This window comes from Nonlabens sp., from assembly GCF_039941875.1.
Lineage (GTDB): Bacteria > Bacteroidota > Bacteroidia > Flavobacteriales > Flavobacteriaceae > Nonlabens.
On sequence record NZ_JBDVDQ010000003.1, the window covers coordinates 230,686 to 288,356 of the forward strand.

Here is a 57,671-nt window from a genome sequence, read left to right on the forward strand (position 1 = left end):
TGCACTGACTAGATTTTCTGGATACACATAATTATCTATAGGAAAAGCCGTTGCGCCGCTGCCTACCATCTCTGTATATTTAGAATAATTAGTTACTGCGATAGCTATTAAATAGGCAGGTATAGGGTGATTATGTCGCCATTTAAAAGTTTTACCTGTAGCCGTTACATTTTCTGAAGTCATAATACCGTTAGAAATACCGGTATTACCAGCCGGTACATTTAAAATAACATCTGTCTGGTCTATTTTATCATTGAGATCCTGCTTACATGGCCACCATGCTTTTGCCCCATATGGCTCAGAAAGTGTCCATATAATACCGGCATTATTATGCGTGGTTTGTGCAAAACTACCGAAACCGCTTGCTATAGGATTACCGCTGTAGGTAACACTAAGGCTATCTAAAACACTATTGTTTTGAATAGCAGGAAGATCAATTACCAGTTCATCATTTCCATTATTAATAAAATTAAGCGCAATACCTCTTTGAGTTACTTGACTTACAACCATATTAGACGCTAGATCAAAAATAACTTGGTCGATATCGCTTACTGCTGTAAAATGCGACGTTACTGTACCTGAAATTATAGCAACATCTGGATCTACGTCTAGGTCTAGTCGTACATATTTAAGATCATAGTTTGCGGTGTGTCCATTTACTACCCTATTTCCCGAGTTGAATAATGTAGATTTTAAGAGGCAGGCATCTACACCTTCTTGAGATGTAGTGAATTGTGCTTGTGACTGTTCCGCTTTCGCGAAAGCGAGAACGAAAACGATTAAATACATTATTTTAAAATTCTTCATCAAGTTGGAATTTCTAGTAAGGAAAGTTGTTAAACAGTCACCAATAGGATTATTAGGTTGTAATTTTGTAAAAAAGTATCACAAATGCTTCAATTTCTTAGTAAAAATAAATGGCGCATCTTATTCATGGCCATTTTATGCGGTGGAATATTGGCTTCTTTTCAATATGCCTTAACGCCAGATAAGACATTACCTATACTGCAACCAGATAAATTTGATCCTACTCTGGTAGACGATTCGATGCTTTTTGTAAAAAAGTATCATAAAATAGCACCTTTTAAACTAGTTAATCAAAATGGTGATACCATTACAGAAAAAGATTATAAGAATAAAATTTATGTAGCAGACTTTTTCTTTACTACCTGTCCTACTATATGTCCTGTCATGACTAAGAACATGACGCTGGTACAAGAAGAGTTTAAGAATGATCCAGATGTGATGATTCTTTCTCATAGTGTAACTCCAGAAATAGATAGTGTAGAGGTTCTTAAAAAGTATTCAGTTAAAAAAGGAGTGATGGATTCTAAATGGAATCTCGTTACTGGTGATCGTAAGCAAATTTATGATCTAGCACGTAAATCTTACCTGGCTGCAAAGGAGAATAAATATGGTGGTGACTATGCGCTTATCCACACAGAAAATTTTCTTCTAATAGATAAAGAAGGTAGATTAAGAGGTCGTTCTTACGACGGTACAAGTGAAGAAGATGTATTGAAACTTATTGAAGACATCTATATTTTAAAAAGTACGTATGTTAAAGATCGTTAATAATCTTTAAAAATCGCATTTAATCGTATTTTTTATTTTCCTACAATGATGTTTTAAGTGATTAGGTTAGGGTATTGCTATTTTTGCAGTAATTCTAACAATAATTACTATGAAAAAGATATTATTATCTGTAGTGCTTTTATTTACAGTGAGCACTGCCATTGCCCAAACTGAGGCCGAATTAAAGGCGTTGAAACAGGTAAAACAAGATTCAATTGCTCAAATACAATCTAGAGTAGATGCTATTCAAGGAAAAATAGATGCTCTTCCAGGATGGAAAAAAGGTGCTTTCGGTACTTTAGGTGTTAATTTATCTAGTTTTGATAACTGGTATTCTCAAGGTAGTGCAAACGTATCTGCTGGAAATATAGGTCTTACTGCAAATGCATTTGCAAACTTAAAGCAACCTAAATACTTCTGGAGAAACTCATTAAACATTAACTTAGGTTGGGTAAAATTTGATGACAAAGACGATCCAACAGATGATGATAGCTTCCAAGAGGCAACAGATGTTTTTAATATCTCTTCTCTTTATGGTTACAAATTAAGCGAGAAAATCGCTGTATCAACACTAGCTGAATACCGTACTACTATCTTAAGTAACTTTAATGACCCAGGTTATCTAGACTTAGGTGTAGGTGCAACGTGGACTCCTACAGATAATCTTGTAGTAGTGGTACATCCATTAAACTACAACTTTGTATTTGCTAAGAATGATGCAGTTTTTGAATCTTCTCTAGGTGCAAAAGTAGTTGCAGATTATACTCGTAGTATTGGTAAAATTAGCTTTAAGTCTAATTTATCTGCTTTCTATAGCTATGAAGACAGCGACCTTTCTAATTATACTTGGATCAACTCATTCGGTTACACATTATGGAAAAATATAGGTGTAGGTTTTGAATTTGGTTTAAGAGGTAACAAGCAAGAAGCTTTAAACTTTGCAAACGATAATCTAGCGGTAGGAGCAACTCCATTAGATTTTGATACAGTAGATAACAAGTTACAGTCTTACTACTTAGTAGGTCTTAACTACAAGTTCTAAAACAATATATTTCATTTACTTAAAAAGGCTTTCCATTTCTGGAAAGCCTTTTTTATTTTGAACAAGATTTATGATTATTTATAAACCTACTTCTTTTTTAGTAGTACGATTCTGTTCTTCTGGAGTCGTTATTTCATTATTTTCTAGTCTAAAGTTACCAAAGTTATAAGTGAAGCCCACACTTATAGTTCTAGTTTCTGGTAGTGCTAGGTAATAATTGTCTTGGTTTAAATAACGTGTAGTAAGTCTTTGATTTTGAGTTTTAAAGATGTCATTAACTGCAAGAGTTAATTGTGCTCTTCTATTCCACAAGCTTTTATTAAAGCTAATACTAGTAGGAAATGAGCCACCCCATTCATAAGTGCCGAATAGAAGGCTAGATATATAAGATGCTTCTATGTCCATGGATAAAGTTCTATCATCTGCTAGATTGATTCTATTAAAAGAACTTAAATATATACCTGTGGTAGATGTTTTTACATCCACATTTCCAGACTGTACTGCTCTAGTTTCATTCTCCATATAGAACAAACTACTGCTTAGTCCTGTGTACCAGCTGTCATTTATGTATCTATAGGTTGCTGCATCTATACTATATTGTAGTTCATAGTTTAGATTTATACTTTGCGAGTTTAACTGATTATTACTGTTATTTTGAAAAGGCACCTCACTTAGCACGTCTTTTGTGTATAGAAAATAAGCATCTACAAACCACGTGTTTTTATGATTCCAGCTTAAAGTATATTTATTATTAAAAGCAGGCTGTAGATTTGGGTTTCCTGTACTGAAGTTAAAGTCATTTATAAAAGAACTAAAAGGATTTAAGTCTGCATATCTAGGTCTGTCTATAGTTCTCTTATAACTTAAGGTGTAAGAGTTGTTTTCATTTACTTGATTAGTTATTGCTAGATTAGGGAAAAACTCTAAATATTCTTGTGTGTTTACCTGGCCTAGAGATTGAGAATCACCTTCTACGTCTGTCTGTTCTGCACGCAATCCAGCTGCAAGTGACCATTTTTCCCAATTACGCTCTATTTGTGCATATGCTGCATAGATACTCTCATCATATAAAAATAGATCAGAGAAGGCTGGGTTAAGTGTGCTGCCACTATCAGTGTCAAAAAAGTTCTGTGAACTAGTAGATGTTACATTAGAAAACTTAAGTCCTGTACTTAACTGGTAGTTACCTATACTCGTGTTGTAATCTAATTTTGCAGTGTAAATATCTATTTCCTGAAAAGCGTCTGTTAAAAAACTATTACTACCTGTGGTAGTCTGACTAGTATCAAAGAAAGTGGAAGTAAGGTTTTGTACTTGATCACTATCGGTAAAGATGTAATTACCTTCTAGATTCAAAGTAGCACCTTTATCATTAAGAATATGTTGCCATTGTACATTTACAAAACCGTTAGTTCTGTTTTTCTCAAAATCAGAATCGGTATTAAAGCCAGAAAAAGTGGTGGCACCTTCTTGTAAGATAAAAGTCTCGTTTTGGTAACTTGCATCATTATTTTCATTGCTGCTGTAGTTACCAGAAAAACTCAATGAATTTTTTTTATCCACCATTATATCTACGATCGTATTAAAATTATGAGAGGCACTGCGTTCTATTTTTTCTAGCTCAGTAAAACGTCTTTCAGACCTACTTCCATCAGGGTTAAAGAAACCTATTTGTGAGTCGTCAAATTTAAAATCCTTTCTAGGGTTGTAATTATAGTTAGCATAAACATTTAACCAGTTATTTTTATAGAAGTGAGAGGTTCCTATCTGGTATTTTGTAAAAGTACCTTGAGTCCATTTTCCACTTACGTTTCCTTTGTAACCTAAAGAAATTCCTTTTGAGGTGTTTATATTAATGACCGCAACACCTTCTGCATCATAACTAGCAGGTGGATTTGTGATAACCTCTACACTCTTAATGTTGTCAGCACTATAACCACGTAATAATGCATCCAGCTCTTCACTAGTTAAATACACACGCTTGTTGTTAATATAAATTACAGCAGGAGAGTTTTGAACCATGTAAGTTCCTTCCATTTCAAATATTCCAGGTGTCTTTTTTAATAGGTTTTGAGTATTTCCTACACTTAAAATGGTGTTCTCAACATTAAAAACCAGTCGATCTGCTTTTTTGTCGATTGTAGGTTTTGCAGCTGTTAATATTACTGCGTCTAGCTGTGCTGTGTCTTCTTCTAAGATAAATTCTCCTAAGGATTCATTAGTTGTTATGTTCAGCTTTCGCGAAAGCGGAACATATCCAACAGAAGAAAACTGAAATGTATAAGTACCTTGTTCAAAGTCGTTAAGGTTAAAAACCCCTTTTTCATTTGCTGAAGTTGCTTTATGAAAAGTACTGTCAGGCATTTTAAAAGTAACTACGGTGGCATAGGGTATTCCTACTTTATTTTTACTGTTTACAGTACCTGTAAGATTAGTTTGTGCAGTCGTACTAAGGACTATAAGAAAGGTGAGAAAAGGTAGGTATTTCATTCTGAGCGGTTAGCGATGAGCTAAAATACCAAAGATCAAGAAAACTTAAGGACATCTTTTAGATTATATTTGCACATTATTGTAAAGGACTATGAAGAATATACGTAATTTTTGTATCATCGCACATATTGATCACGGTAAGAGTACGCTGGCAGACAGGTTGTTAGATGCTACGCAAACTGTTACTAAGAGAGAATCTCAGGCACAACTGTTAGATAATATGGATCTAGAGCGTGAGCGTGGGATAACTATTAAATCACATGCTATACAGATGGATTATACTGCACCAGATGGTGAGCAGTATATTCTTAATCTAATAGACACGCCAGGTCACGTAGATTTTTCTTATGAAGTATCTCGTTCTATTGCTGCCTGTGAAGGAGCATTGTTAATAGTAGATGCAGCACAAAGTATACAAGCACAAACTATTTCTAATCTTTATCTAGCGCTAGAAAATGATTTAGAAATTATACCTGTTTTAAATAAAGTAGATCTTCCTAGTGCAAATCCAGAAGAGGTTACAGATGATATTGTAGATCTTTTAGGCTGCGACCCTAGTGAGGTGATACCAGCTAGTGCAAAAACAGGACTAGGTATTCAAGAAATTTTAGATGCAATCGTATCTAGAGTTCCTGCGCCTGTAGGAGATCCTGATGAGCCGTTACAAGCACTTGTTTTTGACTCACAATACAACCAGTTCCGTGGAGTAGAAACTATTTTTAGAGTTATAAACGGTTCTATTAAAAAAGGACAATATATTAAATTTGTAGCCACTGGCGAAAGTTATTATGCAGATGAAATAGGAACGTTGAAATTAAACCAAGTTCCTAAAAAAGAAATTAAAGCTGGTGATGTAGGCTATCTAATTACTGGTATTAAAGAGGCTAAGGAAGTAAAAGTAGGTGATACGATTACAGATCATGCAAAGCCTACTACTAATGCTATCGGTGGTTTTGAAGACGTGAAGCCTATGGTTTTTGCAGGTATTTACCCTGTAGATACGGAGGACTATGAGGACTTGCGTTCTAGTATGGAAAAACTTCAGTTAAATGATGCTTCATTAGTTTTTGCGCCAGAGAGTAGTGCGGCACTTGGTTTTGGTTTCCGATGTGGATTCTTAGGGATGCTACACTTAGAAATTATTCAAGAACGTTTAGAGCGTGAATTTGATATGACGGTAATTACTACGGTGCCTAACGTGTCTTACCATGCTTATACTCATAAGAATCCAGATGAGATTCTTATTGTAAATAATCCAACAGATTTACCAGAGCCTTCTAGTCTTAATAGAGTAGAAGAGCCATATATTAAAGCGACCATCATTACAAAATCTGATTTTGTAGGTAATGTAATGTCACTTTGTATTGAAAAACGTGGTGTGGTAACTAGTCAGACCTACCTTACTACAGAGCGTGTAGAAATGACTTTTGATATGCCATTAGCAGAGATCGTTTTTGATTTCTATGATAGGCTTAAGACTGTTTCTAAGGGTTATGCATCATTTGATTATGCACCTATAGGAATGCGTGAATCTAAATTAGTGCGTGTAGATATTTTATTAAATGCACAAACGGTAGATGCTTTAAGCGCCTTGATTCACTTTGATAATGCATATACCATAGGTAAGAAAATGGTAGAGAAATTACGTGAATTAATACCTAGACAACAATTTGATATACCTGTACAAGCAGCTATCGGTGCAAAGATCATTGCTCGTGAAACGATCAAAGCATTACGTAAAGATGTAACTGCCAAATGTTACGGTGGTGATATCTCTCGTAAACGTAAGCTTCTTGAAAAGCAAAAGAAAGGTAAGAAACGTATGCGTCAGGTAGGAAATGTAGAGATACCACAGCAAGCGTTTATGGCTGTTCTTAAATTAAATGATTAATTAAGATTGTAGTTCCGCTTTCGCGAAAGCGTACCCATAAAAAAACCTCATCGTAATTGATGAGGTTTTTGTTTTTTATAAAAGTCCTATCCTAGATTAATGATGCTCGTCTTCCATCGTTACTTCGCCAGATGCTTGCTCTACTATTTCTTTACCTAAATAAGCAAGAATACTACCTTCTTCTATTTCCATTTTATTAGACATAGACGGTACGATGTCTATCGCATTTTCATGTCGTATAAATAGCGGTACAATGTCCTCGTCAGTTTTTGTAATTTCTATAAGACCTTCAAAGTGTTCTTGAGACTTAATAGTTATCTCATGTATCTTACCATGGTGACGTGTAACCTCTATCATGTTCACGTAATCATCTGTAGCAGAGAATAAGCCAGTTTCAGGGTTTTTATTAGGATTATTAATCTCATTAGAGTGCACTAGTCTATAAGCTCCATTTTCTCCAAAACGTTTTTCAAATCGCTCGATAGCATAATCGTTAATTTGAGAATTGCCAGTCAGTGCTAGTAAAAACCCTATGTTGTTAAATTCAATATCGTCAGATATGGAGTCTGAGTAAATGTCTGCTGTAACAGCGTCTAGACCATCTTCTTTTGCGATACGTATATTGTTTGCATTAGTGTCCACTAATACGACACTGCGACCGTGTTCCTTAAGATATTTTGCAATGACTCTAGAGAATTTTGAAGCTCCTACTATCATGATACCATTAGATTGTTTAAGGAAAACACCTACTATTTTTGCAAACATTCTTGCTGTAGTAGCATTAAGTAAAACGGTTCCTAGTACGATCATGAATACTAGTGGTGTTATATATTCTGCACCAGGTATTCCTTGAGAGACTAGTTTAGAACCAAAAAGTGATGCGATACCTGCGGCAACTATCCCGCGCGGTCCTACCCAAGAAATAAATAATTTTTCATTGAGCTTGAGCCCACTGTTTATAGAGCTAGCAAATACACCTAGTGGTCGTATGATAAATGCCATAATAGCAAATAGTACTAGGGTTTCCCATCTATAAATAAGGTATAGGTCTTCCATATCTATGTTAGCCGCTAGGAGTATAAAAAGTATAGAGATAAGAAGTACGCTCAGTGACTCTTTAAAGTATAGAAGTTCTTTTATGTTAGGAAGGTTGATGTTTCCTAAAACCATTCCCATGACTACTACCGCAAGTAATCCAGATTCATGTGCAAAACTGTCACTTAGTACAAAGACACCTAAAACTGCTGCAAGCGTAAAAACGTTTAATAGGTAATGTGGTATAAGTTTTTTCTTTATAGAAAAAGCAAGAGCATGTGCAAATGAAAAACCAAATGAAAAACCAAACAATACGATCTTACCAAATTCTTCTAAAGCCACCAGCGTGAACTCACCACCAGCACCAGCACTTATAAATTCAAATACTAGTACGGCAAATAATGCTCCTATAGGATCAATAAGAATACCTTCCCACTTAAGGATGGAGCTCACATCCTTTTTTAAGGGTATGTTACGTAATATAGGTGTGATAACCGTAGGTCCTGTAACGATTATCAATGCAGAAAATAGTAGAGATATCTTCCATGTCAGGCCAAATATATAATGCGCAGCAACTCCACCACCTACAAATGTGATGATCACAGCAACTGATATTAATTTACCAATAACCGGTCCTGTGTTAAGAATTTCATCTCTCTTTAAAGTTAATCCACCTTCAAAAAGAATGATACTTATGGCCAGCGATACAAAGTAAAATAAGCTGTCTCCAGGGAAAAGTCCTTTCTCGCCATTCCATATAGGTTCTATCAATTTTGCATCTCCTGTATATAAAGTAGCGATAGGACCTACTAGTAAACCGATGATGATTAATGGTAAGATAGCAGGGATTTTTAATCTCCATGCCATCCATTGCGCTAATATTCCTAATATGATAATTCCTGCTAGTTCTAGCATATTTTTAAATTTTCAGGAAAATTACAACCTTTTTTATCAGTTTTATAATGGTTACGCTTTCGCGAAAGCGAAATAAGTAATAATTAAGCCTATATTTATGTTTTTTTAACAAATAACAAGCATTGAGTTACACCTCATTTAAAAATATAGCGATAGGAATCGCTTTTTCCCCTACACTAGAAGCAAACGTAAGCGAGGCTGCAAGAGTAAGTTGCATGTTCGGTGCAAAGCTGTCTTTAATTCATGTGGGGCCGAGAAGTGATGAAAAAATAAGCATTATAGATCAATACATAGGTAATTGTGGACAGTCACAATTATCTTATGAAATTATCTTTACCGAGGGTGATCCAGTAGGGGTTATTCTAGAAACTGTTAAGGAGCATAAAATAGACTTGCTACTTCTGGGCGCTTTAAAGCAAGAAAAATTTGTCAAGTTTTATCTAGGTTCTATTGCACGTAAACTGACTAGAAAAGCAACTTGCTCTGTTCTAATGATGACTAATCCCAGTGTGATAAGAAAACCATGTAAGCACATGGTGGTAAATGGGCTTAAGGATGCGCATACAGAGCATACTATAGAAACAGCTTTTTATGTAGCACACAGTTTAGGAAGCAATCAGCTGACTATAGTGGAAGAAATAGAACAAGAAAAGGTATCTATAAAAATTGATGACGATCAAAGTTTGCGTAAAGCAAATTTGCTTAAAGAAAAACTCAAACGACAGGAAGAATTACGTGTTCAAGGTATATTAAGTCATATACCTAGTGATGAAAAGAAAGATATTCAGGTAAGTACGCAACCTATTTTTGGGCAACGTGGTTATTCTATAGGTCATTATGCTCAAATAGTAAGAGCAGATTTACTGGTAATGAATGCGCCTAAAAAGTCTAGTTTTCTAGATAGGTTTTTCCCTCATGATCTAGAGCATATTTTAAATGAACTGCCTACTGATGTACTTATAGTAAGATGACGAAGAAGAAAACAGACATCAAAGGGTTTTTTAAAGCATTACCCAAAAACATTTTTAGTGGTTTTGTGGTTAGTCTTATCGCATTACCATTAGGTCTAGGTCTTGCTATGGCTAGTGAGGTACCACCTATTGCAGGTGTTATAGCTGCGGTGGTAGGTGGAGTTTTAGTCTCTATTCTAGGTGGTAGTAATGTTACCATTTCTGGTCCAGGTAATGGTCTAGTAGGTGTGATACTAGTGGCGGTCGCCACATTAGGTTTAAATGGTACTTATGCTGCTATTATATGTTCTGGTATTTTGTTAACCATACTGGGTTTTTTGAGAATGGGAAAACTAGCAGATTTTTTTCCGTCTAGTGCTATTCAAGGTATGCTGGCAGCTATAGGTCTTATTATTCTAGGTAAACAGTTTCATATCATGATGGGTAATGAGATGAAGTTACCAGGTAGTATAGATTACCTGCTCGCTATTCCATCTACTATAGTTGGAGTCTTTTCTTATAGCCATTCTGGCTTTACTTATGCAGCTATATCTGGTGTCATAGCATTAGCTATTATGGTGTTTTATCCTAAAATTAGAAATAAATACTTTCATCTAGTCCCAGCACCTATGTGGATAGTCTTAATATCTATAGGAGTTAGTTACTTCTATGAATTAGTATTACAACAGCCGCACCCAGTAGATCCTAGATACATGATCTCAAATATTCCTACAGGCGGTCAGATTGTGTCTGACATACCTACTCCTAATTTTAATCTTGTTAACTCCATAGGTTTCTGGGGTAGTGTTCTTGCGATTACATTAATAGCAAGTATAGAGTCTTTGTTAAGTATTAAGGCAGTAGACCAGTTAGATCCAGAAAAAAGAAGATCTAATGTAAATAGAGATCTTAAAGCATTAGGTCTGGCTACTATAGGTAGTGGTTTTTTAGGAGGTCTTAATGTAGTTACCGTTATAGCAAGAAGTTCTGTAAATGTGAATAATGGAGGTAGTAACCGTTCTTCTAACTTTGCACACGCAACATTCCTAGTTATTTTTATTCTTTTATTTAGTACGCAATTAACACGTATACCGTTGCCAGCTCTAATGGCTATTTTGGTCTATACAGGTTATAAGCTAGCCTCTCCTAGTAATGTTGTAAAGATTTTTAAGATAGGAAAAGAGCAGCTTATTATCTTTTTCACCACTTTATTAGTTACGCTATTTGTAGGTTTAATTTCAGGGATTCTTGCAGGTGTGTTAATGACCTTTGTTATTCATGTGATCTTGAATAAAGATCTAGAGCTTTTTATAAAAAACTGGCGCAAACCTAATGTCTTGATGTTTAAAGAGAAAAAAGGGGATCAACACTACTATATTAATGTCAAGCATTTCTGTACTTTCTTAAATTTCTATAGACTTAAAGAAAAATTAAATGCTATTCCCGAGACAGAAGATGTTGTAGTAGATTTATCATTGTGTGAATTTGTTGATCACACGGTAATGGAAAACCTGAGTGCCTATCAAGATGTGTTTCATAAAAGAGGTGGACATCTAGAAATTATAGGACTCGATTTACACGGTACAGATTCAGAACACCCATTTGCATTGCGCAGGCTCATACCTGGCATACCATTTCTTACAGGTAATCTTACTAAAAGACAGACGACTTTAAAAGAAATAGCCCAAGGTTATTCATTAGAATATGAGGTCGATGTAAAGGGAAATACAGAGGTGTTAGACAAATTTAGATACTTCAAGACTAAAAAAATTGAAAAAATATACAATAGACTATTTAATGAAGATGACTCTTTCTCTGTGTTTGATATACACTATTCTGAAGGAGAGTTTATAGCCAAAGAAGACGTGCGTACCACAATGTTACATATTAAACTTGAGCATGCTATTCCAGAATTTACACTAGATAGAGAAGGTTTTATGGAGCGTCTATATGCTATCGCAGGATATGAAGATATACCTATTGATAACCATTCTGATTTTACAAAACGCTTTTACCTTTTAGGAAAGAACCCTTATAGAGTTCAAGAATATTTTAATGATGATTTAGTAAAGTTCTTTGAGTGTAATTCTTACTATCATGTAGAGTCTGATGGTGTTTCCTTATTAATTTTCAGGACACAACGTACTTCTGGAGTTAAGGAGATAAAAAAGTTGATTGATTTTGGTAACCGCCTTAGAAAAGTAGTGGTTAAAGAAGTGCAAGTAGCTTATTAAAACCCTTATTTATTCTTAAAGGCATTGTGGGCTATGCGGTACATTTTGTATTTTGCAGACACTATGAAGATACACTCAATAGAATCTGGTAATTTTAAGTTAGATGGTGGTGCCATGTTCGGTGTGGTGCCTAAAAGTTTATGGACACGTACTAATCCTGCAGACTCTAATAACATGATCGATATGGCGGCGAGATGTCTGCTTATTGAGAATGGAGATAGACTTACTTTGATTGATACTGGAATGGGTAATAAACAGTCAGAGAAGTTTTTTGGCTATTATTATATGGATCATAAATTTAATCTAGATAGTTCACTAAAAGAAAAAGGATTCTCTCGCGATGATATTACAGACATTTTTCTGACGCATTTACACTTTGACCATTGTGGTGGTGTAATTAAGAAGAGTAGTAAAGGAGATTTTTTTGAGCCCGCTTTCGCGAAAGCGGTATGCCACACCAACTCTAGTCACTGGAAATGGGCAATAGAACCTAACGATAGAGAGAAAGCTAGTTTCCTTACAGAAAATATCAAACCCATAGAAGAAAACGGACAGCTCAATTTTATTTCTCAAAACAGCAGTTATGAGAAGCAAAATGAAATGGATTTTGATATCCTTTTTGTAGACGGCCATACAGAAAAGATGATGATTCCGCACATACACTTAGATGGTAAAACATTTGTGTACATGGCAGACTTGCTTCCTACAGTAGGACACATTCCATTACCATATGTAATGGGGTATGACACAAGACCATTATTAACTCTTGGTGAGAAAGAAAAATTTTTAAATGAAGCTGCAACTAAGGGGTATTACCTCATTTTAGAACACGATCCATATAACGAGATTATAACTGTAAAACATACAGACAAAGGTGTGAGGTTAGATCAAACCTTTACTTTCAAAGACTTATTTTAAAACTAACAAACAATAATTAACAGAAAATGAAATACTCAATTTTAAAATCTACATTTTTAACTGTTGCAGCAGCTGGTTTGCTAGCTAGTTGTGGTAGTGGTGGTGCTATAGTATCTCCAGCTATAGGTAATATAGATAGTACACCTTTAAAAACACAAGCGCTTACCGAAGAACAAGCAAAGAACTGGAAAGACATGGACCTTGTTGCTGACACTATTCCTGGGATGAGTGTTAATAAAGCTTATACAGAAATACTAAAAGGTAAAAAAGGCGAGACAGTTATTGTAGCGGTTATTGATTCTGGTATTGACGTAGAGCATGAAGATCTAGATGGGGTTATCTGGACTAATAAAGGCGAGATTGCTGGTAATGGCAAGGATGACGATAACAACGGTTATATAGATGACGTTCATGGGTGGAATTTCTTAGGAGACATCATTGATGAAAATTTAGAATACGAAAGAATAGTAAGAGATAAAGCTATGCTTCCTGCAGATATTGTTGCAAAAGCACAGAAAGAATATGACGGTAAAGTAAATGATGCCAAAGAAGAAAAAGCTTTTTACGAGCAACAAATTGCTGCTGTAAAAGGTTTTGATGCAAAATTAGTTGCAGCAATTGGTAAAGAAGATTATACTCTTGAAGATGTAAAGGCAATCGCTACTAGTGATGATCAAGAGTTAGAGCAAGCAAAAGCTATAGCGAATAGAGTTTTTCCACAATATGAAAGTTTTTCTAACCTTGTAACTTTATTAGAAGGTGAAGTAAGTAGTGTTACAGCACTTTTAAACGGAGATAAATTAAAAACTAATTACCGTAAAGATATCCTTAATGACGATCAGTACGTATGGGATACACCAGTTTATGGTAATAATGAATATTCTGGTCCAGATCCAGAAAAAGCAGATGCTTTTCATGGTACGCATGTCGCAGGTATTATCGCTGCAGAGCGTGATAACGGTCTAGGTGTTAATGGTGTCGCAAATAATGTAGAGATTATGGTACTTAGAGCTGTTAGTATGGGTGATGAGTATGATAAGGATATAGCAAAAGCAATACGTTATGCTGCAGATAATGGTGCAAAAGTAATCAACGGTAGTTTTGGTAAATACCACTCTCCTAATGCACAATGGGTTTGGGATGCTATCAAATATGCTGAGACTAAAGATGTTCTTTTTGTAAATGCAGCTGGTAATGAAGGTACTGATACAGATTTCACACAAGTATATCCTCAAGATCAAGTAATGGCAGGTGCTGAAATATCTGATAATTTCTTAACAGTAGGAGCTTTAAACTTTGAATATGGTTCTGGATTATTAGCTGGTTTCTCTAACTACGGGAAAAGTACTGTAGATGTATTTGCTCCAGGTGCGGCGATTTATTCTACTGCGCCACTTAATGAATATCGTAATGCAAGTGGTACTTCTATGGCATCTCCTGCAACTGCAGGTGTTGCAGCGGTAATAAGATCACAGTATCCTAAATTAACAGCGTCACAAGTAAAGCATGTTATTATGGATAGTGGTTTAACGACTAGCGCTAGAGTAATAGTAGGTGGTAATCCAGAAGATACAAAACCGTTTGCAGAAACTACAGTTTCTGGTAAAATGGTAAACCTTTACAACGCATTAATTCTTGCTTCTAAAATCTAATTAGATTCAAAAAAATATAAAGCGGATATTCTTACTATAAGAATATCCGCTTTTTTATTGAAATTTTAATTTAGTCTTTGTAAACTAAAGTCCGCTTTAAATACGTTAATTTGTATGTTAATATAATGAGTTATTAACATGAAAACATTTTAATTAATGCTATATGTTAGGTTCAAATGCATAGTTTATATTTATTTTAACGCTGTAATTAATAATAAATCCGATGAAATACGTAAAATAAAAAGATAACGTATAGATGACGATTCTTTTTTGTTCTAATTCATTTTAATATTTACATTCGCATTCCCTACAATTATCGACATGATGTTAGTTAAGTTTCACATTTTTATTTTGATGCTTGTTCAGCAAGCACCACCGCCACCTGAGTTTGAGACAAAAATGGCTCCTACCCCTGTAGGAGATGTCGTACCTCTAGATACTAATTTATGGATATTGCTTGCAGTTGCTGTAGCTTTAATAGGGTATGTGGCTGTTTTTAAATTTAAAAAGATAGCTTAAAGATTCATTAATCTTTTTACATATTTACCTATCACATCAAATTCTAGATTTACTTTGTCGCCTTGAGATAAGGTTTTAAAACCTGTGTGCTCATAAGTATATGGGATAATAGCTACAGAGAAGCTGTTAGTTTTAGAATATACGACAGTAAGGCTCACTCCATTTATACAGATACTTCCTTTTTCAATAGTTACGTTATTTAGTTTTTGATCATATTCAAAGCTAAATATCCATGAACCATCTTTGTTTTCTGCTTGGGTGCAAATAGCTGTCTGGTCTACATGGCCTTGTACGATATGCCCGTCTAGTCGTGCGTTCATTTTCATGGCGCGTTCTATATTAACTATAGCACCTTCCTTTAGATCTCCTATATTTGTCTTGTTAAGAGTCTCTTCTATAGCGGTTACGGTATATTGATCGCCATCTATGGCTACAACTGTTAGACACACTCCATTATGCGCAACACTTTGATCTATTTTTAACTCGGCGGTTAAATCACAACGCAAACTGAGGTGTAAATTTGTATTTTCTTTTCTTACCTGCATAACTTTTGCAGCACTCTCTATAATTCCTGTAAACATAACTGATTAAAAAACTTTACTTTTATCCTTTCAAAAATAAGGCTTAAAGCGCGCAATACATGAATAAGGAAGAGAATATCAAAGTAGGTATCACTATTGGTGATCCTAATGGAATAGGTGGAGAGATTATTTTAAAGGCATTTGAAGATTCTAGAATGCTAGAGATGTTTACGCCAGTCGTTTTTGCTAGCACAAAATTACTATCCTATTACGTTAAAACGTTTAACCTTAAAGTCAAAATTCATGGAATAACTTCTTTGAACGATGTAGTTCCAGGTAAATTTAATGTGTTTAGGCTAATTAAGGAGCCGTTTAAAGTTAACTGGGGACAGGTAAGTCCAGAAGCTGGTGAGATAGCTGTGAGAAGTCTAGAGGCTGCTACTGCGGCATTAAAGAACAATGATATAGATGTGCTAGTAACTGCACCTATTAATAAGGAGTCTATACATTCTGATAAGTTTAAATTCCCAGGGCATACAGATTATTTAAATCAAGAGTTAGAAGGCGAGAGTTTAATGTTTATGGTGTCCAACGATTTGAGAGTAGGTTTACTTACAGATCATGTGCCGGTAAAAGACGTGCCAGCCAGTATTAATGCCAAGGTTGTTAAAACTAAAATAGGTACTATAAAAGAATCTTTGAAAAAGGACTTTGGAATTAGTAAACCTAAAATAGCTGTTTTAGGTATTAATCCACATGTAGGAGATAATGGTGTCATCGGGACAGAAGATCAGGATACTTTAATCCCAGCTTTGGAGCAATTAAGAGAAGATGGGAACATAATATTCGGCCCATATGCAGCAGATTCCTTTTTTGGGAACAAAAAATATAAAGAATTCGACGCTATTTTAGCTAGTTATCACGACCAAGGATTAATTCCTTTCAAAACTATTGCTTTTGGTAAAGGAGTGAATTTTACGGCAGGACTTAGTCATGTAAGAACAAGTCCTGATCACGGGACAGGCTTTGATATAGCTGGAAAAGGTGATGCTAATCCAGAATCGTTTATAGCTGCTGTAAATTGCGCGATAGAAATTTATCGCGAGAGAAAAGAGTACGAAATACTTAATAAGAATCCGTTAAAAAAACTTTCTCGCAAACGAAGATGATATTAACACTAGGTTTTTAATAACTTTTATTATCTTTGCCCGCTCTTTGAAAGAGTAAGATTATGGAACTCAAAGCTTTTATAATATCCTATGCTGGATTAAAAGAAGGGAAACATCAGTTTCAATTCGAGGTCGATAATACGTTTTTTGAAAATTTTGGATTTGAAGAGTTTAATAGTTCATCAATTATTGTTGATGCAGAGTTAGATAAGAAAAATACCATTATGGAACTTTCTTTGGATGCTACTGGATCAGTTAACGTTAATTGTGATGTTACTAATGAGCCTTTTGATTTAGATATAGACACGTCTATGAATCTAGTCGTCAAATTTGGAGATGCTTTTAATGATGATAATGAAGAATTATTGATCCTACCACATGGAGAATATGAATTCAATATTGCGCAGTATGTGTATGAAATGCTTGTGCTTTCATTGCCACATAGAAGAGTTCATCCAGGAGTTGAAGATGGTTCTTTAGAGTCAGATGTATTAGATAAGCTAGATGAATTAAGAGTTTCAAATCCTGAAGAAGAGAATAACACAAATATTACAGATCCCAGATGGGACGCATTAAAGAAATTAAAAACGGATAATAACTTATAGCCATGGCGCATCCTAAGAGAAAAATCTCGAAAACGAGAAGAGACAAAAGAAGAACACACTACAAAGCGACTGTTCCTCAAATTGCAACAGATTCAACAACTGGTGAGGCTCACCTTTACCACAGAGCACACTGGCATGAAGGAAAATTATATTACCGCGGTAATGTACTTATAGACAAAACTGAGGTAGCTGAGGCTTAATCTCAATTATATATTTCTTAGAAAACCTTGGTTTTCAATATGAGATCACAAAAAATGACACGTTTTTATTAAAAATGTGTCATTTTTTGTGGTTTCTAGAGCTTTTTTAGTAGCTTTCGCAGCTCTAATTAAACCACTAGAATCACCAGTATGAGTAAAGTCAAAGCGGCGATAACAGCAGTAGGGGCCTACGCACCAGAGTATAGGCTTACTAACGCCATCTTAGAAACTATAGTCGATACAAACGACGAATGGATCACTTCTCGTACAGGGATTAAGGAAAGGCGCATTCTTAAAGATAAGGATAAGGGTACTTCTTACCTTGCTATAATGGCAGCAAAAAATCTAATTGATAAAAAGAAATTAGATCCTACTACTATAGATTTAGTAATTGTTGCAACAGTAACACCAGACATGCCAGTGGCATCTACGGCTGCTTACGTTGCTTCAGAAATAGGTGCGGTAAATGCATTCTCATATGACTTAATGGCAGCCTGTTCGGGCTTCCTTTATGGAATGAGTACTGCTAGTAGTTATATTGAATCTGGTAGGTATAAAAAAGTTCTACTTATTGGGGCAGATAAGATGTCCTCTATTATAGATTATGAAGATCGCGCGACTTGTATCATTTTTGGTGATGGAGGTGGCGCGGTTCTCTTTGAGCCTAATACAGAAGGTTATGGTTTTGAAGATGAAATACTACGCAGTGACGGTATAGGGCGTAATTTTTTAAAGATAGAAGCAGGTGGTTCATTAATGCCTGCCTCTCATGAATCTGTAGATAATAAACAACATTACGTTTTTCAGGATGGAAAAAATGTTTTTAAACACGCGGTATCAAATATGGCCGATGTTTCTGAACAAATTGTAAAACGCAATAAATTAACTAATGAAGATATAGACTGGTTAGTACCACACCAGGCAAATAAACGCATAATAGATGCAACCGCAAGAAGGGTAGATCTTCCAGAAGAGAAGGTTATGGTAAATATCCATAAATTTGGAAATACTACCAGTGCTACATTACCTTTATGCTTAAATGATTATGAAACTCAGTTAAAAAAAGGAGATCGACTAGTATTTGCTGCCTTCGGTGGTGGATTTACTTGGGGTTCTGTATATTTAACGTGGGCTTACGATAGTTAAACTTAATAACCACCCTAATTTATGGACATTAAAGAAATACAAAATTTGATCAAATTTGTTGCAAAATCTGGAGCAAGTGAGGTAAAATTAGAAATGGATGATATTAAAATCACCATTAGAACTGGTAGTGAAACTGGTGATGTAACTTACGTTTCTCAAGCTGCTCCTATGCAAATGGCTCCTGCTCAACAAGCAGCACCTGTGCAACAAGCTGCTCCTGCAGCGGCACCTGTTGCGGCAGCACCAGCAGCTGCTCCTGCGGCTAGTGATGATAAGTATATTACTGTAAAATCTCCTATTATTGGAACTTTTTATAGAAAAGCATCTCCAGATAAACCTGCATTTGTTGAGGTAGGAGATAGTATTAAAGAAGGTGATACATTATGTATTATTGAGGCTATGAAACTTTTCAACGAGATAGAAAGTGAAGTTTCAGGTACTATTGTAAAAGTGCTTATCGACGATTCTTCTCCGGTAGAATTCGATCAGCCATTATTTTTAGTAGATCCGTCTTAAGTAAAAGAAGGATTTTTATGTCTTAGTGTTGGTATTGCTTCCGCTTTCGCGAAAGCGAGCCATATACCGATACCTTAACTAAAAAGAAACATCATGTTTAAAAAAATATTGATTGCAAATCGCGGTGAAATAGCTCTAAGAGTTATACGTACTTGTAAGGAGATGGGAATAAAAACAGTAGCTGTTTATTCTACTGCTGATGCAGAAAGTCTTCACGTGAAATTTGCAGACGAAGCTGTGTGTATAGGACCTCCTGCTAGTAGTGAGTCTTACTTAAAAATGTCTAACATTATAAGTGCCGCAGAAATTACAAATGCAGATGCTATCCATCCTGGTTATGGTTTTTTATCTGAAAATGCAGATTTTTCTCGCATTTGTGATGAACATCAAATTAAATTCATAGGTGCTAGTGCAGACATGATCTCTAAAATGGGAGATAAAGCAACTGCCAAAGAAACTATGAAAGCCGCAGGTGTACCTTGTGTTCCTGGTTCTGAAGGAATCATGGCAGATTTTGCTGACTGTTTAAAAACAGCTAGAGAAACTGGTTACCCTGTAATGCTAAAAGCTACTGCTGGTGGTGGTGGTAAAGGTATGCGTGCCGTGTGGAAAGAAGAAGATCTTCAAGATGCATGGGATAGCGCTCGTTATGAGTCTAAGGCTGCCTTTGGTAATGATGATATGTATATGGAAAAGCTTATTGAAGAGCCACGCCATATTGAAATACAAATCGTAGGAGATAGCTATGGAAAAGCATGTCACTTAAGTGAGCGTGATTGTTCTGTACAAAGACGTCACCAGAAACTTACTGAAGAGGTGCCTTCTCCTTTCATGACAAAGAAATTGCGTAAGGACATGGGTGAAGCTGCTGTAAAAGCTGCAGAATATATCGCTTATGAAGGTGCAGGAACTGTAGAGTTTCTTGTTGATAAACACCGTAATTTCTACTTCATGGAGATGAATACTCGTATTCAAGTAGAACACCCTATCACAGAACAAGTAATAGACTTTGATCTAATTAGAGAGCAAATACTTGTTGCTGCTGGTGTTAAGATTTCAGGAAAGAATTATGAGCCTGCGTTACACTCTATTGAGTGTAGAATAAATGCAGAAGATCCTTATCACGATTTCCGTCCTTCTCCAGGTAAAATTACTACATTACATGCTCCAGGTGGTCATGGTGTAAGATTAGACACGCATGTATATGCTGGTTATTCTATCCCACCTAATTATGACTCAATGATTGCAAAGTTGATTACAACTGCAAGAACACGTCAGGAAGCAATTGATAAAATGAAGCGTGCTCTAGATGAGTTTGTTATAGAAGGAATTAAGACTACTATTCCTTTCCATAGACAACTTATGGATGATCCAGCATATGTGGAAGGTAATTACACTACCGCATTCATGGATACTTTTGAAATGAAAGCAAAAGCTTAGTTTTAAAAATATAATAAGTATAATCCTATCTAGTTCTACTAGGTAGGATTTTTTTATGCAATTAATCCCTATTATTCTGTTCAATTACTAGTTATTTAAAATATTTTTGATCTAGATCTGTTTAAAGTAAATATGAAATTCAAGTTCTTTTTTATTCTTTTGTGTTACAGCAGTATAGCCGGCGCGCAAGAGTATGCGGACTTGATAAAAAAGCGTGTTGCGATAAAAGATTCTGTCCTTGTAGATTCTATAAGTATTAGTCCAGCTTATTTTAAGGTCATGGATAAAAAAGGAGTTGTTATAGATAGTTCTAGATATACCATAGACTATTCTACCTCATTACTTTTGTTTAAAAATAAATTAGAAATAAGTACAGACTCTATAGATATAGTTTATAATCCGTTACCTGATTTTCTTACTAGAACGTATAGAATTTACGATCCTAAGATCATACTAGATAACAATAGTAAGCAAGAACAACTTATAACCTTGCAAGAACCTACTGTTACTAACACATTTGTTCCTTTTAACGGTCTTCAAACATCTGGTAGTATTACACGTGGTGTGAGAGTAGGTAATAACCAGAATAGTGTTGTGGATTCAGAGCTGGATTTAAGAATAACAGGAAAATTAAGCGATAAGGTCTCTTTGCGTGCGTCCATACAAGATGCTAATGTACCGCAAACTCAAAATGGGTATTCTCAACGTCTAGACGAATTTGATCAAATATTCATAGAACTCTATAGCGATGACTGGAGTATAAGAGCTGGAGATGTAGATTTAATTCAAGAAGATTATCAGTTTAATAACTTTACAAAACGTGTTCAAGGAATTTCTGGGCAAGTAGAATTTAATGGAGAGGACTCTAGAGGTTATGCAGGTGCTGCAGGTGCTTTGGTTAGAGGAACATTTAATATAAGCAGGTTTACCGGTCAGGAGGGAAATCAAGGCCCTTATAAACTTACAGGTCAAAATGGAGAGTTATTTATTCTTGTGGTTTCCGGTAGTGAGCGTGTTTTTGTTAATGGAATTCCTTTAACACGAGGCGAGAACAAGGATTATGTGATAGACTATAACGCAGGAGAGTTGCGGTTTACACCTACATTTCCTATTACAAGTGAAATGCGTATTTCTATAGAATATCAATACAGCGAGCGTAATTTTACTAGATTCATAGGTTATGGTAAAGGTGGTTATGAGTCTAAAAAGCTCAAAATAGATAGCTATATTTATACAGAAACTGATGCCAAGAATCAGCCTTTACAACAAAACCTAAGCGATGAACAAGTCGCTATATTAGTACAAGCAGGTGATGATCCTGAACGTGCTATCGCACCTAGTGCTATTCCTGATGATTTTTCTGAAAACCAAATTCTTTACCGCAGGGAATTCATTAATGGAACAGAACGTTTTATATTTTCTCAAGACCCTAATGAAACTTTGTTTAATGTAAGATTTAGTTTTCTAGGACTTAATCAAGGTAATTACCGTCTTATCAACGATCAGGCGATTGTAAATATTTATGAATACGTAGCTCCTATTAATGGTATGCCGCAAGGTAGTTATGAGCCCGTGATACAGTTATTTACTCCAGAGATTCTTACTATAGCTGGCCTTAAAGCTAGTTATGAACCTACTGAAGGAACTCAGGTTTTTACAGAATTTGCAGCGAGTAATAAAGATTTAAATAAATTCTCTAGCATTGACGATGGTGATAATAAAGGGGTTGCCTTAAAAATAGCAGCACAACAACAGTTATTAGGTAAGGATAGCTTACAATCCTTAAGTGTTCATCTTAATACAGATTATATACAAGAAAACTTCAGAAATGTAGAACGTGTTTATAACATAGAATTTAATCGCGATTGGAATTTAGAAACTGAACAAGGCAATCAGTTATTTACCACCTTAGGTCTTAATTATAAACGAGACTCCACCATAGCTGGCTCATATACGTACCAACATTTAGAATTTGATAAGTTCTATAAAGGAAATCGTCATGAATTAGTAGCATCTTATCAAGATAGTTTGTGGTTAGCTCGCTTTCGCGGAAGCGTGCTTAATACAAGTTCTGTAGAACAAGAATCTCAGTTTAACCGCATCAATGTAGATGTTCTAAGAAAAATAAAAAAGTATTATGCCGGTACTCGTATAGAAAGTGAAGATAACCAGCAACGACTGGCTGTGACTAACGAGTTGTCTGGATTATCTCAAAGGTTTGCTGGGTATGAGTTTTATGCTGGTCGTGGAGATACTACTACAACTTATGTGGAAGTAGGATATAGAAACCGCGTGAATGATAGCCTGCGTGATGACGGTAATCTGTCTAGAGTAAATACTTCTAATGATTATTACGTAAAATCTCAACCTATAAAAAATAGGGTAAGCACCCTATTAATATATGCAAATTATAGAAAGTTGAAAAGCGAGCTAGAAGAGGTGGACGACGAGGTTTCTTTTAATTCTAGAATTCAATATAAGCGTAAGATTTATGGAGGCAAAATACTTTTAAATACTACTTATGAGACGAATAGTGCAAGAATAGCAAGACAAGATTTTACTTATGTTTCTGTAAATCCTGGTCAAGGAACTTTTACATGGATAGATTATAATAACGACGGCATTCAAGATCTTAATGAATTTGAGGTAGCACAATTTCAGGACCAGGCTAGTTTTGTGAGGATATTGCTGCCTAATCAAGTGTTCTTACCTAGTCATCAAAATAAATTTTCACAAACTCTCACTTTAAATCCTATCTCGTGGACCAATGAGAAAGGTTTTAAAAAGTTTCTTTCTAGATTTTACAACCAGACCAGTTATTTAATAGATCGCATGGTTGCTAGAGAAGGTGAGAATTTTAACTTAAATCCATTTAATACAAGTGATGATCAGTTAGGATTAAATTTAAGTTTTAGAAATAGTTTGTTCTTTAATCGAGGTAAGCAAAATTACACCACTAACTATACCTATTTAAGCACGGCAAATGAGAACCTGCAAAGTATAGGTAGTATCGCTAGTGATATAGAGAGTCATCAACTACGATTTATCCACAAGTTGAAAGATACATGGTTGTTTAGTTTCAATGCTCAAAAAGGGAAAAGTGCTAGTAGTAGTGAGAATTTTTCTAATAGAAATTACGAGATTGACGATGTGTTATTGAATCCTCAACTGTCTTATTTGTTTGATAATAGCAACCGTCTAGAAGTATTTTACGAATTTCAAAATAAGGACAATCAGGTAAATGATGTAGCTGTGTTAAGCCAGCAAAATATAGGTTTAGGCTGGGCGTTTAATAAGGCTCAAAAATATGCTGTTAATGGTGAGATTAAATACATAAAAAATGATTTTGAAGGACAGGCATTTTCACCAGTAGGCTTCCAGATGTTAGAGGGATTACAACCTGGAACTAACTTTACTTGGAATTTCTTATTCCAGAAAAACCTGACTAAATTTCTAGATCTTAATTTAAGTTATAATGGTCGTAGTAGTGAAACTGCACAAACTGTCCATACAGGAAGTGTGCAGTTAAAGGCTTTTTTCTAGATAGCAAGAAACCCATCGATAGTAGTTTCTAGATCTTTTTCTGCTGGTCTTCTTGCATTGTCATCTACCATGCGGCCATTTTTATCAAACAACATATATCTAGGTATAGAACTCACATTGTTATCTTGAAATAATTTTGCTTTAGGATAGTTGCGGGCCAGAAAACTATTTTCGGTCAGGTTAAATTGTTTTGCAGCTCTTTCCCATTTTCCAGGATCTTGGTCTGTAGAGATAAATATAAAAGTCACGTCTTTACCTTTGTACTTTTCTTGTAGTTTTTCAGAATAAGGCATCATCGCTTTACAGGGCCCGCACCAGCTAGCCCAAATATCTAGATATACCACTTTACCTTTATTAGCTGCTAAGATTTGATCTAGGTTAGTGTAATTATCATCAAAATCTGTAAGATGTACGATATCATTACTAGAGATATCAGCGTCTGCAAATTTTACAATTTGTTTCATTTCTGTTTTTTCAGCTTGCTCACCACAGCTTGTGATTAGTATCGCAGTAAGAATTAAAAGAATATTTTTCATTTTCTTGTTTTTTACTTTAAGGTTCTTGAAACCTGTTGTTTCTAACTAAACAAATATCGAACTAAATCTTCAATTTTTGAAAAGGCTTGTACTTCTGTTCCTGTGTTTTTAAACTCTTGTTTGCTAGGCGCGATAAAAACTTTATCAAAACCTAATTTTGCCACCTCATTCACACGTTGCTCCATGCGGCTTACTGGTCGTATCTCACCACCTAATCCTACCTCTGCACTGAAACAGTGCTGTGAGGATAACTCGAGGTCAAAGTTAGAAGATAAAATAGCAGCTACAACAGCAAGGTCTATGGCAGGGTCATCTACAGTGATTCCGCCAGTAATATTTAAAAACACATCTTTCTGACCTAATTTAAAACCAGCCCTTTTTTCAAGGACGGCTAGAATCATGTTGAGTCTTTTAAGATTGTAACCTGTAGCACTGCGTTGTGGTGTTCCATAAACCGCTGTGCTTACTAGTGCTTGTACTTCTATCATAAGCGGTCGCATCCCTTCCATGGTTGCTGCTATCGCAGTACCGCTTAGTGTCGCACCACGTTGTGAAATTAAAATCTCACTAGGGTTAGTCACTTCTCTTAATCCATGACCTAGCATTTCATAAATACCTATCTCATGCGTACTACCGAATCGGTTTTTAAGCGCTCTTAATATTCTGTACGTATGATTACGATCTCCTTCAAATTGTAATACCGTATCTACCATGTGCTCTAAGATCTTAGGACCAGCGATATTACCATCTTTAGTAATATGACCTATAAGAAGAACAGGAGTATTCGTTTCTTTGGCAAATTTAATAAGCTCACTAGTGCATTCTCTTATTTGAGAAACACTACCAGGCGAGCTTTCTATATGATCGGTCTGTAGGGTTTGTATAGAGTCTATTATCAAGACATCTGGCTCAACTTCAGTTATTTGTCTGAATATGTTTTGCGTTTTAGTCTCTGTGAGAATATAGCAATTAACAGCCTCTTCTTTAATGCGATTTGCTCGCATTTTAATTTGTTGAGCACTTTCTTCGCCAGATACATAAAGCGTTTTAAAAGGTAAATTAAGGCATACTTGAAGTAGTAAAGTTGATTTTCCTATACCTGGCTCACCACCTAGAAGAGTAATTGAGCCAGGAACTAGTCCGCCTCCTAGAACTCTATTAAATTCTGCATTTGTGGTGTCTAGTCTAGGACTCTCGGCAGCATTTATTTCAGATATTAATTGTGGTTTTGGGGCACGCTTTCGCGAAAGCGGAACTTCTCCAACAGCACTTTCCCAAGTTTTTTTCTGTTCCTTTTGAACGACCTCTTCAACTAGTGTATTCCATTCTTTACAGGTGGAACACTGCCCTTGCCATTTAGAATGTTGCGAGCCGCAACTTTGACAAAACCAGGTAGTCTTTACTTTAGCCATTTACTCTTTTTCTTTAATTTGTAGCAGTTCTACTTTATCAAGAACATCTTCTTTACTTATACCTACTGCAGGTTCTAGTCCATAAGCAGCATTAAACGCTTTTATCGCTCTAGATGGTCTTCCTATTCCTTCATAGCCTAATCCTTCTATATACCGACCATAAAGAATGTCTGGATATACCTCGTTTGCTAGAACACCTATATCTATAAGTTGATCCCAGTCTTGTTTTGCTTCTACATAATCGGCTATGGTGACTAGATCTATAAGACGCAATTTCATGTCTACTCCATAAACTTCTTTAATGAATCGATATTTTTCCTGTATGCGATCTATGATGCGCACCATTCCTTTTTTCTTCTCATCGTCTTCAAATTTAGCTTCTTCGGCAAGGTCTTGTTCTAGTAGTTGTTCTTCGTCTATAAGCTGATATTCTTGAAAAATGAAATCTAATCCTCGTGGTATGGCATGTGCTGCAACCGAGTATTTATTAGTTCCTTCTATTTTGTCATGTTTCAGGTTAAGATTTTTCTTAGTTGCAAATAAAGAGTCTGTCTCCTTTGTTATGATCTCGCTTAGTGAGTCGTCGTCATCTGGTGTAGCTACGTAGAAATAATTGTATTCCTGCATTTGACTAATTTTAGGAATCAGATTTTCCTGTATCATGGAAGAGTAATCTGGATCTATTTGGATCAATGCATCTACAGCTATTTTTTTACGCATAAGATAAAAACTAGCAAGGTTTGCTGTAATATCTTTAGCAACTATAACGGTAAAAGGAGCAACTCTATATTCATTTACCATGGTCTGTTTTATCTCCATGACAAAATCCATGAATTTAAGAGATTGTTGCTCTGGAAAACCAGACTCCTGATTTATCTCAGTATCATCATAACGGCTTTGTCTTTGATTTATCCCTACTACAAAGGACTCTGGCATCTGATCCCAATAGGCTAGATAATCTGCACTTCCTGCAACTGGCTCAAATAAAAAGTCTCCATCTAAGACTATAATAAGTGGATAGGTCTTTTCTGGATTTTTAGAATAATTACGTGGTTTTAAAATTTTCACATTACGGTCTTCACCGAGTACGTCACTTGGAAAAGATCTATATAATGCTTGAGAGAATGCTAGATGTCCTATAAATAGGAGGATTGCGAAGGTTGTAAACTTATTCATCAAGAGAAATTTATGATCGGGAATTTACAATTATTTACTTGAAAGACTACCTCTCAAGGATAACAATAGTAAAGATATTAGACCATATACGAGGACTAGCATAGTTTGAGAAAGCCATAATATCCAACCAAATGATGTTCCTAATGGTTCTGAAATACCAAAAACTAACAATACCTGTGCGATAAAATAAGGATAAGCGCCAAAGCCTCCATTTGTGAATGCCACTGCAAAACTACCAGCTACAAAGGCGCATAAAATGGCGCTTATAGGTATAGTTTCAATACCTGGAATAGCATAAATACTTACATAGAACATAACTAGGTACATGCTCCAGATAAATAAAGTATGGAAGAAATAGAGCCACTTTTTTTTCATGGTCCATATGGTCATAAACCCTTCTTTCATTCCTAGAATAAAGCCTCTTACTTTATTGAATAATTGAAGTTTTCTAGAGATAAAAATGATCAATATGATAATTAATAAAAAGATAGCAAGGTATAGAGTTGCTTTTACTGGGTCCGCTTTCGCGAAAGCGGAATCTAAATGATCTTTAAAAAAACCAATAATAGCATCGCCCGCACTAAGTATGGCGGTAGCGGTTATTATTAAAAGGATGATAAGGTCTAGGACACGTTCTGCTATAATGGTTCCTATCGCTTTGTCCATAGGGATGTGGTCAGATCGGTTGATTATGGCAGCTCTGGATATCTCGCCACTGCGAGGTATGATAAGATTCATGGCATACCCTGCACCTATAGCCATAACATTAGTGATGAATTTGGGCTTTTTGCCTAGAGTTTCTAGCATGTAATTCCATCGCCATGCTCTTGATAAGTGGCTTAAAAAGGCAAATGTAACTGCTAGCGCTATCCATGCATAGTTAGCTTCTAGAAGATAAGAGTATACTTTTTCTCTCTCTTCATCAGTAAACTGGTTATAAGAAATGTAAATAAGAAAAAAGCCCAACAGTAGTGGTAGGGCAACTTTTATTATTTTAAAAGCAAGAGCCTTCAATGTTTATGAAAGCGTGTTGTCTTCTTCATTAGGAAAAAGAAGCGTCGGTTTAAATTTCTTTGCTTCTTCCATGCTCATTTGTGCATAGCATATGAGGATTAGTACATCTCCTTTAGAAACTTTTCTAGCGGCTGCACCGTTAAGTGTTATTTCTCCACTGCCACGAGGTCCAGGAATAGCGTAGGTTTCTAGGCGGTTACCATTATTATTATTAACGATTTGTACCTTTTCTCCTTCTACGATGTTTGCACCGTCCATGAGGTCTTCATCAATGGTGATGCTACCTATGTAGTTAAGATCTGCTCCGGTTACCTTAACGCGGTGAATTTTTGATTTTACGACTGTAATTAACATGTGGCAAATATACGATTTACTATAATTTATTTAATCATAGTGTTTAAATTCTTGATGAAGAGCTAGTTTTGAGGTAATGAGATATTATCTATTAATCGTACTCCTTCTATACGAGCGACTATAAAACCTCTATAATGGTGTTTTTTGTATTTACGTGTTACTGGATGCAATGTCTCCTCACTAGTAATTGTGAAATACTCAAGCGTAAAGTCAGGTTCTTGTTTAAAAAGATCTTCTACGAATTGTTGTGTTTTTAAAATACTATGACTTTTAAAGTATTGTTGCGCCTCGCTAATTGTAGCGTATATAAAAGCTGCTTTTTCTCTAGCTTGTGTTGATAATTGCTCGTTTCTAGAGCTCATTGCTAGACCATGAGATTCTCTTTTAATAGGGCAGCCTATAATTTCTAGTTTGAGATCTAGCTTTTGTACTAGTTTCTTAACTATTTGTAATTGTTGAAAATCTTTCTCGCCAAAAAAGGCTTTGTTTGGTGATACCGCCTTAAAAAGAAATTCTAAAATAGTACCGACACCATCAAAATGCCCAGGGCGATTTGCGCCTTCCATCACATTTTCTAATCCGTCATAAGAGTAGTTTTTTGCGGCTGTATTGTTACCGTAAACATCTTTTACACTAGGTGCATAAACGGTTAATTTATTAGAGTCGATATGTTCTTTGATAAATAGAACGTCCTTTTCTACTGTGCGCGGATATTTATCTAAATCATTTCTATTATCAAATTGAGTTGGATTCACAAAAATGGACACAACTAGGTGATCAGATTCTGAAATAGCTTGTTTCATTAAAGATATATGACCTTCATGAAGAGCACCCATAGTTGGGACAAATCCTACAGTTTTTTTACTGTGAATATGGTCGTTAAGGTATTCTGTAAGTAGTTTATGTGAATCAAAAATCATAACATTCTTTAACATGATAGCGCCTACAAACATAAGGTTTACAAAGCAAAGTGCAAGAAATTGCTTATTTTTGCAACTTGCTAAAAGTTAGGCAACAATAAAAAGATCTATGAAGGAAAAAAGAGTTCTATACGTATCGTCAGAAGTTATACCATATTTACCAGAGACAGAAGCCTCATCTATGTCTTATTTTGCCCCTAAAATGGTGAACGATCGTGGTGGTCAAATACGTATTTTTATGCCAAGATTTGGTAATATAAATGAGAGAAGACACCAGTTACATGAAGTAATTCGTCTTAGTGGTATGAATTTGATTATCAATGATCTGGATATGCCTCTTATTATAAAAGTTGCATCTATTCCTAAAGAACGTATGCAAGTTTACTTCATTGATAATGAAGACTACTTTAAAAGAAAGGCAACTCTTACAGATGAAGATGGGGATTTATTTCCAGATAACGACGAGCGTGCTATTTTCTTTGCAAAAGGAGTTATTGAAACAGTGAAAAAATTGAATTGGGCGCCAGACATTATTCATGTTCATGGATGGTTAGCTAGTTTGTTGCCGTTGTATTTGAAGAATTATTATGGTAATGATCCATTATTTGAAGAAAGTAAAATAGTTACCTCAATATATAATCAATCCTTTGAAGGAGCGTTAGATGATGAGATGATTGAGAAACTTCAGTATGATGCACTAGATGACGAGGCTCTTGAGGAATTTGAAGATCCTACTTATGTTAATTTAATGAAGAGCGCTATTAAGTATAGTGATGCTATTATTAAAGGTAGTGAAGAATTAGATTCTGAGATTGATGAATATATCGATGGGCAAGAGGATAAGCCTGTTTTAAAGTACTACTCGCCAGAAGAATTTGCTGATGCTTATGAAGAGTTCTATCTTGATCAAGTTTTAAACGAAAAACAAGAAGAAGCTTAAGAAAATGAAAAAAATGTTATGTAGTGCTGCGATTGCTATCGCGGTAATGTTAGGAGTGGTGTCCTGTGATAATGATTTAACTCCTTTGGGAGCAAACTTTTTAGGAGAAAATGCCTCTGATGTGATTCAAGAGGCTGTATTTGATGTGAAGACATATAGTGTGCCGGTTAATCCAGTGCAAACTAATAATTTTACTTCTTTTCCTTTCGGTACTTATAATGATCCTGTTTATGGGACTTCTAACTATGGATTTGTTACTCAGATAAATATTGCGAATACAAATCCTGATTTCAGTGGGAATGCAGAAATTAAAGAGGTGATTATGGAAGTTCCATATTATTCTACAGCGATTTCTATAGAGGATGAAGTAACGACTTACGATATAGATTCGCTTTATGGCAGTAGTCCAGTTCACTTACAAGTTTATCGTAATAATTATTTTTTAAGCAGTTTCGATTCTGCTGACGTAACTCAAGGTGCTACTTATTATTCAGATTTAGAAAGTACTATAGATATGAATAAAGGAGAGCTGATTTATGAAAATGATGCTTTTTATCCTAATAGTAGCGAAATTGCTATTACAGAAATAGACGATGAAGGGGAGTTGGTCACGACTAGTAGGTTGTCTCCTCGATTGAGGGTTAGTTTGCCGATTGATCAATGGAAAGAGATTCTTTTTCAGTTAGATTCAGACCCTGAACGATCTATAATTGATGCTAGGCCTGAGTTAGCTACTTCTAGTAATTTTCAAAATTATTTTAGAGGGCTTTATTTTAAAGTTGAAGGAAGTAACACTTTAGGGAATATGGTTCATTTTGACTTAACTGATGCAAATATAACTTATGTCGTAGAGACTGATACCGCAATAGAGGATACTGCAGATGTTGATGGAGATGGAGATGTTACTGAGTTTTTAAGAGTTAGTTCTAATTTTGTAATTAATTTTGATGGAAATAAAGTGGGCTTCATTAATCATGATTTTCCTGCTCCAATTCAAGCAGATATTACAGCTTCAAACGATCCGGTTAGTGGAGCAGAGAACTTATATTTAAAAGGAGGGTCTGGTTCTCTTGCGGTTATAGAATTGTTTGGTCAGGCAACTAACGATATAGATGGTGAGGCGCCTGCGTTATCTTCTATTATTGCAAACGACTGGTTAATCAATGAAGCTTCAATCGAGTTTTATGTAAATCAATCTATTGTCGAAGGTGGGCAGTCAGAGCCAGAGCGTATTTTGATTTATAATTATGATACTAATTCAGTTCTTGCTGATTTTGTTTTTGTTACTTCCACTTTAACAGGTGTTGATGCTAATACAAACCATTTAGGTAGATTAGAGAGAGTTATAGAAGATGATTTAGATTCTGAAGGAACACTTTATAAACTGAGAGTTACTCAGCATTTAAATGGTATTATTCAAGGTAGTATTGAGAATGATAGATTAGCTATTGTAACTAGTCAAAACGTTTCATTATTAGGGAATACTGGTGTTTCAGATACTCCTATTAATAATCCAGATTTAGAAGCGATCCCTCTAAGTGCAGCGCTTTCTCATGAAGGAACAGTTATTTATGGAAACCTTTCCCCTGAGGTGGATAAAAGGCCTGTCTTAAAGGTGTATTATTCAGAAACAACCAACTAAAAAAAAACAAATATGTGTGGAATCGTAGGTTACATAGGGCACCGTAAGGCGTACCCTATAGTATTAAATGGTTTAAAAAGACTTGAGTACAGAGGTTATGATAGCGCAGGAATCGCTATTTATGACGGTAAAGAATTAAAGTTTTCTAAGACAAAAGGTAAAGTAGCGGACTTAGAAACAAAACTTGAATCAGAAATTTCTACTGAAGGTACTATCGCTATCGGTCATACGAGGTGGGCTACTCACGGAGTGCCTAACGATGTGAATTCTCACCCTCATTTTTCAAATAATGGTGATTTAGTTATCATTCATAATGGTATTATAGAAAATTATGAGCCATTAAAGCAAGAGTTAAAAAATAGAGGTTATACTTTTCAGTCAGATACGGATACAGAGGTTTTAGTTAACCTTATTGAAGATGTTCAGAAGAAAGAAAAAGTGAAATTAGGAAAAGCTGTTCAAATTGCACTGAACCAAACTATTGGTGCTTATGCTATTGCAGTCTTTGATCGCAAAAAACCTAATGAGATAGTTGTAGCCCGTTTAGGGTCTCCACTTGCTATAGGTGTTGGTGATAATGAGTATTTTATTGCTAGTGATGCAAGTCCATTTTTAGAATTTACTAAAAATGCTATTTACTTAGAAGATGGAGAAATGGCTATTGTGCGCACGCACAAGGACATGAAAATAAGAAAAATCAAAAATGATTCTTTAGTAGATCCATATATACAAGAGTTACAAATGAATCTTGAGCAAATTGAAAAAGGTGGTTACGATCACTTTATGCTTAAGGAGATTTATGAGCAACCAGACGCAATACGAGATACTTTTAGAGGTCGTATGCTAGCCGATCAGGGTCTTATTAAAATGGCTGGTATAGATGACCATATAGATAAATTTGTTAACGCAAAACGTATCTTAGTCGTTGCTTGCGGTACTTCATGGCATGCAGGTCTTGTGGCAGAGTATGTTTTTGAAGAATTAGCACGTGTACCAGTAGAGGTAGAGTATGCTTCTGAATTTAGATACCGAAATCCAGTAATTGATAAAGACGATGTTCTAATTGCTATATCTCAATCAGGAGAAACAGCAGATACTATGGCGGCTATTAAGCTGGCAAAAGAAAGTGGAGCGTTTGTTTTTGGTGTATGTAACGTTGTGGGTAGTTCTATTTCTCGCGAGAGTCATGCAGGAGCTTATACTCACGCAGGTCCAGAGATAGGTGTAGCTTCTACAAAGGCATTTACTACGCAAATAACAGTGCTTACATTGATAGCGCTACAATTAGCTAAGAAAAAAGGTAAAATTTCTACTAGTGATTTCCATACCTATCTTAACGAGTTAGAGACTATTCCTGAGAAAGTTGCTGAGGCGTTAACAACTAACGATCTTGTAGAAAAAATTGCTGCTATATATAAGGGCTCAAAAAACTGTCTTTATTTAGGTCGAGGATTTAATTTCCCTGTAGCACTAGAAGGAGCTTTAAAACTAAAAGAAATAAGTTATATCCATGCAGAAGGTTATCCAGCTGCAGAGATGAAACATGGTCCTATCGCTCTTATTGATGATCAAATGCCTGTTGTTGTGATTGCGACTAAAAAAGGTCACTATGAAAAAGTAGTTAGCAATATTCAAGAGATCAAGGCGCGTAGCGGTAAAATCATAGGTATTGTTACTAAAGGAGATGTAGATGTGAAAAATCTTGCAGATCATGTTATCGAAGTGCCAGAAACTATTGAGTTTATGACACCTTTATTAACAACTATTCCGTTACAATTACTTTCTTATCATATTGCTGTATTGTTAGAAAAGAATGTAGACCAGCCTCGTAACCTTGCAAAAAGTGTTACTGTAGAGTAAGTTGATTATATTTAAAAAGTTCAAAAGCCATTTCTTTAAGGAATGGCTTTTTTTATTCCCGCTTTCGCGAAAGCGGAACACCACTTATTCTTACTAGTCTTATTTACAGATAAGTGCATTTATGTATCCTTTTCTAAATGGTTATTATTAAGGAGTCCTAAAAAAATTAAAAAACACCTTATTTTTATAGAGATGAAAGCAGTATCTTTGCGCGACGAAAAACAGCCGTTAAAAGCTGTATCTTTTTAAGTTTTAAAACATTATATAAATGTCTCAAATTACAGGTAGCGTTTCACAAATCATCGGACCGGTGGTAGATGTAACATTCGACAGTGCAGAAGGCGCACTTCCTAAAATTTATGATTCACTAGAAATCGCAAAAGAGGACGGTTCTTTACTGGTACTAGAAGTACAATCTCACATAGGTGAGAGTACAGTAAGAACAATATCTATGGATTCTACAGATGGTCTTAGTCGTGGTACAGCGGTTAAAGCAACTGGTAATCCTATTAAAATGCCAGTAGGTGATGACGTTTACGGTCGTCTATTTAATGTAATCGGTGATGCCATTGATGGTTTAGGAGATCTTCCTAAATCTGGAAAAGATGGACTTTCTATTCACAGAGATGCACCAGCATTTGAAGATCTTTCTACTTCTACCGAAGTGCTTTATACAGGTATCAAAGTAATCGACCTTATTGAACCTTATGCAAAAGGTGGTAAGATTGGACTTTTCGGTGGTGCAGGAGTTGGTAAAACAGTATTGATTCAAGAATTAATTAATAACATTGCAAAAGGTCATGGTGGACTTTCAGTATTTGCTGGAGTTGGTGAGCGTACTCGTGAAGGGAATGACCTTCTACGTGAGATGTTAGAATCAGGGATTATCAAGTACGGTGACGACTTTATGCATTCTATGGAAGAAGGCGGTTGGGATCTACAGAAGGTTGATAAAGCTGGAATGAGAGAATCTAAAGCAACTTTCGTATTTGGACAAATGAATGAGCCACCAGGAGCACGTGCTCGTGTAGCACTTTCTGGTCTTACGATTGCAGAATATTTCCGTGATGGAGCTGGTGATGGACAAGGAAAAGACGTTCTTTTCTTCGTTGATAACATTTTCCGTTTCACACAAGCAGGTTCTGAGGTATCGGCACTATTAGGTCGTATGCCATCTGCAGTAGGGTATCAACCTACATTAGCAACAGAAATGGGTGCGATGCAGGAAAGAATTACCTCTACTAAAAAAGGATCTATTACATCTGTACAAGCGGTTTACGTACCTGCAGATGATTTAACAGATCCAGCACCAGCAACAACGTTTGCTCACCTTGATGCAACTACTGTATTATCTCGTAAGATTGCAGAATTAGGTATTTATCCAGCGGTAGATCCTCTAGATTCTACATCTCGTATTCTTGCAGCAGATATCTTAGGTGATGAGCACTATGATTGTGCTACTCGTGTAAAAGAATTATTACAGCGTTATAAGGAACTTCAAGATATTATTGCCATTCTAGGTATGGAAGAATTATCTGAAGAAGATAAAATGGCTGTAAACCGTGCACGTCGTGTACAACGTTTCTTATCTCAACCTTTCCACGTTGCAGAGCAGTTTACTGGTCTTAAAGGTGTGTTAGTTGATATTAAAGATACTATCAAAGGATTTAACATGATTATGGATGGAGAGTTAGATCATCTTCCAGAAAGTGCATTTAACCTTAAAGGTACTATCGAAGAGGCTATCGAGGCAGGAGAAAAAATGCTTTCTGAAGCATAATATAAGTATACAGTATCGAGTCGTCTTGATCTAATTAAGACGACTGGATACTGTGATATAAAATTATACAAATATGATTTTAGAAATAGTTACACCAGAATTAACCCTTTTTAAAGGTGAAGTAGAATCTGTGTCTGTACCTGGTATAAATGGACAGTTCCAGATGTTAGATAATCACGCGCCAGTAGTGTCGTTGTTATCTAAAGGTGCTGTAAAAATATTTGGTAACGTAGTGTTAGATAAAGATAACGCTGCTCTTTTTACTAAAGAAGATGGTACTACTAACTTTGCTATCACTGGTGGAGTTCTAGAAATGAAAGATAACAAAGCGATAGTCTTAGCAGATTAATAATCTTTTTATCAAAAAATATTAAAGCCTCGATCTATTGATCGAGGCTTTTTTTTATGTAAATATTTGATTGCTTAAAGGTGTTTCTATTACTTGTTTCAGGCGTTTATGATGTGTTCTAAGTAAAGGTCTTCGGCTATAAAAGTTGACCGGTGTAATCCCTTTAGGTTGCTTCTATAAAACTCTTGATTATTGCTAACTGTGTTGATGAAAACAGGGAGGGGTTTCAAGTTTTTACAGCAAAAAAAACCTGCAAAGTAGACTTTGCAGGTTTTATATAAATTCCCTCGATACTAAGAACGAGGTATGTTGTTGTAATAAATTACTTCAATAATTTAATGGTAGCTTCATTACCATTTGCCATTGCAAGATCTAATGCAGACTTACCATCTACTTTAATAGATTTATCAGCACCAGCTTCTAGTAAAAGGGACACTGTATTATCACGACCCATCTTTGCTGCCCACATTAATGGAGTGTTGTCTCCACAAGTTTGGTTAACGTTTACTTTTGCATCATCAAGTAAGTAAGAAATAACATCACCGCTATTCATTTGTACGGCTAGTTGTAGTAAAGTCGATTGTCTTGTACCAGCTTGGAAACAATTATCTTTATTAGAGTCAGTTACAAAAGCTTTAAGATCTGTAGGACTGTCGTTTTTAAGAGCAATAGTCATGTCTCTAGTTAAATCTTGAGCGCTTACTGTTCCTGCTAGGATTAGAGCGAGAATAAAAAGAACTTTTTTCATCATTGTTAGGTTTTAAGATATGCTAATATAACACTATCGTTTAAAACCTTTTATCTGTTTATCAATAGATTTTAGTTTGCTTATATTCTGTTTATAGAATAACTACCTTTTGATAACCTGGTACGATGGTCTTTGAATTCTATTTTTTATATTCTAATATATCTCCAGGTTGGCATTCTAAGGCTTCACAAATAGCCTCTAGAGTTGAGAAACGTACCGCTTTTGCCTTGCCGGTTTTGAGTATTGATAAGTTAGCTGTAGTAATACCTACTTTTTCCGCGAGCTCATTACTTTTCATGCCTTTTTTAGCTAGCATAACATCTAGGTTGATATAAATAGGCATGAGTTATATGGTTAAGTCGTTTTCAGTTTTATAATAATCTGCTTTTTTGATGATTTGAGAAATGGCTAATAGAAAAAAACCGAGAATCACAATGATAAGACTGTATCCTAAAGTTGGAATCCAATATGCTGCATCTCTTACAGCTGCCGTAAAGTAATTTATAATATTGTGAAGAGGACAAACGGATAGTAGGGTATAGCCTATTTGTTGAAGTGAATTACTCATATTTTCAAAAGATATTGTCTCAAATGATTTGAGAACCATGGCGCCGTGATAGCATATTAATACTCCAGAAACTCCATTTATCACAGTGAATAATAAACTTGTTTTAAATCCGGATGACTGAACACCACCATATGCAATGTACGAAGATATGGGGCTTGCAATAGAGCTTAGTACGAAAAAACCGGTTAAGCTGTATAACACGATTTTGAGAGTTTTTCTTAATTTCATGATTAAATAGTTAATTCATTTTCTTGTTGAATAATAATCGATTCATTCATGATTTTTGAAATGATAATCAAGAATATACCAAATGCCAAAAGCACAAAAGCAGAATCAAATGAAAATCCAAGGTCAATGCCGATGGAAGAGTCTAAGAGATTCATGTCTTTAACTATAGGCATTGTTACGTATTTATAAATGTATGTAGGTAGTTTCGTAATTAATAAACCGACCACACAAAACAGCCCTGCCTTATATAAGTGCACTTTAATAAGCTCATCAATAAATTTATGCGGAGAAATGCGGTAAGAAGCTTTTCTTAAATGATAAATCATTCCTAGAAAAAACCAATATCCTACTATGGATAATGCTAACACTAAATAAAACGTCCAGTGTATATTATAAATATCTTCACCAAAGTTGGTGAATTTTGTTTCTAATCCATCAGTAAAAAGGAAGAATGTAAATGGGGCCATTACCGCACTTATCCAGCTAAAGAAATACACTAATGTAAGTATTGCTCTTAAGGTACTAAGCCAACTTATTCTCATAATTATTATTGTTTCTCGATAACAAATATATAAGGTTATTATTGATTAACAATAATAAATTATCGAAAAAAGATAATAAAATTGATTAAATAGCTTAATATGTAATGTTTAATTGATTGAAATATATTAAGGTGAAGTTTGATCTTTTATTTGTTTTCTCAAACACATAGCTCTTTTGCTTGCTCTATCGGCGGTGACGAGCTCATGGTCTGCGTGTTTTGCCTTTTTAACAAGAAACTGCTTTTATTTTGATGTAATAGTAACTTGTATTTGTTAAGAACATTAAATAACCGAAAACTAAAACACTTATTTTTGCAGCATGCTTCCAGAAAAATTACAGACTCTTTTAGGTATGCGTTACTTCTCAGGGAGTTTACGTAAACTTACTGTAAATAAGAATTCTATCGATTTTGCTTCTAATGATTATTTAGGATTTTCAAAACTAGAAATTTCAGATGTATCTTCCACAAATGGAGCAACTGGTAGCAGGCTCCTTTCAGGTCATAGTGTTTTACACGATCGAGTTGAAGAGCAAATTGCACAGTTTCATAACGCACCAGCAGCGCTGTTATTTAATTCAGGTTATGATGCAAACATAGGTCTCATACCTGCACTTACAGATCGAGCAGATTTGATTCTTTTTGATCAACTCGTTCATGCCAGTATAAGAGATGGGATACTGTTATCGCAAGCAAAATCTCTTAAATACCGTCATAATGATTTAAGACATCTAGAAATTTTGCTATCAAAATTTAGTGAGGCAGAGGATCGACAGGTCTACGTAATTACAGAATCTGTGTTTTCTATGGATGGTGATATGCCAGATCTTAAGAAACTCATAGATCTAGTCAGCAGGTTTGATAACGCACATTTAATTCTAGACGAGGCGCACGCGCTAGGTGTTATAGGTGAAAATGGCGCTGGACTTGCACAACATCTCGATCTAGAAAACGATGTTTTTGCGCGCGTTATGACCTTCGGTAAAGGTCTAGGTTGTCATGGAGCAGCTGTTTTAGGTAGTGAAGATCTTAAGGAGTATTTGATTAATTATGCACGCAGTTTTATTTACACTACTGCGATGCCAGAGCATTCATTACATTGTATTTCAGAAGGGTACCTCACTTTGAGTAGTAATGAAGATGCTATCTCTCGATTAACTAATAACATTGAAACGTTTAATAAATTAGTATTGCAAGTTGGATTGAGATTACGCTTTCGCGAAAGCGAGACCGCCATCCAGACTTGTATAATACCTAATAACGAGGTGGTAAAAGAAGCGGCCTTCACGCTCCAAGATAATGGATATGATGTTAGGGCGATACTGTCGCCTACGGTTAATAAAGGAGAAGAACGATTGCGTATATGTATTCATAGTTTTAATACTGAAAATGAAATGAGCGGTATGTTGAATTTGCTCTCTAAAACTCTAAAAAGCTTATGAGTAAGTTTAAAACTATAGCCGTATTTGCTTATCCAGCAGAGGCTGTTGTAGTAAAAGGGAAGCTAGAAAGTGAGCAGGTAGAGGTTTTTTTAAAAGATGAATTTACCGTTGCTACAGATCCATTTGCTACTAACGCTATAGGTGGCGTTAAAATGTTGGTTTATAAAGAAGATTTTATAAAAGCGATGGGTATTTTAGAACAATCTAATCCTGATTTATTAAAATATCGTGTTGAATATGTAAAATGTCCTAATTGTGGAAAAACGGACGCTAGAGAAATACGAGATATTGAAACGGCACCTACCTTTGCAGATAAAATGAAAGCTGTTGTTTTAAACATCTTTCCTTTTTCTAATTCTTACAATTATCAGTGTAAGAGTTGTTACACAAAATTTGACGTAAATGAGTAAAATATTTATTACCGGTATAGGTACAGATGTTGGTAAAACGGTAGTTGCTGCAATAGTTACAGAGTCACTTAAGGCAGATTACTGGAAGCCGATTCAAAGTGGTCTAGAAGAAACAGATAAAGCAACTATCTCTACATTGTTATCTAATACGGTAACGACAATACATCCAGAAGCTTATAGATTAGTAACGCCTATGAGCCCGCACAAGGCGGCACAAATAGATGGTGTCACTATAGATCTAGATAAAGTAATACGTCCCGATACTGAAAATACTCTGGTTATAGAAGGTGCTGGAGGTCTACTAGTTCCTTTAAATGATAAGGATACCATTGTAGATCTTATTATGCCAGAGGATAAAGTAATTTTAGTTAGTTCTGGATATTTGGGTAGTATCAATCATACATTGTTGAGTGCTGCGCTTTTAAAATCCAAAGGTCTTAATTGTGTAGGTGTTATATACAACCATGTGGATCTAGACGGCACTATAGAGGTGATTGAAAAAATGACTGGGCTTAAAACTTTAGGACATATATCTAGAGAAGATGAAATAAACGCGACGGTAGTGGAGAAGTACGCTTTGAAATTTCAAAAAGCTTTAAAAGCATTATGATCAAAAAGGATATCATAAAAAATGATGCTGATTTTATCTGGCATCCACTGACGCAACATAAGACAGCTAGTGAACCTCTTGCGATTTCTCATGCAAAGGGTAATTACCTATATAATTTTGAAGGTAAAAAATACTTTGATGGAATTTCTAGCTGGTATACTTGTAGTTATGGACATACAAATCCTGTTCTTACTGGAGCGATTAAGAAACAGGTAGATCAGTTACATCATGTGGTTTTTGCTGGTATGACACACGAGCCTGTTGTTACCTTAGGCAAGAAACTGATCGGTATCCTGCCGGATAATCAACAAAAACTGTTCTTTTCTGAGAATGGCTCTACTAGTGTTGAAATAGGTCTTAAAATGGCTTTTCAGTATCACTTCAATAAAGGTGAGAAACGCAATATGGTAGTTGCCTTAGAAAATGGTTTTCATGGAGATACCTTTGGAGCCATGAGTGCTAGTAGTTTATCGGTTTACAATGGGCCTTTTGAAGATTTTTTTATAGACGTAGTACGTATTCCTGCACCTACGCAAGAGAATGTTGATCATGTTTTAGAATTAGTAGATTCTCTTGTAAAAGAACATGATGTATCTAGTTTTATCTATGAACCACTTGTTCAAGGAGCTGCCGCTATGCAACTTAATGATGCTGATGCACTTTCTAAAGTTGTCGATAAATTTCAAAAACATGGAGTTATCGCAGTGGCAGACGAAGTGATGACAGGTTTTGGTAAAACTGGAACTTATTTTGCAAGTGATCAAATAGAAGTAAAGCCTGATATTATGTGTTTGTCAAAAGCACTTACCGGTGGTATAATGCCTATGGCTATTACTTCTTGTACACAAAAAGTATACGATGCTTTTTATGATAATGATCTTGCCAAAGGATTATTCCATGGACATACTTATTCTGGGAATCCACTAGGTTGTGCAGTCGCTGCAGCTGCTATTGATTTGTTAACCTCTGATGACATTCAAGCAGGGGCAAAAAATATAGAAGCATCTAACATAGAGTTTAAAGCAAAAATTGAATCACATCATAATGTTGCAGCAGTTAGAGCTAAAGGTGTAATATTAGCTATAGATCTTGCCATAGAAATGGAACGTTATGGAAATAAACGTAACGAGATGTTTCAGTGGTTTTGGCAACGTGGTTTGTTTTTGAGACCACTAGGTAAAACAGTTTATATCGTACCACCTTTTACCACTACAGCAGCAGAATTGGACTTTATTTATCAGTTATTAGAAGAGTTTTTAGATCAGATAAGTTAATCTGATCATCTAACAACCTGTATTGAAACGGTATAAAAGAACTTATTAATAGATTTTTAATCTAAGTTCTTTTCACGATTTTTGCAGTCGTAAATAAGCTTGTGAAAAACCCTATATACATTAACGATGCAGCGATGGTAGCTGCGGTAGACTCTTTTAAAGATCAACAACAATCTAGCTTTTTCAACAAAAAAGACAGTGCTTGGGTAGGTCCTATTTCTAGCGAAAAAGAAACTCAATTAAAGGAGTTTTTGAGTTTAAATGAAAATTATAAATCTCTAGACCGTAGTGTGCAACTGGCATTATTATCTGCTAGATCTTTGAAAAATGTTCCGTCACAAACGGGCATTAATATAGGTTCTAGTCGTGGTGCTACTGGATTATGGGAGGAGTTTTATTCTCGCTTTCGCGAAAGCGGAACCGTACCAACGGCAACATCTCCATTAACTACACTAGGTAATATATCGAGTTGGGTAGCACAGGATTTGGGTCTTAAAGGAGTGGCTTTTTCACATAGCATTACCTGTGCAACGGCATCTCATGCGATACTTAACGCTATTGCCTGGCTGGAAAGTGGTATGGCAACTAGCTTTATAGCTGGTGGTAGTGAAGCACCTTTAACGCCATTTACAGTGAGTCAGATGCAGGCTTTACGTATATATTCAAGAGATACCGATCAGTATCCTTGTAAGGCGTTAGATCTGGATAAGACGCAAAACTCCATGATATTAGGAGAAGCAGCCGCTTTATTTCTACTTTCTAAAGAAGATAATAACCGTGTAGCAAAAATCACAGGTTATGGTAGTGCGATAGAAAAGCTAGCTAGTGCAACGTCAGTAACAGCTAGTGGAGACTGTCTTCAAGAATCAATGAGACAAGCGACAAAGCACGTTAATCTAGAAGATGTGGATGCCATTATTACTCACGCACCTGGAACAATAAAAGGAGATAAAGCAGAGTTTACTGCGATTAAGAGCGTTTTTGGTGATTTATATCCACGTTTGTGTAATAATAAATGGCAGTTAGGTCATGCATTAGGTGCAAGTAGTGCGCTTAATCTGGCTATGGGGATAGAAATGTTGCAATCACAGAGTATGTTTACTGTTCCATTTTTAGAAGATTCATTTGTGAATCCGCGTGGAGATGTTAGAATACCTAAACGCATTTTAATAAATGCGACAGGCTTTGGTGGTAATGCAGTAAGTTTACTGATAGAAAAATAATACTTGAATTAAAAACTAATAATTTGATAATGATAAGTGCTTTTCTTTAACATTAATTCATTGTAGCTATTACTTAAGGAAACCTTATTTTTACCTTTTTAACGTAGAATACGATTATGAGACACGACTGGACTAAAGAAGAAATACTAGAAGTTTATAATAGACCGATTATGAATTTGTTATATGATGCGGCGACTATTCATAGAGAATTTCATAACCCTAATCAGGTACAAGTTTCTACACTTCTTTCTATTAAAACTGGCGGTTGTCCAGAAGATTGTGGTTATTGCCCACAGGCAGCTCGTTATCATACCGACGTAGAAGGAAATGATTTAATGTCTGTGCAACAAGTAAAGGCGCAGGCTTTAAGAGCAAAATCTAGTGGTAGTTCTCGTGTATGTATGGGAGCAGCATGGAGAAATGTAAAAGACGGACCAGAATTTGACCAAGTGTTAGAAATGGTACGTACGATCAATAAATTAGATATGGAAGTGTGTTGTACTCTTGGTATGATCACTGAAAACCAGGCGCACCGTCTAGCTGAGGCTGGATTATATGCTTATAATCACAACCTAGACAGTTCTGAAGAGTATTATAAAGAAGTAATTTCTACTCGTGGTTACCAAGATAGACTAGATACTATTGATAACGTACGTAAAACTAATGTTACCGTATGTAGTGGTGGTATTATAGGTATGGGAGAGAATATAGAAGACCGTGCAGGTATGTTAGTTGCACTAGCTAGTTTAAGTCCACAACCAGAAAGTACACCTATAAACGCACTTGTTGCCGTAGAAGGTACACCGCTAGAGGAGCAACAGCCTGTTTCTATCTGGGAAATGATACGTATGGTTGCAACTACGCGTATAGTAATGCCACAAACACAAGTAAGACTAAGTGCTGGTAGAACAGATATGTCTAGAGAAGGACAGGCGATGTGTTTCTTTGCAGGAGCTAACTCTATTTTTGCAGGTGATAAATTACTTACCACACCTAATCCAGATGTGAATGAAGACATGAAAATGTTTGAATTATTAGGATTAGAGCCTATGAAACCTTTTGTGAAAAAAGCACAACCAGAAACTGTAGAAGCACAATATTCTGAATATAAAGATCAAGGTGAAAAGCCTAAATGGTCTCGTCCAGGTCACAAGATCGAGCGTAATGAGGAGGCTAAGCAGGCTGGTAAAGCAGTTAAAGCGTAGTTAACTACGTGATTTTCTATATTTCATTCCTTAAGTTTGTAAGCTATTTATGCAACTCAATCTTAAACAAATACCGCGTGTTTCCACGATAAGCAAAGATGATTTTATAAAAAATTATCTCAAACCACAACGTCCTGTAGTGATTGAAAAATTAACTCAAGACTGGCCCGCTTATAAAAAATGGAATCTGGAATATATAAAGCAAGTTGCTGGAGATAAAACCGTGCCTCTTTATGATGACCGTCCGGTAAAACATGACGAGGGTTTTAATGAAGCACATGCAGAGATGAAGATGTCTGAATATGTAGAGTTACTCAATGAGAAACCTACTAATTTCAGGATCTTCCTCTATAATATTATGAGTGAGGTGCCGGCACTTCAGACAGATTTTAAATTCCCTAAATTAGGAATGCGATTGATCAAAGGTTTGCCCATGATGTTCTTCGGAGGTACAAATTCTAAGGTTTTTATGCATTTTGACATAGATTTCACTAACATCCTTCATTTTCATTTTCACGGTAAGAAGAGGTGTGTGATTTTTCCTCCAGATCAGTCGCCTTATTTGTACAGAGTACCACATTCATTAATCGCTAGAGAAGATATAGATTTCTCAAATCCAGATTTTGAAAAATGGCCCGCTTTAAAGCTAGCACAAGGTTTTGTATGTGAGCTTAATCATGGAGAGATGTTATACATGCCCGAGGGTTACTGGCATTACATGCATTACCTAACGCCAGGATTTTCTATAAGTTTGCGTTCTTACCCTAGAAAGATTAAGAATTTAAGTAAAGCGCTTTATAACCTGTTATTTATGCGTCATTATGATAATTTTATGCGCAAACGTAAAGGACAGGAGTGGATAGATTATAAAAATGAACAGGCGATAGTTAGAACCCACAAAAATCTAAATATTAAGGAATAAGCTCTGCGGCTTTGGCATAAACCAGGTGACTTTCCCAGCCTCTATAGAGTAGGTAGTCGGCAAGTTTTTTACGCTTTTTATATTTATCACTTTCCGTAGTTATTTGTTGTAACCGCTTTCGCGAAAGCGTGTCCAAAGCAATCTCATAATCAACATCAGATATTTCTTTGAGTCCCATTTTTATAGTACGCTCATTAAGGCCTTTCATTTTAAGTTCGCGTACGATACGTACTCTTCCCCAACTTTTAATACGGAATTTTCCTCTGGCAAAAGCTTCGGCATAACGTGTTTCATTTAAGAATTTATGATGGATCAAGTGTGGTATGATTTCATCTATCGCTAGTTGAATAATACCCATGCTTTTTAACTTATCCTCCACATCTTTATGACAGCGCTCTTGATAGGCACAGTAACGCTCTATGGAACGAGTCGCTTCTTCTACGGTGTATGAATCTTTGGGCATGAATTTATAAGTGGTTGCTGTGAAGGATGAAATTAGGAGATAGCTACAAAGAAAAATATCCCAAAGGGTAGAGTTAAACCTACCCTTAGGGAATAAAAATTTGTTCTTATTTAAGAAATCAACTTCACCACGTCTTTTGCAAAATAACTAGCGATTAAATCTGCTCCAGCTCTTTTAATAGCGATAGTTTGTTCCATCATCACCGCATCGTGATTTAACCATCCTTTTTCTGCAGCAGCTTTAAGCATGGAATATTCTCCACTTACTTGATAGACGCTTACAGGAACATCTACTTCGTTTTTAATATCTCTAACTATGTCCAGGTAACATAATCCTGGCTTTACCATAACGATATCTGCTCCTTCATCGATGTCCATTAAAGTTTCTTTTATGGCTTCATTACGATTTGCAGGATCCATTTGATAAGTCTTTTTATCTCCGAAACCTGGTGCGCTGTCTAGTGCATCTCTAAAAGGGCCGTAAAAAGCACTAGCGTATTTTGCAGAATAACTCATGATTCCAGTATCTGTAAAACCTTCTTCTTCCAGTGCTTCTCTTATGTAAAGAATGCGACCGTCCATCATGTCGCTAGGTGCGAGCATGTCCGCGCCAGCTTGTGCATGAGAAACACTCATTTGAGCAAGTACCTCGCAAGTAGCGTCATTAAGAATTTTGTTATTTTCTACTATTCCATCATGACCAAAACTAGAATATGGGTCCAGAGCAACATCTGTCATTACATACATACCTGGCGCAACGTCCTTAACGGTTTTAATAGCTCGTTGCATTAATCCATCTTTATTGATAGCTTCGGTTCCTTTATTATCTTTTAAATGGTCTGGTACTTTAACAAAAAGTAAGACACTTTTTAATCCCATGTCCCATAAAGATTGTACTTCTTTCTTTAAAAGATCTAGACTGTATCGATAATAGTCGGGCATAGAGGCTATTTCTTCCTTGATGCCATTTCCTTCTACTACAAATAATGGTACTATAAAATCATTAGGTGAGATCAACGTTTGTTGTACTAAAGATCTTACTGCTGGGCTAGTTCTTAATCTTCTGTTTCTTCTTAATGGGAACATATTTATAGGTCTAATTTGTTAATTAAATTGAGGTAGTCCACCTCGTAATTAGGAATTTTCAAAGTTACCTTCTTTGCTGTATTTAATACGATTATAGAAGGGGTTTCCTTATTGTTAATGTCGTGTTGTTTAAATTTTTCTTGGATAAGCTGGTTGATCAGTAATGCTTCATCAAAGGAGATCGTTTTTCTTACCACACTATCATTTGCTTTGTAAACTAAAATATCTTCAATAAAACTCATGGACTCTACCCTTGTATCCGTCAGACGGTACTCGATGGTAAAATCTTTGCTTTCAAAAATAGAATTCATGTTTTCTATAGTCGGTTCTACCTCTTGTGTGCAGGACGCAAGAGATAAAATGCTTAGTATGAGAATTAGTTTTTTCATGTGTTTTTATTTTCTTTCTAAAAGCTTTAATAAGAATGGTGTTTCTAGTCTTTCTTCAAAACCGTACTACTAGCTTGTGCGGTACACATCACGGTTAAGTCTGCAATGTTAACATGCGGCGGTCGCGTTACGGCAAATAGAATAACCTCTGCCACGTCCTGTGGTTGTAATGCCATATAACCTTGGTATACTTTGTCAGCACGTTCTTTATCTCCCTTAAATCGCACTTCACTAAAATTAGTCTGCACCAGTCCTGGATTTACAGCACCTACTCTTATATTATATGGGTTTAAATCCAGTCGCATCCCAGTGGTGATAGCATCTACAGCGTGCTTAGAGCCACAATATACGTTCCCATTTGGGTAGACTTCTTTACCAGCGGTAGAACCTATGTTGATGATATGTCCGTTTTTACGTTTTCTCATTTTAGGTATAATCGCATGACTTACATAAAGCAATCCTTTTACATTTATATCCATCATAGCATCCCAATCTTCTAGGCTACCTTTATCGATAGGGTCCAGTCCATGAGCGTTACCTGCATTATTTATTAAGATATTGATCTCATTAAAAGGAAACTCTGTAAGACTGTTAATTTGTTCTTCTACTTTTTCTTTATCTCGCACATCAAAGCATAAAGTCTCCACAGGAACGAGTTCAGAAAGCTCTTTTTTTAATTCTGCCAGTTTTTCTTCGTTACGTCCACAAAGTACAAGGGCATAATTATTATCGGCTAGAGTTTGTGCGGTCGCGAGTCCTATTCCACTAGTTGCGCCAGTAATTAAAGCAGTTTTCATATCAGGTTCTTTGTACAAAAGTAGGGAAAAGGTATTAGCAAGATGTTTATTTTAACCTCGCTTTCGCGAAAGCGATAACGTTAACAATCGATAACATAAAAATATACTTCTGTGAGATTTATCAATGAGACCTTCTTTAAATTTGGTAGTCACAGACGTGGAGCTAATTTTAACAGCGTTTAAACAGTTCAAAATTTAATGTTTGGACATTTTTGCAATTAATAAGATTAAAGAAAATACTATTATGGATCAACAAAGCACGCAGGTAGATATTGCGAGTATCAATGAAAAGGTAGCACAAGAAAGCCAGTTCGTGGAGTTACTTGTTAATGAAATGAACAAGGTAATTGTAGGTCAACAATACATGATAGAACGACTGCTTATAGGTCTTTTAGGTCGTGGGCATATTCTATTAGAAGGTGTGCCTGGACTAGCAAAAACACTTGCTATTACGACACTTTCTAAGGCGGTAAGTGGTTCTTTTTCAAGAATACAGTTTACACCAGATTTATTACCGGCAGATGTTGTGGGGACGCTTATCTATAACATGAAGGACGGTGAATTTAATATTAAGAAAGGACCTATTTTTGCAAACTTTGTCCTTGCAGATGAGATAAATCGTGCTCCAGCAAAGGTGCAAAGTGCGCTACTAGAAGCGATGCAAGAGAAACAAGTTACTATAGGTGATGAGACTTTTAAGTTGCAGAAACCGTTCTTAGTAATGGCAACTCAAAACCCAGTAGATCAAGAAGGTACTTATCCACTACCAGAAGCGCAAATGGACCGTTTTATGTTAAAGACGGTAATCGATTACCCAACTATTGCAGACGAGCAATACATTATGCGAGCAAATCTTAAAAAAGATTTTACAGAGCCTAATGCGGTAGTGTCGGTAGAGCAAATTTTACGCGCTCAAGATGCGGTGGAGATCGTATATATGGATGAGAAAATCGAGAAATATATTCTAGATATCATATTTGCGACTCGTTATCCAGAAAAATATAACCTAGCAGATTTAAAGCCGTTGATCTCATTTGGAGCATCACCTCGTGGATCTATTAACCTTGCCAAAGCTGCAAAATGTTATGCGTTTATTAAACGACGTGGTTATGTAGTGCCAGAAGATGTACGTGCGGTAGTGTTAGACGTATTGCGTCACAGAATAGGTATTACTTATGAGGCCGAGGCAGAGAATTACACAACTGAAGACATCGTAAACAAGATCGTAAATACGATCGAGGTACCATAGTTCTATTGAAATTAAATCAATAGGTGTTGATTCTTAAAAAAGAGAACCCTTCATAATCTATTGATACTGATATAAAATCAATTTCAATTAACTGATATAGAGTACACGCTGTATGAATACACAAGAACTTCTTAAAAAAGTACGTAAAATCGAGATCAAGACTCGTCGTTTAAGCGACGCTGTATTTGGTGGCGAGTATCATAGTGCTTTTAAAGGTCGTGGAATGACTTTTAGTGAGGTGCGACAGTACCAGTTCGGTGATGACGTGCGTAATATAGACTGGAATGTAACCGCTCGTTATAGTGAGCCATATATAAAAGTATTTGAAGAAGAGCGCGAGCTTACCCTTATGCTGGTTGCAGATATAAGTGGATCGACACTTTTTGGTACACAAGAGCAAATTAAAAAAGAAATCATTACAGAATTGTGTGCAACACTAGCCTTTAGTGCCATGCAAAACAATGATAAAGTAGGATTGCTTTTATTTTCTGATCAGGTAGAATTGTTCATTCCGCCCAAGAAAGGAAAATTTCATATTCTTAGAATTATACGAGAATTATTAGAGTTTCAACCTAAAGGTAAGGCTACAGATATAGCAGGAGCTTTAAAATTTCTAGCAGGTGTGCTTAAGAAGAAAGCCATCGTTTTTGTAATGTCAGATTTTATGAGCACAGATTATAAAAAGACATTACAGATAGCAGGTCGCAAGCATGACGTCACAGGAATTAGAGTTTATGATGAGCGTGAGACGGTGATGCCTAAAATGGGTCTAGTCCAGTTTAAAGATCAAGAAACAGGGCAGTCACAGTTGATTAATACCAGTTCTAAATCTGTACGTAATAAATATGCAGCTTATCATAAAGAGAGTGCTGCTTATTTTAAGGAAGCCTTTACTAGGTCTGACGCAGGCGCTATAGATTTAGAAACTAGAGAGAATTACACAAAGAAATTATTAGGATACTTTAAAGCACGATGATTAAAAAATTAGTATACATATTATTTTTATTATGCGTTGCCATAACTACAGCACAGACTCAAGATAAAACTGAGATAGCTACAACTGTAGATCGTGACCTTATTAAGATAGGTGAAGAAGTAAAACTGGGCATAAGTGTCGAGGCAGACCTGGGAGATTTAATAATCTTTCCAGAGCAGCAAACTATGGGCGCACTAGAGGTGTTGCAAAGTTATCCTGTGGACAGTCTAAGAATAGCAGATAAAATTAGACTTTTTAAACAGTATGGTATAACTCAATTTGATTCTGGTGATTACTGGGTACCTAGATTAGAAATTCTTAAAAATGACCGTCGTTTAAAATCAGATTCTATTCTTGTTAGTGTGCGAGAAGTAGAGGTAGATACTACTAAGCAAGGTATGTTCCCTATTAAGGGTTATGTAGATATAGAAGATAAATCTACAGCGTCCTACGATTGGATGTGGTGGTTGTTACTTTTAATACCGGTTATTATTGCTGTTGTTTTGCTTACGCGAAAACGAGAAGAAAAAACCTATGAAGAGACGTTACAACCTTATGAGTGGACTAAGTACCGTTTAAAATTACTGGACGAAGGCTCTTATCTAGAAAACCGTCAGTGGAAAGAATACTACACAGAGCTTACTTATATTATAAGAAGGTATATAGATTCTAAAGTTTATGGGCATACCCTAGAAAGTACAACAGGGCAGCTAATAAAAGAATTGAAAATAGCCATGTCAGAAAAAGGCATGCATATTACAGATAAAACGCAATCTCGATTAGAAGAGATTCTTCAAAAAGCCGATTTGGTAAAGTTTGCAACTGCAAGTGGTGACGCCATAAGTGCCAAAGAAGACAGACAGCGCACCATGGAAATTATCAATAATATCCATCAAGTACTGCCACCACCTACAGAAGAAGAGCTCATGCAGGATGCGCGTTATAGACGTAAGCAAGAAATTAAAAAACGCACTCGCAACATCTTAATAGGTGTTGGTATAGGTGTCGTTGCGGTAGCTATTGCTATGGGAATATGGAGCTATGTTATCGGTTTTGATAACGTAAAAGATAAGGTGTTCGGTAACTCACAACGTGATCTTACAGAGCAAACATGGTTAACTAGCGATTACGGTATGCCGCCTGTTCAATTGAATTCGCCAGATATTTTAGTACGTCAGGACACGACTTCATTAGGAGATCAATTTAAATTGATGTCCACATCCATAGATCAATTTGCAACAGGTGAAATCTCAGATGATTTCTATATAGGTGTCATCACATTTACATTAAAAGGAGATGGTTTTAAGGAAGAAGATAAATTACCACCTACTGTTGTACGTGATAACATGACCAAAGTTCTTGATGGACTAGGCGCTAAAGATATTCTTATGCTAGAAGATGAGGTAGAGATAAATGGTGTAAAAGGTGTCTCTCTAGACGGTACTTATAAACTAGATGATAAGGATTATGAATATGAGATTCTTATGATGGCAAATAAAGTAGGTATAGATCAAATTATCATTAGTAACTTAAAAGATGATGAGGAGAACCGCGATCGTGAGTACGGTAGAATATTGAGAGAAAGAGTTAGAAGTTCAATTACGTTCCCATCCTTTGACGATGGTAAAAAGAAAGAAAAGGAATAATGGACTGGTTTACAAATATCAAATTTGCCTCACCACAAATGTTTTGGTTATTGCTGCTTTTACCGCTAGCAATAGGTTTTTACATCTGGACTTTTAGAAGACAAAATGCGCAGGTTAAGGTGTCTACCATTAAAGGTTTTCAACCAGGTGGCTCTCTATTAGGTAAACTAAGACCTGTATTGTTTTTATTTCGTTTACTTGCATTAACGTTAATTATTGTGGCACTAGCAAGACCACAAACTACAGACGTTACTACAAAGACTAAAACTACAAATGGAATCGATATAGTTCTTGCGGTAGATGTAAGTGCAAGTATGCTGGCACAAGATTTAAAACCAGATAGACTAGAAGCTACAAAAGCAGTTGCTGCAGATTTTATTAATGGTAGACCTAGTGATCGTATAGGTGTAGTGGTATATGCTGGAGAGAGTTATACTAAAACACCTATTACTACAGATAAAACCATATCACTTAAGGCGGTTAAGGATATTAAATTTGACGGTGTTTTAGAAAATGGTACCGCTATAGGTATGGGACTCGCTACTGCTGTAAACAGACTTAAAGAAAGTGAGGCATTAAGTAAAGTGATCATTTTAATGACAGATGGTGTTAATAATAGCGGTTTTTTAGATCCTAAAATTGCTAGTGAGCTCGCTGTAGAATTTGACATTAAAGTGTACACCATAGGTATAGGTACTAACGGTAATGCGCCGTCACCATATGCACAATTACCTAATGGCAGATTTCAATTTAAGATGGCGCCAGTAGAAATAGACGAAGAGTTGATGAAGCAAATTGCTGCAGATACAGGTGGTAAATATTTTAGAGCAACAAATAATAAGAAACTAAAAGAAATCTATGCCGAAATTGATAAGCTAGAAAAAACCGAAATCGAACAATTTGAATTCTATAACGTAGAAGAAAAGTATCGCGATTTAGTTTTACTAGCATTAATGTTCATAGGTGTAGAAATGTTATTGAGGTATACCATTTTTAAAACCGCTGCTTAAAGGATTTTAACCTCAACTTAATTCAAAAATAAGAGTTGGTTTTAATCGATAGAAACTATAAAATAAAATGCTGTTACCCATAAAAAGGGAATAGCAGCACTAATAAATACGAACAAGTGTATATACTAGAAGAAAAAATATATTTCTGGCTTTTGTGCCTTATCCCAGTACTAGTAGTTCTATTTATAGGACTTTCTTTCTGGAGGTATCGTGCACAAAAAAAATATGCCACAAAAAAGATGCTGGGTCATTTAATCCCAGATAAATCTTGGTTTAAACCGGTATTAAAATTAGTAACCGTGTGCATGGGGATAACCTTTTTAATACTTGCTTTGGTAAATCTTAAGGCAGGTGAGAAACTAGAAACAGTAAATCGAGAAGGTGTAGATATAGTTTTTGCGGTAGATGTTTCAAAATCCATGCTTGCCGAAGATATCGCACCCAGTAGATTAGAAAAATCACAAAGACTTGTTACCGAAATTATTAATAACCTTGCCAGTGACCGCATAGGACTAATAGCATATGCTGGTAGTGCTGTGCCTCAACTGCCTATTACCACAGACTACGGTAGCGCACGATTATTTCTTCAATCTCTTAATACCGATTTAATATCCAGTCAGGGAACAGCTATTAATGAAGCGATACAACTAGCTGAGAGTTATTATAGCGACCAGACAGAAGCAGCAAAAATATTAGTTATTATAAGCGATGGAGAAGATCATGAAGGTGATAGTGCTTCTGTTGCAGAGGCTGCTGCAGAGAAAGGAATTCGCATCATAACCATAGGTGTAGGTACAGAAAAAGGTGGTACCATACCTATTAAGGTGAATGGTGTCGTTAGAGAATTTAAAAAAGACAGAGACGGTAAAACTGTAATTACTAAGTTAAATGCCCAAACCCTTAAAGAAATAGCTGACTCTGGTAACGGTGCCTATATAGATGGTACGGTTACTGCAACAGTAATAGAAGAATTAAAGGAGCAGTTATCAGGAATTGATAAAGTTGCTTTTGATTCACAACAATATTCAGATTTTGAATCCCAATTCCAGTGGTTTTTAGGCTTTGGATTGTTCTTCTTATTTTTAGATGTATTTTATTTAGAAAAGAAAACTGGCTGGCTTAAAAAATTAAACTTGTTCAATGAGTAAGATGATGATGAAACAGATAATAGTAGTTTTAGTGTTTTTTGGTGGTTACGCTTTCGCGAAAGCGCAAGAAAAACCATCTATAGATCCAGTTTATGAAAACGAGATTGCCAAAGCTCAAGAATATGCAAAGGAAGGAAACTTTAACCTAGCAGAAGCAGCATATAAAAAGGCTAAGGCGGTAAACCCTAAAGCGGCAGATGCTGCCTATAATTTAGGTAATCTTTATTACGACCATACAAAAAAATACAACGCTTCTAATAATTATATAGCTGCTGCCGAGGCTGCTACGACTAAAGAAGAGAAGCATAGAATTTATCATAATCAAGGAAATTTATTGCTGGAAAATAAAGAATATAAAAAAGCGGTTGAGGTATATAAAAAGGCATTGAGAAATGACCCTACTGACGAAGAAACGCGTTACAATCTAGCACTAGCCAAAAAGGAAGAAGAAAAGCAAGGCGGCGGTGGCGGCGGCGGTGATGACGAAAACGATAAGAAGGACGACAGCGAGAGTAAAGACCAGGATAACAAAGAAGGAGATAAGGATAAAAATTCTGACGGTAAAAACGACGGTAAAGAAAACGAGAAAGAAGGTGATGATAAGAAGGGCGATGGAGAAGGAGATAAGGATAAAGACGGTAAACCTAAGGACGGAAAAGACGGTGATGGAGAGCCTAAAAAACAAGACCAAAAAGCACCACAACGTGTAGAAGGTAAAATGACGCCACAACAAATTAGCCAAATACTGGAGGCGATGAATAATGAGGAGCAAAAAATTAAGGATAAGGTAAATGCTAAGAAGGCTCAAGGGCCAGCTAAGAAAACAGAAAAAGATTGGTAATGAAACATTTGATTTATATACTATTTCTTTTAAGCAGTTATTTAACCTTTAGTCAGGTAGAGTTTACTGCAAACGCTAGTCGTACTAGAATTGCCGTTAATGAAAGGTTGCGCATTGAATTTAAAATGAATGTAGATGGTGATAATTTTACGCCACCTAATTTTGTGGGATTTCAGGTAGTTGCTGGTCCTAGTCAGGCGGTTTCTCAAAGTTGGGTAAATGGTAAAAGCAGTATGACTAAGTCATATACATATGTTTTAAAACCTACTAAAACTGGTAAGTTAACCATACAACAGAGTGTGATGACTTATAACGATAATGAGTATAAGACCATACCTCAAGTTATTAATGTTACTGGAGCTGTGGCACAACCCAAAGGTCCAGATGATCAGTCTATAAGTGTAGAAGATAGTATACATCTAGTTGCTGAGGTATCTGATGCTAACCCTTATCTTAATGAAGCCATAAGAGTAGTTTACAAACTTTATGTTTCTAATGAGACTGGTGTTACTGGATGGAACGAGTTAGATAGTCCCAAGTACAGAGATTTCTGGTCACAGAATATAGATAACCGCAATAGACAGGTGAAAAATGGAACCTATCAAGGACAACCTTATAGATACCTAGTATTACGAGAAGCTATTTTATATCCTCAAAAGACAGGTAAATTAGAGATAGAACCATTAACACTAGATGTTCAGGTGCAAATACCGACTAGTAGAAGAGATTTTTTTGGTAGACCTTATACAACAACAGTAAGTAGAACGGTAAGTGCTGGAAAAAGAGCTATTACGGTTAAAAACTTACCTGCTATAGGTAGGCCAGCGAGTTTTACAGGAGCAGTAGGAGAATTTGATTTTAAGGTAGAAACAGATAGAGCACAATTAGACGCAGGAGAAAGTCTGACTGCTACGGTAGGTGTTTCTGGTTCTGGAAATTTAAAATTAATGGAACTGCCTAAGTTGAAGGCACCACAAAGTCTAGAAGTTTACGACCCAGAGCGCATTAATAAGGTGAGTACTAATATTTATGGAATGCGCGGTAGTATAAAAGACTCTTATACTGTAGTACCTCAATACGGTGGTAAATATGTTATACCACCGATAGAGTTCTCTTATTTTGATCCTAAAAAAGAACAGTATATTACTAAGTCTAGCGGCGAGATATTATTAATGGTAGAAGGTGATGCACCTACTACTGCAAGTAATGATACTGCTGTTGCTAGTGAGAGTGAATCTAAAAATTTGATTAAAAGTAATGTGCCATTTGCATTTATTAAAACAGATACACAATTAACAGATAAGACAAAAAGCTATTTCTTTAATACGACTACCTATTGGGCTATTCTAGGCGGTATATTACTAATCCTACCGTTAGTATTATTATACCGTGGGCAAGTAGAAAAACGCAGTGCAGATATAGATGGCAATCGCATAAGAACCGCAAATAAGTTGAGCAAGAAATATCTTAGTACGGCAAAGAAAAACATAGGGAATCACGAGTTATTTTATATTTCACTAGAAAAATCTTTACATAACTATTTGAAATCTAAACTTCATATTCAAACGGCAGATATGTCTAAGGATAAGGTAGATGAGTTGTTAGAACAAAGAAATGCAAGTCTGGAGACTAGAAAAGAATTCGGTGAATTATTAGCTAGTTGTGAGTTTGCACGTTACACACCGTCGTCTGAGGCCAGTATGAAAGAAGATTATGAAAAAGCTGGTAGAGTGTTAAATGATATAGATAAACAATTAAAGAAGTAAGATGAAGAAGATGTTATCCATATTGTTGCTGCTTTTTGTGTTTATAGGTAATTCACAAGAATCATTTGAGGCAGCTGCTTTTACAAAAGCAAACGAGGCATACACGGCGGAAAATTTTGACCTTGCTATTGCTGGTTATGAGCAAATACTTAAAACAGGTAAGCATAGTGCTGAGGTTTATTTTAACCTAGCAAATGCTTATTATAAAATTAACGCAGTAGGACCAGCTGTCTATAACTTTGAGAAAGCACTTCAGTTAGATCCAGAAAATGCAGATATACAGAACAATCTCAATTTTGCTAATCAGATGAAAATTGATGCGGTAGAAGATACTCGAGTAGAAAGTATAGGATCGAACTTAGAGAAATATGTTACCTCTTTGAGTGTAGATGAGTGGGCTTACTTTAGTATTCTACTAGTTTTATTTACTGTTTTAATGGCAGTATTTTATTTCTATGCACAAACAGCAGGTAAGAAAAGACTGTTTTTTATTTTTACGTTTGTAGGTATTCTGTTTTCTGCATTAGCTATTTATGCAGCTTTTTATTCTAAGGATCATTTGAATAAAGAGCAATATGCAATAGTCTACACGGCTGAGTATACTACAAGAGAAGAACCTAAAGAAACGGCAAAAACGAGTTTCATTCTCCATGAAGGGACTAAGGTAGAGGTGCAAGAAGAATTTAACGACTGGGCATTAGTTTCTTTGTCTAATGGTAATAAAGCATGGATGCCTCTCGATAAGATTAAAAAATTATAAAGTTTAATCTTTTACTCATCTTTAAA

General features: G+C 35.7%; 54 protein-coding genes (1 of these 54 running past the window's edge). 36 read left to right on the top strand and 18 right to left on the bottom strand.

From position 1 onward, the window contains the following. A protein-coding gene (locus tag ABJF08_RS01480) for a M1 family aminopeptidase (RefSeq protein ID WP_348114277.1) crosses the window boundary here: on the bottom strand, positions 1–807 show its start. Its footprint begins 1,140 nt before the window's first position; 807 of the gene's 1,947 nt are visible here — the first part of the coding sequence; its start codon is at positions 805–807; the stop codon falls past the left edge of the window. An 84-nt stretch (positions 808–891) separates the two neighbouring features. Between ABJF08_RS01480 and ABJF08_RS01485 the strand changes: the two genes are divergently transcribed. Together ABJF08_RS01485 and ABJF08_RS01490 are read left to right on the top strand one after the other, a co-directional pair. Further along, complete coding sequence (locus ABJF08_RS01485; protein WP_348114278.1) at positions 892–1,575, top strand: SCO family protein; 684 nt, start codon at positions 892–894, stop codon at positions 1,573–1,575. 109 nt (positions 1,576–1,684) lie between these two features. After that, the gene (locus ABJF08_RS01490; RefSeq protein ID WP_348114279.1) at positions 1,685–2,617 is read left to right on the top strand and encodes a DUF3078 domain-containing protein; all 933 of its coding nucleotides are present in this window, start codon (positions 1,685–1,687) and stop codon (positions 2,615–2,617) included. A 78-nt stretch (positions 2,618–2,695) separates the two neighbouring features. Here ABJF08_RS01490 and ABJF08_RS01495 read toward each other — a convergent pair whose 3' ends face one another. Continuing rightward, positions 2,696–5,107 (bottom strand): outer membrane beta-barrel family protein, encoded by a 2,412-nt coding sequence (locus ABJF08_RS01495; protein ID WP_348114280.1) that lies wholly within the window; start codon positions 5,105–5,107, stop codon positions 2,696–2,698. A 91-nt stretch (positions 5,108–5,198) separates the two neighbouring features. On the opposite strand from ABJF08_RS01495, the gene lepA reads away from it, so the two are divergent. Next, positions 5,199–6,998: a translation elongation factor 4 gene (lepA, locus tag ABJF08_RS01500; RefSeq protein WP_348114281.1), complete on the top strand. Its 1,800-nt coding sequence runs from the start codon at positions 5,199–5,201 to the stop codon at positions 6,996–6,998. Positions 6,999–7,094: 96 nt separating this feature from the next. Here lepA and ABJF08_RS01505 read toward each other — a convergent pair whose 3' ends face one another. Beyond that, positions 7,095–8,948, bottom strand: coding sequence for a cation:proton antiporter (locus tag ABJF08_RS01505; RefSeq protein ID WP_348114282.1), 1,854 nt, complete (start codon positions 8,946–8,948; stop codon positions 7,095–7,097). Between the two features lie 122 nt (positions 8,949–9,070). On the opposite strand from ABJF08_RS01505, the gene ABJF08_RS01510 reads away from it, so the two are divergent. The 5 genes from ABJF08_RS01510 to ABJF08_RS01530 all read left to right on the top strand — a co-directional run bounded on the left by ABJF08_RS01510 (position 9,071) and on the right by ABJF08_RS01530 (position 15,221). Then, entirely contained in the window at positions 9,071–9,919 is an 849-nt protein-coding gene (locus tag ABJF08_RS01510; protein WP_348114283.1) for a universal stress protein, read from the top strand. Then, positions 9,916–12,132 carry a SulP family inorganic anion transporter gene (locus tag ABJF08_RS01515; protein ID WP_348114284.1) on the top strand — a complete coding sequence of 739 codons (2,217 nt, stop codon included), beginning with the start codon at positions 9,916–9,918 and terminating at the stop codon, positions 12,130–12,132. The genes ABJF08_RS01510 and ABJF08_RS01515 overlap by 4 nt, the downstream gene beginning before the upstream one ends. A 63-nt stretch (positions 12,133–12,195) precedes the next feature. Next, positions 12,196–13,050 (top strand): MBL fold metallo-hydrolase, encoded by an 855-nt coding sequence (locus tag ABJF08_RS01520; protein ID WP_348114285.1) that lies wholly within the window; start codon positions 12,196–12,198, stop codon positions 13,048–13,050. Between the two features lie 26 nt (positions 13,051–13,076). After that, positions 13,077–14,702, top strand: a complete 1,626-nt coding sequence (locus ABJF08_RS01525) for a S8 family peptidase (RefSeq protein ID WP_348114286.1) — start codon at positions 13,077–13,079, stop codon at positions 14,700–14,702. A gap of 354 nt (positions 14,703–15,056) precedes the next feature. Beyond that, a complete protein-coding gene (locus ABJF08_RS01530; RefSeq protein WP_348114287.1) occupies positions 15,057–15,221 on the top strand; it encodes a hypothetical protein in 165 nt (54 codons plus the stop codon). Here ABJF08_RS01530 and ABJF08_RS01535 read toward each other — a convergent pair. Then, on the bottom strand, positions 15,218–15,802 hold the full coding sequence (locus ABJF08_RS01535) for a riboflavin synthase (protein ID WP_348114288.1): 585 nt from the start codon (positions 15,800–15,802) through the stop codon (positions 15,218–15,220). The two genes, ABJF08_RS01530 and ABJF08_RS01535, sit on opposite strands and share 4 nt — an antisense overlap. 59 nt (positions 15,803–15,861) lie before the next feature. On the opposite strand from ABJF08_RS01535, the gene pdxA reads away from it, so the two are divergent. The 7 genes from pdxA (at position 15,862) to ABJF08_RS01570 (ending at position 24,361) form a co-directional block, all read left to right on the top strand. Further along, positions 15,862–16,911 (top strand): 4-hydroxythreonine-4-phosphate dehydrogenase PdxA, encoded by a 1,050-nt coding sequence (gene pdxA / locus ABJF08_RS01540; protein ID WP_348114289.1) that lies wholly within the window; start codon positions 15,862–15,864, stop codon positions 16,909–16,911. 62 nt (positions 16,912–16,973) lie between these two features. After that, the gene (locus ABJF08_RS01545; protein WP_348114290.1) at positions 16,974–17,516 is read left to right on the top strand and encodes a DUF177 domain-containing protein; all 543 of its coding nucleotides are present in this window, start codon (positions 16,974–16,976) and stop codon (positions 17,514–17,516) included. Positions 17,517–17,518: 2 nt separating this feature from the next. Continuing rightward, positions 17,519–17,716, top strand: coding sequence for a 50S ribosomal protein L32 (rpmF, locus tag ABJF08_RS01550; RefSeq protein ID WP_041495498.1), 198 nt, complete (start codon positions 17,519–17,521; stop codon positions 17,714–17,716). A gap of 150 nt (positions 17,717–17,866) precedes the next feature. After that, positions 17,867–18,862, top strand: a complete 996-nt coding sequence (locus ABJF08_RS01555; RefSeq protein WP_104514046.1) for a beta-ketoacyl-ACP synthase III — start codon at positions 17,867–17,869, stop codon at positions 18,860–18,862. Between the two features lie 21 nt (positions 18,863–18,883). Next, positions 18,884–19,378: an acetyl-CoA carboxylase biotin carboxyl carrier protein gene (gene accB / locus ABJF08_RS01560; RefSeq protein ID WP_348114291.1), complete on the top strand. Its 495-nt coding sequence runs from the start codon at positions 18,884–18,886 to the stop codon at positions 19,376–19,378. 93 nt (positions 19,379–19,471) lie between these two features. After that, positions 19,472–20,818, top strand: a complete 1,347-nt coding sequence (gene accC / locus ABJF08_RS01565) for an acetyl-CoA carboxylase biotin carboxylase subunit (protein ID WP_348114292.1) — start codon at positions 19,472–19,474, stop codon at positions 20,816–20,818. 132 nt (positions 20,819–20,950) lie between these two features. Then, a complete protein-coding gene (locus ABJF08_RS01570) occupies positions 20,951–24,361 on the top strand; it encodes a hypothetical protein (protein WP_348114293.1) in 3,411 nt (1,136 codons plus the stop codon). Here the strand turns inward: ABJF08_RS01570 and ABJF08_RS01575 are convergent. The 6 genes from ABJF08_RS01575 to panC form a co-directional block, all read right to left on the bottom strand. Next, complete coding sequence (locus tag ABJF08_RS01575; protein ID WP_348114294.1) at positions 24,358–24,897, bottom strand: TlpA disulfide reductase family protein; 540 nt, start codon at positions 24,895–24,897, stop codon at positions 24,358–24,360. The two genes, ABJF08_RS01570 and ABJF08_RS01575, sit on opposite strands and share 4 nt — an antisense overlap. 41 nt (positions 24,898–24,938) lie before the next feature. Further along, complete coding sequence (gene radA / locus ABJF08_RS01580; protein WP_104514041.1) at positions 24,939–26,309, bottom strand: DNA repair protein RadA; 1,371 nt, start codon at positions 26,307–26,309, stop codon at positions 24,939–24,941. Continuing rightward, complete coding sequence (locus ABJF08_RS01585) at positions 26,310–27,485, bottom strand: alpha/beta hydrolase-fold protein (RefSeq protein ID WP_348114295.1); 1,176 nt, start codon at positions 27,483–27,485, stop codon at positions 26,310–26,312. A 30-nt stretch (positions 27,486–27,515) separates the two neighbouring features. After that, positions 27,516–28,499, bottom strand: a complete 984-nt coding sequence (locus ABJF08_RS01590; RefSeq protein ID WP_348114296.1) for a lysylphosphatidylglycerol synthase transmembrane domain-containing protein — start codon at positions 28,497–28,499, stop codon at positions 27,516–27,518. A 3-nt stretch (positions 28,500–28,502) separates the two neighbouring features. Further along, complete coding sequence (gene panD, locus ABJF08_RS01595; protein ID WP_104514038.1) at positions 28,503–28,853, bottom strand: aspartate 1-decarboxylase; 351 nt, start codon at positions 28,851–28,853, stop codon at positions 28,503–28,505. A 62-nt stretch (positions 28,854–28,915) separates the two neighbouring features. Next, positions 28,916–29,806, bottom strand: a complete 891-nt coding sequence (gene panC, locus ABJF08_RS01600; protein ID WP_348114297.1) for a pantoate--beta-alanine ligase — start codon at positions 29,804–29,806, stop codon at positions 28,916–28,918. Positions 29,807–29,882: 76 nt separating this feature from the next. Between panC and ABJF08_RS01605 the strand changes: the two genes are divergently transcribed. From ABJF08_RS01605 to ABJF08_RS01630, 6 genes are all read left to right on the top strand, one after another. Next, the gene (locus ABJF08_RS01605) at positions 29,883–30,713 is read left to right on the top strand and encodes a glycogen/starch synthase (RefSeq protein ID WP_348114298.1); all 831 of its coding nucleotides are present in this window, start codon (positions 29,883–29,885) and stop codon (positions 30,711–30,713) included. Positions 30,714–30,717: 4 nt separating this feature from the next. Next, entirely contained in the window at positions 30,718–32,355 is a 1,638-nt protein-coding gene (locus ABJF08_RS01610) for a DUF4270 domain-containing protein (RefSeq protein ID WP_348114299.1), read from the top strand. A 12-nt stretch (positions 32,356–32,367) separates the two neighbouring features. Further along, positions 32,368–34,215 carry a glutamine--fructose-6-phosphate transaminase (isomerizing) gene (gene glmS / locus ABJF08_RS01615; RefSeq protein WP_348114300.1) on the top strand — a complete coding sequence of 616 codons (1,848 nt, stop codon included), beginning with the start codon at positions 32,368–32,370 and terminating at the stop codon, positions 34,213–34,215. Between the two features lie 42 nt (positions 34,216–34,257). Continuing rightward, positions 34,258–34,464 carry a hypothetical protein gene (locus ABJF08_RS01620; RefSeq protein ID WP_348114301.1) on the top strand — a complete coding sequence of 69 codons (207 nt, stop codon included), beginning with the start codon at positions 34,258–34,260 and terminating at the stop codon, positions 34,462–34,464. A 19-nt stretch (positions 34,465–34,483) separates the two neighbouring features. Next, the gene (atpD, locus tag ABJF08_RS01625) at positions 34,484–35,995 is read left to right on the top strand and encodes a F0F1 ATP synthase subunit beta (RefSeq protein WP_348114302.1); all 1,512 of its coding nucleotides are present in this window, start codon (positions 34,484–34,486) and stop codon (positions 35,993–35,995) included. A 73-nt stretch (positions 35,996–36,068) separates the two neighbouring features. After that, positions 36,069–36,344, top strand: a complete 276-nt coding sequence (locus ABJF08_RS01630; RefSeq protein ID WP_298954964.1) for a F0F1 ATP synthase subunit epsilon — start codon at positions 36,069–36,071, stop codon at positions 36,342–36,344. A 322-nt stretch (positions 36,345–36,666) separates the two neighbouring features. On the opposite strand, the gene ABJF08_RS01635 is transcribed toward ABJF08_RS01630, so the two are convergent. The 4 genes from ABJF08_RS01635 to ABJF08_RS01650 all read right to left on the bottom strand — a co-directional run bounded on the left by ABJF08_RS01635 (position 36,667) and on the right by ABJF08_RS01650 (position 38,355). Beyond that, positions 36,667–37,092: an ankyrin repeat domain-containing protein gene (locus tag ABJF08_RS01635; protein ID WP_348114303.1), complete on the bottom strand. Its 426-nt coding sequence runs from the start codon at positions 37,090–37,092 to the stop codon at positions 36,667–36,669. Between the two features lie 139 nt (positions 37,093–37,231). After that, on the bottom strand, positions 37,232–37,435 hold the full coding sequence (locus tag ABJF08_RS01640; protein ID WP_348114304.1) for a helix-turn-helix transcriptional regulator: 204 nt from the start codon (positions 37,433–37,435) through the stop codon (positions 37,232–37,234). Between the two features lie 3 nt (positions 37,436–37,438). Then, positions 37,439–37,888, bottom strand: coding sequence for a hypothetical protein (locus ABJF08_RS01645; protein WP_348114305.1), 450 nt, complete (start codon positions 37,886–37,888; stop codon positions 37,439–37,441). A 2-nt stretch (positions 37,889–37,890) separates the two neighbouring features. After that, positions 37,891–38,355 carry a hypothetical protein gene (locus tag ABJF08_RS01650; RefSeq protein WP_348114306.1) on the bottom strand — a complete coding sequence of 155 codons (465 nt, stop codon included), beginning with the start codon at positions 38,353–38,355 and terminating at the stop codon, positions 37,891–37,893. 394 nt (positions 38,356–38,749) lie between these two features. On the opposite strand from ABJF08_RS01650, the gene ABJF08_RS01655 reads away from it, so the two are divergent. From ABJF08_RS01655 to ABJF08_RS01685, 7 genes are all read left to right on the top strand, one after another. Continuing rightward, a complete protein-coding gene (locus tag ABJF08_RS01655; protein WP_348114307.1) occupies positions 38,750–39,871 on the top strand; it encodes an aminotransferase class I/II-fold pyridoxal phosphate-dependent enzyme in 1,122 nt (373 codons plus the stop codon). Then, on the top strand, positions 39,868–40,281 hold the full coding sequence (locus ABJF08_RS01660; RefSeq protein WP_348114308.1) for a hypothetical protein: 414 nt from the start codon (positions 39,868–39,870) through the stop codon (positions 40,279–40,281). The genes ABJF08_RS01655 and ABJF08_RS01660 overlap by 4 nt, the downstream gene beginning before the upstream one ends. After that, the gene (gene bioD, locus ABJF08_RS01665; protein WP_348114309.1) at positions 40,274–40,891 is read left to right on the top strand and encodes a dethiobiotin synthase; all 618 of its coding nucleotides are present in this window, start codon (positions 40,274–40,276) and stop codon (positions 40,889–40,891) included. Before ABJF08_RS01660 ends, bioD begins: the two co-directional genes overlap by 8 nt. Further along, a complete protein-coding gene (gene bioA / locus ABJF08_RS01670) occupies positions 40,888–42,165 on the top strand; it encodes an adenosylmethionine--8-amino-7-oxononanoate transaminase (protein WP_348114310.1) in 1,278 nt (425 codons plus the stop codon). Before bioD ends, bioA begins: the two co-directional genes overlap by 4 nt. Before the next feature lie 101 nt (positions 42,166–42,266). Then, positions 42,267–43,388, top strand: coding sequence for a beta-ketoacyl synthase N-terminal-like domain-containing protein (locus ABJF08_RS01675; RefSeq protein WP_348114311.1), 1,122 nt, complete (start codon positions 42,267–42,269; stop codon positions 43,386–43,388). 116 nt (positions 43,389–43,504) lie between these two features. Beyond that, complete coding sequence (gene bioB / locus ABJF08_RS01680) at positions 43,505–44,593, top strand: biotin synthase BioB (protein WP_104514023.1); 1,089 nt, start codon at positions 43,505–43,507, stop codon at positions 44,591–44,593. Between the two features lie 49 nt (positions 44,594–44,642). Then, entirely contained in the window at positions 44,643–45,515 is an 873-nt protein-coding gene (locus ABJF08_RS01685; RefSeq protein WP_348114312.1) for a cupin-like domain-containing protein, read from the top strand. On the opposite strand, the gene ABJF08_RS01690 is transcribed toward ABJF08_RS01685, so the two are convergent. The 4 genes from ABJF08_RS01690 to ABJF08_RS01705 all read right to left on the bottom strand — a co-directional run bounded on the left by ABJF08_RS01690 (position 45,505) and on the right by ABJF08_RS01705 (position 48,249). After that, positions 45,505–45,978, bottom strand: coding sequence for a regulatory protein RecX (locus ABJF08_RS01690; RefSeq protein WP_348114313.1), 474 nt, complete (start codon positions 45,976–45,978; stop codon positions 45,505–45,507). The genes ABJF08_RS01685 and ABJF08_RS01690 overlap by 11 nt on opposite strands. A gap of 110 nt (positions 45,979–46,088) precedes the next feature. Further along, positions 46,089–47,063 carry a porphobilinogen synthase gene (hemB, locus tag ABJF08_RS01695; RefSeq protein ID WP_348114314.1) on the bottom strand — a complete coding sequence of 325 codons (975 nt, stop codon included), beginning with the start codon at positions 47,061–47,063 and terminating at the stop codon, positions 46,089–46,091. 2 nt (positions 47,064–47,065) lie between these two features. Next, the gene (locus ABJF08_RS01700) at positions 47,066–47,452 is read right to left on the bottom strand and encodes a hypothetical protein (protein WP_348114315.1); all 387 of its coding nucleotides are present in this window, start codon (positions 47,450–47,452) and stop codon (positions 47,066–47,068) included. 44 nt (positions 47,453–47,496) lie between these two features. Then, complete coding sequence (locus ABJF08_RS01705) at positions 47,497–48,249, bottom strand: SDR family NAD(P)-dependent oxidoreductase (protein WP_348114316.1); 753 nt, start codon at positions 48,247–48,249, stop codon at positions 47,497–47,499. A gap of 244 nt (positions 48,250–48,493) precedes the next feature. On the opposite strand from ABJF08_RS01705, the gene ABJF08_RS01710 reads away from it, so the two are divergent. The 8 genes from ABJF08_RS01710 to ABJF08_RS01745 all read left to right on the top strand — a co-directional run bounded on the left by ABJF08_RS01710 (position 48,494) and on the right by ABJF08_RS01745 (position 57,645). Beyond that, entirely contained in the window at positions 48,494–49,498 is a 1,005-nt protein-coding gene (locus tag ABJF08_RS01710; protein ID WP_104514706.1) for a MoxR family ATPase, read from the top strand. Between the two features lie 112 nt (positions 49,499–49,610). Then, positions 49,611–50,474 carry a DUF58 domain-containing protein gene (locus ABJF08_RS01715; protein ID WP_104514017.1) on the top strand — a complete coding sequence of 288 codons (864 nt, stop codon included), beginning with the start codon at positions 49,611–49,613 and terminating at the stop codon, positions 50,472–50,474. Beyond that, on the top strand, positions 50,471–52,120 hold the full coding sequence (locus ABJF08_RS01720) for a hypothetical protein (RefSeq protein ID WP_348114317.1): 1,650 nt from the start codon (positions 50,471–50,473) through the stop codon (positions 52,118–52,120). Before ABJF08_RS01715 ends, ABJF08_RS01720 begins: the two co-directional genes overlap by 4 nt. After that, the gene (locus ABJF08_RS01725) at positions 52,120–53,130 is read left to right on the top strand and encodes a VWA domain-containing protein (RefSeq protein ID WP_348114318.1); all 1,011 of its coding nucleotides are present in this window, start codon (positions 52,120–52,122) and stop codon (positions 53,128–53,130) included. The genes ABJF08_RS01720 and ABJF08_RS01725 overlap by 1 nt, the downstream gene beginning before the upstream one ends. A gap of 116 nt (positions 53,131–53,246) precedes the next feature. Further along, the gene (locus ABJF08_RS01730; protein ID WP_348114319.1) at positions 53,247–54,278 is read left to right on the top strand and encodes a VWA domain-containing protein; all 1,032 of its coding nucleotides are present in this window, start codon (positions 53,247–53,249) and stop codon (positions 54,276–54,278) included. Next, positions 54,271–55,119, top strand: coding sequence for a tetratricopeptide repeat protein (locus ABJF08_RS01735; RefSeq protein WP_348114320.1), 849 nt, complete (start codon positions 54,271–54,273; stop codon positions 55,117–55,119). The genes ABJF08_RS01730 and ABJF08_RS01735 overlap by 8 nt, the downstream gene beginning before the upstream one ends. Continuing rightward, a complete protein-coding gene (locus ABJF08_RS01740; protein ID WP_348114321.1) occupies positions 55,119–56,885 on the top strand; it encodes a BatD family protein in 1,767 nt (588 codons plus the stop codon). The genes ABJF08_RS01735 and ABJF08_RS01740 overlap by 1 nt, the downstream gene beginning before the upstream one ends. 1 nt (position 56,886) lies before the next feature. Continuing rightward, on the top strand, positions 56,887–57,645 hold the full coding sequence (locus tag ABJF08_RS01745) for a tetratricopeptide repeat protein (protein WP_348114322.1): 759 nt from the start codon (positions 56,887–56,889) through the stop codon (positions 57,643–57,645). Positions 57,646–57,671: the final 26 nt, after the last annotated feature.

Coding starts and splice junctions, on each gene's coding strand:
- ABJF08_RS01485 (WP_348114278.1), top strand. CDS start 892: ATGCTTCAATTTCTTAGTAAAAATAAATGGCGCATCTTATTCATGGCC.
- ABJF08_RS01490 (WP_348114279.1), top strand. CDS start 1,685: ATGAAAAAGATATTATTATCTGTAGTGCTTTTATTTACAGTGAGCACT.
- ABJF08_RS01495 (WP_348114280.1), bottom strand. CDS start 5,107: ATGAAATACCTACCTTTTCTCACCTTTCTTATAGTCCTTAGTACGACT.
- lepA (WP_348114281.1), top strand. CDS start 5,199: ATGAAGAATATACGTAATTTTTGTATCATCGCACATATTGATCACGGT.
- ABJF08_RS01505 (WP_348114282.1), bottom strand. CDS start 8,948: ATGCTAGAACTAGCAGGAATTATCATATTAGGAATATTAGCGCAATGG.
- ABJF08_RS01515 (WP_348114284.1), top strand. CDS start 9,916: ATGACGAAGAAGAAAACAGACATCAAAGGGTTTTTTAAAGCATTACCC.
- ABJF08_RS01520 (WP_348114285.1), top strand. CDS start 12,196: ATGAAGATACACTCAATAGAATCTGGTAATTTTAAGTTAGATGGTGGT.
- ABJF08_RS01525 (WP_348114286.1), top strand. CDS start 13,077: ATGAAATACTCAATTTTAAAATCTACATTTTTAACTGTTGCAGCAGCT.
- ABJF08_RS01530 (WP_348114287.1), top strand. CDS start 15,057: ATGCTTGTTCAGCAAGCACCACCGCCACCTGAGTTTGAGACAAAAATG.
- ABJF08_RS01535 (WP_348114288.1), bottom strand. CDS start 15,802: ATGTTTACAGGAATTATAGAGAGTGCTGCAAAAGTTATGCAGGTAAGA.
- pdxA (WP_348114289.1), top strand. CDS start 15,862: ATGAATAAGGAAGAGAATATCAAAGTAGGTATCACTATTGGTGATCCT.
- ABJF08_RS01545 (WP_348114290.1), top strand. CDS start 16,974: ATGGAACTCAAAGCTTTTATAATATCCTATGCTGGATTAAAAGAAGGG.
- rpmF (WP_041495498.1), top strand. CDS start 17,519: ATGGCGCATCCTAAGAGAAAAATCTCGAAAACGAGAAGAGACAAAAGA.
- ABJF08_RS01555 (WP_104514046.1), top strand. CDS start 17,867: ATGAGTAAAGTCAAAGCGGCGATAACAGCAGTAGGGGCCTACGCACCA.
- accB (WP_348114291.1), top strand. CDS start 18,884: ATGGACATTAAAGAAATACAAAATTTGATCAAATTTGTTGCAAAATCT.
- accC (WP_348114292.1), top strand. CDS start 19,472: ATGTTTAAAAAAATATTGATTGCAAATCGCGGTGAAATAGCTCTAAGA.
- ABJF08_RS01570 (WP_348114293.1), top strand. CDS start 20,951: ATGAAATTCAAGTTCTTTTTTATTCTTTTGTGTTACAGCAGTATAGCC.
- ABJF08_RS01575 (WP_348114294.1), bottom strand. CDS start 24,897: ATGAAAAATATTCTTTTAATTCTTACTGCGATACTAATCACAAGCTGT.
- radA (WP_104514041.1), bottom strand. CDS start 26,309: ATGGCTAAAGTAAAGACTACCTGGTTTTGTCAAAGTTGCGGCTCGCAA.
- ABJF08_RS01585 (WP_348114295.1), bottom strand. CDS start 27,485: ATGAATAAGTTTACAACCTTCGCAATCCTCCTATTTATAGGACATCTA.
- panD (WP_104514038.1), bottom strand. CDS start 28,853: ATGTTAATTACAGTCGTAAAATCAAAAATTCACCGCGTTAAGGTAACC.
- panC (WP_348114297.1), bottom strand. CDS start 29,806: ATGTTTGTAGGCGCTATCATGTTAAAGAATGTTATGATTTTTGATTCA.
- ABJF08_RS01605 (WP_348114298.1), top strand. CDS start 29,883: ATGAAGGAAAAAAGAGTTCTATACGTATCGTCAGAAGTTATACCATAT.
- ABJF08_RS01610 (WP_348114299.1), top strand. CDS start 30,718: ATGAAAAAAATGTTATGTAGTGCTGCGATTGCTATCGCGGTAATGTTA.
- glmS (WP_348114300.1), top strand. CDS start 32,368: ATGTGTGGAATCGTAGGTTACATAGGGCACCGTAAGGCGTACCCTATA.
- ABJF08_RS01620 (WP_348114301.1), top strand. CDS start 34,258: ATGGCTTTTTTTATTCCCGCTTTCGCGAAAGCGGAACACCACTTATTC.
- atpD (WP_348114302.1), top strand. CDS start 34,484: ATGTCTCAAATTACAGGTAGCGTTTCACAAATCATCGGACCGGTGGTA.
- ABJF08_RS01630 (WP_298954964.1), top strand. CDS start 36,069: ATGATTTTAGAAATAGTTACACCAGAATTAACCCTTTTTAAAGGTGAA.
- ABJF08_RS01635 (WP_348114303.1), bottom strand. CDS start 37,092: ATGAAAAAAGTTCTTTTTATTCTCGCTCTAATCCTAGCAGGAACAGTA.
- ABJF08_RS01640 (WP_348114304.1), bottom strand. CDS start 37,435: ATGCCTATTTATATCAACCTAGATGTTATGCTAGCTAAAAAAGGCATG.
- ABJF08_RS01645 (WP_348114305.1), bottom strand. CDS start 37,888: ATGAAATTAAGAAAAACTCTCAAAATCGTGTTATACAGCTTAACCGGT.
- ABJF08_RS01650 (WP_348114306.1), bottom strand. CDS start 38,355: ATGGCCCCATTTACATTCTTCCTTTTTACTGATGGATTAGAAACAAAA.
- ABJF08_RS01655 (WP_348114307.1), top strand. CDS start 38,750: ATGCTTCCAGAAAAATTACAGACTCTTTTAGGTATGCGTTACTTCTCA.
- ABJF08_RS01660 (WP_348114308.1), top strand. CDS start 39,868: ATGAGTAAGTTTAAAACTATAGCCGTATTTGCTTATCCAGCAGAGGCT.
- bioD (WP_348114309.1), top strand. CDS start 40,274: ATGAGTAAAATATTTATTACCGGTATAGGTACAGATGTTGGTAAAACG.
- bioA (WP_348114310.1), top strand. CDS start 40,888: ATGATCAAAAAGGATATCATAAAAAATGATGCTGATTTTATCTGGCAT.
- bioB (WP_104514023.1), top strand. CDS start 43,505: ATGAGACACGACTGGACTAAAGAAGAAATACTAGAAGTTTATAATAGA.
- ABJF08_RS01685 (WP_348114312.1), top strand. CDS start 44,643: ATGCAACTCAATCTTAAACAAATACCGCGTGTTTCCACGATAAGCAAA.
- ABJF08_RS01690 (WP_348114313.1), bottom strand. CDS start 45,978: ATGCCCAAAGATTCATACACCGTAGAAGAAGCGACTCGTTCCATAGAG.
- hemB (WP_348114314.1), bottom strand. CDS start 47,063: ATGTTCCCATTAAGAAGAAACAGAAGATTAAGAACTAGCCCAGCAGTA.
- ABJF08_RS01700 (WP_348114315.1), bottom strand. CDS start 47,452: ATGAAAAAACTAATTCTCATACTAAGCATTTTATCTCTTGCGTCCTGC.
- ABJF08_RS01705 (WP_348114316.1), bottom strand. CDS start 48,249: ATGAAAACTGCTTTAATTACTGGCGCAACTAGTGGAATAGGACTCGCG.
- ABJF08_RS01710 (WP_104514706.1), top strand. CDS start 48,494: ATGGATCAACAAAGCACGCAGGTAGATATTGCGAGTATCAATGAAAAG.
- ABJF08_RS01715 (WP_104514017.1), top strand. CDS start 49,611: ATGAATACACAAGAACTTCTTAAAAAAGTACGTAAAATCGAGATCAAG.
- ABJF08_RS01720 (WP_348114317.1), top strand. CDS start 50,471: ATGATTAAAAAATTAGTATACATATTATTTTTATTATGCGTTGCCATA.
- ABJF08_RS01725 (WP_348114318.1), top strand. CDS start 52,120: ATGGACTGGTTTACAAATATCAAATTTGCCTCACCACAAATGTTTTGG.
- ABJF08_RS01735 (WP_348114320.1), top strand. CDS start 54,271: ATGAGTAAGATGATGATGAAACAGATAATAGTAGTTTTAGTGTTTTTT.
- ABJF08_RS01740 (WP_348114321.1), top strand. CDS start 55,119: ATGAAACATTTGATTTATATACTATTTCTTTTAAGCAGTTATTTAACC.
- ABJF08_RS01745 (WP_348114322.1), top strand. CDS start 56,887: ATGAAGAAGATGTTATCCATATTGTTGCTGCTTTTTGTGTTTATAGGT.